Origin of the sequence: Stakelama portus (assembly GCF_003171655.1) — a bacterium.
GTDB classification, from domain to species: domain Bacteria; phylum Pseudomonadota; class Alphaproteobacteria; order Sphingomonadales; family Sphingomonadaceae; genus Sphingomonas; species Sphingomonas portus.
On sequence record NZ_QFZL01000001.1, the window covers coordinates 797,381 to 853,018 of the forward strand.

Annotated in this window: 59 protein-coding genes (2 of these 59 only partly in view); 24 read left to right on the forward strand and 35 right to left on the reverse strand. The window is 64.4% G+C overall.

Going from position 1 to position 55,638, the window contains the following annotated elements; translation table 11 throughout:
* The 5 genes from DKB74_RS03695 to DKB74_RS03715 all read right to left on the reverse strand — a co-directional run.
* Positions 1-1,210, reverse strand: the 5' portion of a protein-coding gene (locus tag DKB74_RS03695; protein ID WP_109806719.1) for a nitrite/sulfite reductase. The gene continues 422 nt to the left of window position 1, outside the view; only the first 1,210 of its 1,632 coding nucleotides appear in the window; its start codon is at positions 1,208-1,210; the stop codon falls past the left edge of the window.
* A 1-nt stretch (position 1,211) separates the two neighbouring features.
* Complete coding sequence (locus tag DKB74_RS03700) at positions 1,212-1,508, reverse strand: DUF2849 domain-containing protein (protein ID WP_109806720.1); 297 nt, start codon at positions 1,506-1,508, stop codon at positions 1,212-1,214.
* Positions 1,505-2,302: a uroporphyrinogen-III C-methyltransferase gene (gene cobA, locus DKB74_RS03705; protein WP_109806721.1), complete on the reverse strand. Its 798-nt coding sequence runs from the start codon at positions 2,300-2,302 to the stop codon at positions 1,505-1,507. Before cobA ends, DKB74_RS03700 begins: the two co-directional genes overlap by 4 nt.
* A gap of 113 nt (positions 2,303-2,415) precedes the next feature.
* Entirely contained in the window at positions 2,416-3,831 is a 1,416-nt protein-coding gene (gene astD / locus DKB74_RS03710; RefSeq protein WP_109806722.1) for a succinylglutamate-semialdehyde dehydrogenase, read from the reverse strand.
* An 88-nt stretch (positions 3,832-3,919) separates the two neighbouring features.
* Entirely contained in the window at positions 3,920-5,305 is a 1,386-nt protein-coding gene (locus DKB74_RS03715; protein WP_109806723.1) for a protein adenylyltransferase SelO family protein, read from the reverse strand.
* A gap of 18 nt (positions 5,306-5,323) precedes the next feature.
* Here DKB74_RS03715 and DKB74_RS03720 point away from each other — a divergent pair, with 18 nt between their 5' ends.
* The 8 genes from DKB74_RS03720 to DKB74_RS03755 all read left to right on the forward strand — a co-directional run bounded on the left by DKB74_RS03720 (position 5,324) and on the right by DKB74_RS03755 (position 13,779).
* Complete coding sequence (locus DKB74_RS03720) at positions 5,324-6,214, forward strand: alpha/beta fold hydrolase (RefSeq protein ID WP_109806724.1); 891 nt, start codon at positions 5,324-5,326, stop codon at positions 6,212-6,214.
* An 86-nt stretch (positions 6,215-6,300) separates the two neighbouring features.
* Entirely contained in the window at positions 6,301-7,437 is a 1,137-nt protein-coding gene (locus DKB74_RS03725) for a glycosyltransferase family 4 protein (RefSeq protein WP_109806725.1), read from the forward strand.
* 42 nt (positions 7,438-7,479) lie between these two features.
* On the forward strand, positions 7,480-8,247 hold the full coding sequence (locus tag DKB74_RS03730) for an enoyl-CoA hydratase-related protein (protein ID WP_109806726.1): 768 nt from the start codon (positions 7,480-7,482) through the stop codon (positions 8,245-8,247).
* A gap of 7 nt (positions 8,248-8,254) precedes the next feature.
* Entirely contained in the window at positions 8,255-8,812 is a 558-nt protein-coding gene (locus tag DKB74_RS03735; protein ID WP_109806727.1) for a DOMON-like domain-containing protein, read from the forward strand.
* The gene (locus tag DKB74_RS03740) at positions 8,809-10,005 is read left to right on the forward strand and encodes an exo-beta-N-acetylmuramidase NamZ family protein (protein ID WP_109806728.1); all 1,197 of its coding nucleotides are present in this window, start codon (positions 8,809-8,811) and stop codon (positions 10,003-10,005) included. The genes DKB74_RS03735 and DKB74_RS03740 overlap by 4 nt, the downstream gene beginning before the upstream one ends.
* Before the next feature lie 56 nt (positions 10,006-10,061).
* Positions 10,062-11,237 carry a hypothetical protein gene (locus DKB74_RS03745; RefSeq protein WP_109806729.1) on the forward strand — a complete coding sequence of 392 codons (1,176 nt, stop codon included), beginning with the start codon at positions 10,062-10,064 and terminating at the stop codon, positions 11,235-11,237.
* A 35-nt stretch (positions 11,238-11,272) separates the two neighbouring features.
* Positions 11,273-12,391 (forward strand): DUF2336 domain-containing protein, encoded by a 1,119-nt coding sequence (locus DKB74_RS03750; RefSeq protein WP_109806730.1) that lies wholly within the window; start codon positions 11,273-11,275, stop codon positions 12,389-12,391.
* Positions 12,388-13,779 carry a PAS domain-containing sensor histidine kinase gene (locus tag DKB74_RS03755; protein ID WP_109806731.1) on the forward strand — a complete coding sequence of 464 codons (1,392 nt, stop codon included), beginning with the start codon at positions 12,388-12,390 and terminating at the stop codon, positions 13,777-13,779. The genes DKB74_RS03750 and DKB74_RS03755 overlap by 4 nt, the downstream gene beginning before the upstream one ends.
* A 24-nt stretch (positions 13,780-13,803) precedes the next feature.
* On the opposite strand, the gene DKB74_RS18805 is transcribed toward DKB74_RS03755, so the two are convergent.
* The 3 genes from DKB74_RS18805 to gltX are packed head-to-tail and all read right to left on the reverse strand — an operon-like array spanning position 13,804 to position 16,858.
* Entirely contained in the window at positions 13,804-14,067 is a 264-nt protein-coding gene (locus tag DKB74_RS18805) for a hypothetical protein (protein ID WP_109806732.1), read from the reverse strand.
* Between the two features lie 35 nt (positions 14,068-14,102).
* Positions 14,103-15,386: a citrate synthase gene (locus tag DKB74_RS03765; RefSeq protein ID WP_109806733.1), complete on the reverse strand. Its 1,284-nt coding sequence runs from the start codon at positions 15,384-15,386 to the stop codon at positions 14,103-14,105.
* Positions 15,387-15,409: 23 nt separating this feature from the next.
* Positions 15,410-16,858: a glutamate--tRNA ligase gene (gene gltX / locus DKB74_RS03770; protein WP_239987356.1), complete on the reverse strand. Its 1,449-nt coding sequence runs from the start codon at positions 16,856-16,858 to the stop codon at positions 15,410-15,412.
* A 96-nt stretch (positions 16,859-16,954) separates the two neighbouring features.
* Between gltX and DKB74_RS03775 the strand changes: the two genes are divergently transcribed.
* Positions 16,955-19,069 carry a ComEC/Rec2 family competence protein gene (locus tag DKB74_RS03775; RefSeq protein ID WP_338062879.1) on the forward strand — a complete coding sequence of 705 codons (2,115 nt, stop codon included), beginning with the start codon at positions 16,955-16,957 and terminating at the stop codon, positions 19,067-19,069.
* On the opposite strand, the gene lexA is transcribed toward DKB74_RS03775, so the two are convergent.
* Positions 19,063-19,743 (reverse strand): transcriptional repressor LexA, encoded by a 681-nt coding sequence (lexA, locus tag DKB74_RS03780; RefSeq protein WP_109806734.1) that lies wholly within the window; start codon positions 19,741-19,743, stop codon positions 19,063-19,065. The two genes, DKB74_RS03775 and lexA, sit on opposite strands and share 7 nt — an antisense overlap.
* 59 nt (positions 19,744-19,802) lie before the next feature.
* Positions 19,803-20,993 (reverse strand): molybdopterin molybdotransferase MoeA, encoded by a 1,191-nt coding sequence (locus DKB74_RS03785; RefSeq protein ID WP_109806735.1) that lies wholly within the window; start codon positions 20,991-20,993, stop codon positions 19,803-19,805.
* 240 nt (positions 20,994-21,233) lie between these two features.
* Here DKB74_RS03785 and DKB74_RS03790 point away from each other — a divergent pair, with 240 nt between their 5' ends.
* Positions 21,234-21,806, forward strand: coding sequence for a DNA-3-methyladenine glycosylase I (locus DKB74_RS03790; protein ID WP_109807104.1), 573 nt, complete (start codon positions 21,234-21,236; stop codon positions 21,804-21,806).
* Between the two features lie 3 nt (positions 21,807-21,809).
* Here DKB74_RS03790 and DKB74_RS18680 read toward each other — a convergent pair whose 3' ends face one another.
* The 6 genes from DKB74_RS18680 to DKB74_RS03815 form a co-directional block, all read right to left on the reverse strand.
* Complete coding sequence (locus DKB74_RS18680) at positions 21,810-21,947, reverse strand: hypothetical protein (protein ID WP_154670827.1); 138 nt, start codon at positions 21,945-21,947, stop codon at positions 21,810-21,812.
* 78 nt (positions 21,948-22,025) lie between these two features.
* Positions 22,026-22,505 (reverse strand): cyclic pyranopterin monophosphate synthase MoaC, encoded by a 480-nt coding sequence (moaC, locus tag DKB74_RS03795; protein ID WP_109806736.1) that lies wholly within the window; start codon positions 22,503-22,505, stop codon positions 22,026-22,028.
* 115 nt (positions 22,506-22,620) lie between these two features.
* Positions 22,621-23,409, reverse strand: coding sequence for an indole-3-glycerol phosphate synthase TrpC (trpC, locus tag DKB74_RS03800; protein WP_109806737.1), 789 nt, complete (start codon positions 23,407-23,409; stop codon positions 22,621-22,623).
* Positions 23,406-24,392 (reverse strand): anthranilate phosphoribosyltransferase, encoded by a 987-nt coding sequence (trpD, locus tag DKB74_RS03805; protein ID WP_109806738.1) that lies wholly within the window; start codon positions 24,390-24,392, stop codon positions 23,406-23,408. Before trpD ends, trpC begins: the two co-directional genes overlap by 4 nt.
* A 102-nt stretch (positions 24,393-24,494) precedes the next feature.
* Positions 24,495-25,079 (reverse strand): anthranilate synthase component II, encoded by a 585-nt coding sequence (locus DKB74_RS03810; protein ID WP_109806739.1) that lies wholly within the window; start codon positions 25,077-25,079, stop codon positions 24,495-24,497.
* A 10-nt stretch (positions 25,080-25,089) separates the two neighbouring features.
* Positions 25,090-25,854, reverse strand: coding sequence for a phosphodiester glycosidase family protein (locus DKB74_RS03815; RefSeq protein ID WP_205007833.1), 765 nt, complete (start codon positions 25,852-25,854; stop codon positions 25,090-25,092).
* A gap of 128 nt (positions 25,855-25,982) precedes the next feature.
* Between DKB74_RS03815 and DKB74_RS03820 the strand changes: the two genes are divergently transcribed.
* The gene (locus DKB74_RS03820) at positions 25,983-26,390 is read left to right on the forward strand and encodes a hypothetical protein (RefSeq protein WP_109806740.1); all 408 of its coding nucleotides are present in this window, start codon (positions 25,983-25,985) and stop codon (positions 26,388-26,390) included.
* Positions 26,391-26,828: 438 nt separating this feature from the next.
* Positions 26,829-27,581, forward strand: a complete 753-nt coding sequence (locus DKB74_RS03825; RefSeq protein WP_109806741.1) for an SDR family oxidoreductase — start codon at positions 26,829-26,831, stop codon at positions 27,579-27,581.
* Between the two features lie 62 nt (positions 27,582-27,643).
* On the opposite strand, the gene DKB74_RS03830 is transcribed toward DKB74_RS03825, so the two are convergent.
* Positions 27,644-27,982, reverse strand: a complete 339-nt coding sequence (locus DKB74_RS03830; RefSeq protein ID WP_161956788.1) for an energy transducer TonB — start codon at positions 27,980-27,982, stop codon at positions 27,644-27,646.
* Between the two features lie 170 nt (positions 27,983-28,152).
* Here DKB74_RS03830 and DKB74_RS03835 point away from each other — a divergent pair, with 170 nt between their 5' ends.
* Complete coding sequence (locus DKB74_RS03835; protein WP_109806743.1) at positions 28,153-28,575, forward strand: hypothetical protein; 423 nt, start codon at positions 28,153-28,155, stop codon at positions 28,573-28,575.
* Positions 28,576-28,599: 24 nt separating this feature from the next.
* Here the strand turns inward: DKB74_RS03835 and trpE are convergent, their stop codons facing one another.
* Entirely contained in the window at positions 28,600-30,105 is a 1,506-nt protein-coding gene (trpE, locus tag DKB74_RS03840) for an anthranilate synthase component I (protein ID WP_109806744.1), read from the reverse strand.
* A 7-nt stretch (positions 30,106-30,112) separates the two neighbouring features.
* Positions 30,113-32,053, reverse strand: a complete 1,941-nt coding sequence (locus DKB74_RS03845) for a peptidylprolyl isomerase (RefSeq protein WP_109806745.1) — start codon at positions 32,051-32,053, stop codon at positions 30,113-30,115.
* 122 nt (positions 32,054-32,175) lie between these two features.
* On the opposite strand from DKB74_RS03845, the gene tpiA reads away from it, so the two are divergent.
* Both tpiA and DKB74_RS03855 read left to right on the forward strand, forming a co-directional pair.
* The gene (gene tpiA / locus DKB74_RS03850; protein WP_109806746.1) at positions 32,176-32,916 is read left to right on the forward strand and encodes a triose-phosphate isomerase; all 741 of its coding nucleotides are present in this window, start codon (positions 32,176-32,178) and stop codon (positions 32,914-32,916) included.
* Entirely contained in the window at positions 32,913-33,311 is a 399-nt protein-coding gene (locus tag DKB74_RS03855) for a GFA family protein (RefSeq protein WP_109806747.1), read from the forward strand. Before tpiA ends, DKB74_RS03855 begins: the two co-directional genes overlap by 4 nt.
* 45 nt (positions 33,312-33,356) lie before the next feature.
* On the opposite strand, the gene DKB74_RS03860 is transcribed toward DKB74_RS03855, so the two are convergent.
* A complete protein-coding gene (locus tag DKB74_RS03860) occupies positions 33,357-34,754 on the reverse strand; it encodes a leucyl aminopeptidase family protein (RefSeq protein ID WP_109806748.1) in 1,398 nt (465 codons plus the stop codon).
* Positions 34,755-34,974: 220 nt separating this feature from the next.
* Here DKB74_RS03860 and DKB74_RS03865 point away from each other — a divergent pair, with 220 nt between their 5' ends.
* Together DKB74_RS03865 and mgrA are read left to right on the forward strand one after the other, a co-directional pair.
* A complete protein-coding gene (locus DKB74_RS03865) occupies positions 34,975-37,473 on the forward strand; it encodes a membrane-bound PQQ-dependent dehydrogenase, glucose/quinate/shikimate family (RefSeq protein WP_109806749.1) in 2,499 nt (832 codons plus the stop codon).
* A 76-nt stretch (positions 37,474-37,549) separates the two neighbouring features.
* A complete protein-coding gene (gene mgrA / locus DKB74_RS03870) occupies positions 37,550-38,632 on the forward strand; it encodes an L-glyceraldehyde 3-phosphate reductase (RefSeq protein WP_109806750.1) in 1,083 nt (360 codons plus the stop codon).
* 88 nt (positions 38,633-38,720) lie between these two features.
* Here mgrA and DKB74_RS03875 read toward each other — a convergent pair whose 3' ends face one another.
* From DKB74_RS03875 to rimO, 3 genes are read right to left on the reverse strand one after another with little or no spacing between them, the layout of a single operon-like run.
* Positions 38,721-39,272: a pseudouridine synthase gene (locus DKB74_RS03875; RefSeq protein WP_109806751.1), complete on the reverse strand. Its 552-nt coding sequence runs from the start codon at positions 39,270-39,272 to the stop codon at positions 38,721-38,723.
* Between the two features lie 40 nt (positions 39,273-39,312).
* Positions 39,313-40,173, reverse strand: coding sequence for a DUF2306 domain-containing protein (locus DKB74_RS03880; RefSeq protein ID WP_109806752.1), 861 nt, complete (start codon positions 40,171-40,173; stop codon positions 39,313-39,315).
* A 19-nt stretch (positions 40,174-40,192) separates the two neighbouring features.
* A complete protein-coding gene (gene rimO / locus DKB74_RS03885; RefSeq protein ID WP_109806753.1) occupies positions 40,193-41,533 on the reverse strand; it encodes a 30S ribosomal protein S12 methylthiotransferase RimO in 1,341 nt (446 codons plus the stop codon).
* Positions 41,534-41,688: 155 nt separating this feature from the next.
* Between rimO and DKB74_RS03890 the strand changes: the two genes are divergently transcribed.
* Positions 41,689-42,219 carry a GNAT family N-acetyltransferase gene (locus DKB74_RS03890; protein ID WP_109806754.1) on the forward strand — a complete coding sequence of 177 codons (531 nt, stop codon included), beginning with the start codon at positions 41,689-41,691 and terminating at the stop codon, positions 42,217-42,219.
* A 16-nt stretch (positions 42,220-42,235) separates the two neighbouring features.
* Here DKB74_RS03890 and DKB74_RS03895 read toward each other — a convergent pair whose 3' ends face one another.
* The 4 genes from DKB74_RS03895 to serS form a co-directional block, all read right to left on the reverse strand.
* Positions 42,236-43,279, reverse strand: coding sequence for a potassium channel family protein (locus tag DKB74_RS03895; RefSeq protein WP_109806755.1), 1,044 nt, complete (start codon positions 43,277-43,279; stop codon positions 42,236-42,238).
* Positions 43,279-44,145, reverse strand: coding sequence for a M23 family metallopeptidase (locus DKB74_RS03900; RefSeq protein WP_239987357.1), 867 nt, complete (start codon positions 44,143-44,145; stop codon positions 43,279-43,281). Before DKB74_RS03900 ends, DKB74_RS03895 begins: the two co-directional genes overlap by 1 nt.
* 199 nt (positions 44,146-44,344) lie before the next feature.
* Positions 44,345-45,109, reverse strand: coding sequence for a 5'/3'-nucleotidase SurE (surE, locus tag DKB74_RS03905; protein ID WP_109807106.1), 765 nt, complete (start codon positions 45,107-45,109; stop codon positions 44,345-44,347).
* A gap of 37 nt (positions 45,110-45,146) precedes the next feature.
* Entirely contained in the window at positions 45,147-46,427 is a 1,281-nt protein-coding gene (gene serS / locus DKB74_RS03910; RefSeq protein WP_109806757.1) for a serine--tRNA ligase, read from the reverse strand.
* Positions 46,428-46,538: 111 nt separating this feature from the next.
* Between serS and DKB74_RS03915 the strand changes: the two genes are divergently transcribed.
* The 4 genes from DKB74_RS03915 to DKB74_RS03930 all read left to right on the forward strand — a co-directional run bounded on the left by DKB74_RS03915 (position 46,539) and on the right by DKB74_RS03930 (position 49,739).
* Positions 46,539-46,982 carry a host attachment family protein gene (locus tag DKB74_RS03915; RefSeq protein ID WP_109806758.1) on the forward strand — a complete coding sequence of 148 codons (444 nt, stop codon included), beginning with the start codon at positions 46,539-46,541 and terminating at the stop codon, positions 46,980-46,982.
* A 346-nt stretch (positions 46,983-47,328) separates the two neighbouring features.
* Positions 47,329-48,078, forward strand: a complete 750-nt coding sequence (locus DKB74_RS03920; RefSeq protein ID WP_145960893.1) for a hypothetical protein — start codon at positions 47,329-47,331, stop codon at positions 48,076-48,078.
* Positions 48,079-48,906: 828 nt separating this feature from the next.
* On the forward strand, positions 48,907-49,272 hold the full coding sequence (dksA, locus tag DKB74_RS03925; RefSeq protein ID WP_420822396.1) for an RNA polymerase-binding protein DksA: 366 nt from the start codon (positions 48,907-48,909) through the stop codon (positions 49,270-49,272).
* A gap of 89 nt (positions 49,273-49,361) precedes the next feature.
* Positions 49,362-49,739: a PilZ domain-containing protein gene (locus DKB74_RS03930; RefSeq protein WP_109806761.1), complete on the forward strand. Its 378-nt coding sequence runs from the start codon at positions 49,362-49,364 to the stop codon at positions 49,737-49,739.
* 185 nt (positions 49,740-49,924) lie between these two features.
* Here DKB74_RS03930 and DKB74_RS03935 read toward each other — a convergent pair whose 3' ends face one another.
* Complete coding sequence (locus DKB74_RS03935; RefSeq protein ID WP_109806762.1) at positions 49,925-50,077, reverse strand: YdcH family protein; 153 nt, start codon at positions 50,075-50,077, stop codon at positions 49,925-49,927.
* A 151-nt stretch (positions 50,078-50,228) separates the two neighbouring features.
* On the opposite strand from DKB74_RS03935, the gene DKB74_RS03940 reads away from it, so the two are divergent.
* The gene (locus tag DKB74_RS03940; protein ID WP_109807107.1) at positions 50,229-50,426 is read left to right on the forward strand and encodes a YdcH family protein; all 198 of its coding nucleotides are present in this window, start codon (positions 50,229-50,231) and stop codon (positions 50,424-50,426) included.
* Between the two features lie 77 nt (positions 50,427-50,503).
* Complete coding sequence (locus tag DKB74_RS03945; RefSeq protein WP_239987358.1) at positions 50,504-50,956, forward strand: DUF1465 family protein; 453 nt, start codon at positions 50,504-50,506, stop codon at positions 50,954-50,956.
* Positions 50,957-50,963: 7 nt separating this feature from the next.
* On the opposite strand, the gene DKB74_RS03950 is transcribed toward DKB74_RS03945, so the two are convergent.
* The 7 genes from DKB74_RS03950 to DKB74_RS03980 all read right to left on the reverse strand — a co-directional run.
* Entirely contained in the window at positions 50,964-51,908 is a 945-nt protein-coding gene (locus tag DKB74_RS03950) for an NAD(P)H-dependent flavin oxidoreductase (protein WP_109806763.1), read from the reverse strand.
* A 144-nt stretch (positions 51,909-52,052) separates the two neighbouring features.
* Complete coding sequence (locus DKB74_RS03955) at positions 52,053-52,502, reverse strand: hypothetical protein (RefSeq protein ID WP_109806764.1); 450 nt, start codon at positions 52,500-52,502, stop codon at positions 52,053-52,055.
* Positions 52,503-52,510: 8 nt separating this feature from the next.
* Positions 52,511-53,035: a gamma carbonic anhydrase family protein gene (locus tag DKB74_RS03960; RefSeq protein ID WP_109806765.1), complete on the reverse strand. Its 525-nt coding sequence runs from the start codon at positions 53,033-53,035 to the stop codon at positions 52,511-52,513.
* Between the two features lie 9 nt (positions 53,036-53,044).
* Positions 53,045-53,269, reverse strand: a complete 225-nt coding sequence (locus DKB74_RS03965; RefSeq protein ID WP_109806766.1) for a hypothetical protein — start codon at positions 53,267-53,269, stop codon at positions 53,045-53,047.
* A 114-nt stretch (positions 53,270-53,383) separates the two neighbouring features.
* The gene (locus DKB74_RS03970) at positions 53,384-54,337 is read right to left on the reverse strand and encodes a hypothetical protein (RefSeq protein WP_109806767.1); all 954 of its coding nucleotides are present in this window, start codon (positions 54,335-54,337) and stop codon (positions 53,384-53,386) included.
* A 164-nt stretch (positions 54,338-54,501) separates the two neighbouring features.
* A complete protein-coding gene (locus DKB74_RS03975) occupies positions 54,502-55,377 on the reverse strand; it encodes a dienelactone hydrolase family protein (RefSeq protein WP_109806768.1) in 876 nt (291 codons plus the stop codon).
* Positions 55,378-55,492: 115 nt separating this feature from the next.
* Positions 55,493-55,638: the final stretch of a S9 family peptidase gene (locus DKB74_RS03980; protein WP_161956789.1), read on the reverse strand. The gene runs 1,792 nt beyond the window's last position; 146 of the gene's 1,938 nt are visible here — the last part of the coding sequence; its start codon lies off the right edge, out of view; its stop codon occupies positions 55,493-55,495.

Below are 55,638 nucleotides of genomic sequence, written 5' to 3' on the forward strand. Positions count from 1 at the left end.
TGATCAGATCGAGATTGGATTCGCCAAGGCCTGCCGCATGCAGATGTTGCCACAGCGCATAGAGATCGGCTTTTTTCACATGCGGCAGCACGATGTTCTGGCTGTGCGTGACGCGCAACTCGTCGAAGCTGTAGCGTTCGGCGAGATCGGCCATCAGGTCGATCTGATCGGCCGAGGCATCGCCGGGAATGCCGCCGATCGGCTTGAGGCTGATCGTCACCGAGACATAGCCGGGTCGCTTGTGCGCGTGGACATTGCCGTCGAGCCACAGCGCGAAATCGGGATCGCTGCAGTCGATATCGTCGGAAACGCCGGTTTCGAACGCGGGATCGGCGAAATATGCCGCGATACGATCGAGCTCCGCGCGCGGCGGATCGATGCCCAGCGTCTTCACATGGGCGAATTCCTCCTCGACCTGGCGGGCATATTCCTCCGCGCCGATTTCGTGGACGAGGATCTTGATCCGCGCCTTGTACATATTGTCGCGGCGGCCATGGCGATTATAGACGCGCAGGCACGCTTCAAGATAGCTGAGCAGGTCTTCGTACGGCACGAAATCCTTGATTTCGGGCGCGATCATAGGCGTGCGGCCCATGCCGCCGCCGACGAAGATCTTTGCGCCAACCACGCCGTCGCGCTCAATCAGCTGCATGCCGATGTCGTGCAGCCGCATTGCCGCGCGGTCCTCATCGCTGGCGATCACCGCGATCTTGAACTTGCGCGGCAGATAACTGAATTCCGGGTGGAAGCTCGACCATTGGCGCAGCAGCTCTGCCCAGGGGCGCGGGTCGGTAACTTCGTCGGCAGCCGCGCCGGCGAACTGATCCGAACTGATATTGCGAATGCAGTTTCCGCTCGTCTGAATGGCGTGCATCTCGACCGAAGCCAGATCGGCAAGGATGTCGCCGCAATCTTCCAGCTTGATCCAGTTATACTGCAGGTTCTGGCGGGTGGTGAAATGGCCGTATCCGCGATCATATTTGCGCGCGATATGGCCCAGCATCCGCATCTGGCGGCTGTCGAGCGTGCCATAGGGAATGGCAACGCGCAGCATATAGGCGTGCAGCTGCAGATAGAGGCCGTTCATCAGCCGCAGCGGCTTGAACTGATCCTCGGTCAGTTCGCCCTTCAACCGCCGTGCGCACTGATCGCGGAATTCCGCGACGCGCGCGTCGACGATCGACTGGTCATATTGGTCATATTTGTACATGTCAGATTACCCAGTTCCCGGCGTGCGGATCCGCCGGTTTGAGCGAAAGGTCGAGGCGTACCGTCGGGCCGAGCGCGCGGACGCGGTCCTTGATATGCGCGGGGCGGGGGCCGTTATCGGTCGCCACTGCGTCGATGACATAGGGGGCGTTGACGCGGCGCGCGGCTTCCTCGGTCGCAGCGAGCGATTCACCCTTGTCGGTGACATCGACGGCGTCCTCGACATGCCGCGACCATTCGCCGCCGGCCCACCAGATGACGTCGCCGGTTTTGAGATCGTTACCGGTCAGAAGCTTCATGCCATGCTCTCCGCAGCGGCTGCCCATGCCGCCAGTTTGTCTTCGGCATTTGCCAGCCGGGCGACTTCGCCGACGACGATCACCGCCGGCGATTGCACATCCTCGCGGTGCATCATGTCGCCCAGGTCGGCGAGCAACGTCCTCAGCGCGCGCGCGCCGGGCAGGGTGCCGCGTTCGAGTATGGCGACGGGCATTTCGGGGGCGACGCCGTCACAGATCAGCTTTTCCGCGATCGCGGCGCCGGTGGCGACACCCATATATATGACGAGCGTGCGGCCCTTGCCCGCAAGGCCGGACCAATCCTGATCCGACAGCCCCTTGCATTGCCCGGCGACAAAGCTGACGGCGCTCGACCAGTCGCGATGCGTAAGCGGGAGCTGTGCCTCCGCCGCGCAGCCGAGCGCCGCCGAAACGCCGGGAATGACTTCGACGCGAATGCCTGCGGCACGCAGGGCTTCGACTTCCTCGCCGCCGCGCCCGAAGACGAAAGGATCGCCGCCCTTCAGGCGGATGACCGTGGCGCCGGTCAGCGCCTGTTCGACCAGCAGCGCGTTGATCCCTTCCTGCGGCAAGGTATGGCGCGCGCGTTTCTTGGCGACGGAAATACGGGTGGCGGATTGCGGGGCGAGGTCGAGGACGCGCGTATCGACCAGCCCGTCATGCACCACGACATCGGCGCGGGCGAGCGCCCGGGCGGCGCGCAGCGTCAGCAACTCCGGATCGCCGGGGCCTGCACCGATCAGGATCACCTGACCGGTATCTCTGCCTTCATTGGTTCTGGGCGCAATTTCCATGCGGCCGAAATGCGCGTCGGCCTTCCGTCATGCAATCGACGCTTCCTTGGGGCGATGCTAGCGAAACTATCCGACTGCGCCGAAAGCGCGGTTTTCCGCGACGATTGCCGGGGTCAGGCGTCGCGCAGACCCAGGCCGATCGAGGCCCGCGCCTGTTCGCTTTCGGAGCTGACCACCGGATAGGCGCAGTAATCGGCGGCATAATAGGCACTGGGGCGATGATTGCCCGACCAGCCGATGCCGCCGAACGGCGCGGCGGATGAGGCGCCATTGGTGGGGCGGTTCCAGTTGACGATGCCTGCCCGGATATTTGCCCAGAACTGGTCGTACAGCTTGGGGTCCTGGCTCACCAGACTGGCCGACAGGCCATAGCGGGTGTTGTTCGCTTCGGCGATCGCTTCGGCGAAGTCATTGGTGCGGAACACCTGAAGGATCGGTCCGAACAACTCGACATCGGGCTTGTCGCTTGCATCGGTCATGTCGATCAGCCCGGGCGACAGGAACGGGCGGCCCTCGATCGGCCGTTCCAGGTGACGCAGCGGGCGGCCGCCGCGCGTCGACAGCGCCAGAAAGCTCTCGGTCAGCATATCGGCGGTGTCGTTGTCGATCACGGGGCCCATGAACGGCGCCGGGTCGGCATGCGGTTCGGCGATGATCATGCGGTTGATCAGCTTGTTGATTTCCGCGACCAGCGGATCGCACAGCTTTTCATCGACGATCAGGCGCCGCGCGGCGGTGCAGCGCTGACCCGCCGATGTGAACGCCGATTGGACGACCAGCACGGCGGCGGAATAGAGATCGGGCGTCGACCAGACGATGATCGGATTGTTGCCGCCCATTTCCAGCGCGAGGATCTTTTCCGGGCGCGTGGCAAACTGGCGATTGAGCGCGATCCCGGTATTCGCCGAACCGGTGAACAGCAGCCCATCGATATCGGGATGCCCGGCAAGTTCCTTGCCCTGTTCGCCGCCGCCGACCAGCAACCGGACGCAGCCCTGGGGAATGCCCGCCGCGTGATAGCATTCGACCATGAAGGCGCCGGTTGCCGGGGTCTTTTCCGAAGGTTTGAACACCACCGCGTTACCGGCAAGCAATGCCGGGACGATATGGCCATTGGGCAGGTGCGCGGGGAAATTATAGGGGCCGAGCACCGCCAGCACGCCATGCGGCTTGTGCCGCAGCGCCAGGCGGGTGTTCATCGGCGCGTCGATCCGCCGCTGGCCGGTACGTTCCGAATAGGCGGTGACCGAAATATCGACCTTGGCGATCACGGTTTCGACTTCGGTGCGCGCTTCCCAGAGCGGCTTGCCGGTTTCGCGCGCGATCAGGTCGGTAAAGGCATCTGCCTTTGCCCGGACGACATTTGCGAACCGCCGCAGTGCCTCGATGCGATAGGCGAGCGGACGCGCCGCCCATTCGGCCCAGCTTTCGCGGGCTAGCGCGACTTCCGCATCGACATTTCCGATGGCCTGACGCCACAGGACGGCGCCGGTTGCGGGTTCGGTGGATACTATTTCCGTGGCGGGCATTCGCGTTCTTTTTCTGGGCTCCCGAAGGCAGCACGCTCTTGCACGAAAATTTCACGCGACGCCACACCCCGCATGGCGAGCGCCTGTCTCAACGCAGTGCTTCGCCCATCCGGCGAATCGTCGCGATCTTGGTTTCGAAGGGGCGCCAGTCGTCATGGGCGTCGATCGCGGTCCAGATCGATTCGACTTCGTCGATCAGCATCGAACAGGGGGCGGTGTCGCTCCAATAGGGATGCTGGCGCGGTTTGCGCCGCGTGTGCGGCGTCAGAAGCTTTTTCACTTCGTCGAACGCCTCGCCATAGCCTGCCGGCGCGATGCCGCCGAACCAGTCGAAAAAGAAACGGTCGATCGGCGTATCGGTGCTGCGCAGCGCACGCTCGATCGCTGCGATCAGATCGGCATCGCGGCGGTCGTCATAGCGCTTGATGCCCAGTCGCCAGAACAGCGCGTCGGTCACTGCGGCCTGATAGCGGTCGCCGAAACTTTCGAGGATCGCGATCAGCGGTTCGGCATCGCTCACCAGCCGCAGCGACACCGCAAGCTGCATCGCATCCCAATGGATCGCCTCGGGCTGGCGCCCGAAGGCGTAGAGACCGGCATGGTCGAAATAGGCGGCGGTGAATCCCGGATCCCAGTTCGGGTTGAACCGCCACGGGCCATAATCGAAGCTTTCGCCGGTGACGTTGATATTGTCGCTGTTGAGCACGCCATGGACGAAGCCGGCGGCCATATAGCTGGCGGCAAGTTCGGCGGTCCGCCACACGACCTGATCGAGCAGCCGTTCCGCGCCATCCTTGCCGGCCGGTTCGCCATAGAGATGTTCGAGGACATAGGCGATCAGCCGATGCATCGCCTCTTCCTCGCGGAAATAGGCGAGCCGCTGAAACGCGCCGATTCGGATATGGCTGTGGCTCAGCCGCACCAGCACTGCCGATCGCGTGGGGGAGGGTTCGTCGTTGCGATCGAGCGCTTCGCCGGTTTCGATCAGCGAGAAGCTTTTCGACGTGTTGACGCCCAATGCCTCGAGCATCTCGGTCGCCAGCACTTCGCGTACACCGCCCTTCAGTGTCAGGCGCCCGTCGCCGAACCGGCTCCATGGCGTTCGGCCCGACCCCTTGGTGCCCAGGTCGAGCAACCGATCGCTGCCATCGCGTAGCTGAGCGAACAGGAATCCGCGCCCGTCGCCGATTTCCGGGTTGTACACGCGGAACTGATGCCCGTGATAGCGCAGTGCCAGTGGCGTGGGTAGATTGTCCGGCAACGGTGTGAACCGACCGAAATGATCGCGCCATGCCGTATCGTCGAGATCGCCAAGCCCCACCGCCTCCGCCCAGCGCTGATTGCGGAATCGCAATAGGGCCTTGGGGAAGCGCGCAGGCGCGACTTCGTCGTAAAAGGGTTCGCCGAGCGAAAGGATCGTTTCGGCGGGACGATAGGCGGCAGGACGCGGAGACGCTTGCGGGCGGAACATCATATGGCGATATGGGGACCAATGTCCGATCGACGCAACCCGACGCCGTGGGAAGACGGCTATTGGTGGTCCAGGGATGGCGTGCGCCTCCACTACCGCGATTATGCCGGCGACGCCGCGCGCCCGCCGCTGCTGTGCATTCCCGGCCTTACCCGCAACGCGCGCGATTACGAGGCGTTTGCCCAACGCTTCGCCGGCGACTGGCGCGTGATCGTGGTCGAACTGCGCGGACGCGGCGACAGCGGCTATGCCAAGGACCCGATGAGCTATGTCCCGCTCACCTATCTTCAGGATATCGAAGCGCTGATCGCGGAGTTGAAACTCGATCGGTTCGTGGTGATCGGCACGTCGCTCGGCGGGATATTGGGCATGCTGCTCGCGGTTACCGGCGCGCAGCGGATCGCGGGGACGCTGCTCAACGATGTCGGACCCGAACTCAATGCATCGGGACTGGCGCGCATCCGCGATTATGTCGGCAAGCCGATGTGGCACGACACCTGGGTCCATGCCGCGCGCGCGACCGCCGAAGCCAATGGCGATGTCTATCCCGATTACGAAATTCAGGACTGGCTGGCTATGGCGAAGCGGCTGTACAAGCTGACCCCGGGCGGCCGCATCGTGCTCGATTACGACATGCGCATCGCCGAGCCGTTTCGCGTGCCCGGTAATGAGGCCGCGCCCGACATGTGGCGCGCGTTCGATGCGCTTGCCGGCGAACCGATGGCGATCGTGCGCGGCGAACGATCGGATATCCTGTCGGCCGAAGTCGCGGAAAAGATGGCGGCGCGGCATCCGGGTTTCGAACTGACGACGGTGCCGCGCGTCGGCCATGCACCGACGCTCGACGAGCCCGAAGCCGTCGCCGCGACCGAACGGTTGCTGGCGCGGGTTTCCGCTGCCGTCCTCGCCTGACCATGGCCCGTCTGGCGATGGATTGTCGTTTCGGTGGCGGGATAAGGACTGACGTGCAGCGCAAATCCGGCTAAGCGGCTCTTCCCATGGCGACGATCCACATATTGCATCTTCATTCGACCTTTGCGCCCGGCGGCAAGGAGCTGCGCGCGGTCCAGCTGATGAACGCTTTCGGCGGACAGGCGCGGCATACCATCGCCTCGGCCATGCCCGACCAGTTGGGCGCGCGCGAACGGATCGCGCCCGGCATCAAATATGAGATGGCGCAAAATCCGCCGCCGCTGACGGGAAAACCCTCGATCGGTCGCTATGAGGCGATTGCCAATTACATCCGCCGGTTCGATCTGGTGCTGACCTATAACTGGGGCGCGATCGACGGGGTGATGGCGGCGCGCGTGTTCGGCAAGGGCCTGCCCCCGGTGGTGCATCATGAGGACGGCTTCAACGCGGACGAGGCGGTTCGCCTCAATCCCGTGCGCAACATGTATCGGCGGATCGCCCTGCCGGCGGCCAATGCGCTGGTCGTGCCGTCGCAGCGGCTGGAGGGAATCGCGCAAAAGGCGTGGAAACAGCCTGCCGAACGTATCGTGCGAATTCCCAACGGCATCGACACGTCTCGATATGGCGGCGCGGGAGACCCCAAATCGCTCCCCGGTTTCGTCAAGAAACCCGGCGAGACGGTGATCGGCACGGTTGCAGGCCTGCGCGCGGTCAAGGATCTGCCGATGCTCGTCCGGGCGGTCGGCGGGCTTTCGCAGCGCGTTCGGCTGGTGATCGTCGGCGAGGGGCCCGAACGACAGGCAATCGTCGACGCGGCCGAGGCGATGGGGCTCGAATCCAAATTGCTCCTGCCCGGATTCGTTGCCGATCCCTGGAAATATATGGGGCTGTTCGACATTTTCGCGCTGTCGTCGCAAAGCGAGCAATTCCCCATTTCGGTGGTCGAGGCGATGGCGGCGGGGTTGCCGGTCGTCGCTCCGCCGGTCGGCGACGTGCCGGTGATGGTCGCACCGGAAAATGCCAATTATATCGGCCCCAACTGGTCGGAAGTGGAATTGCGCAACCGGCTGGAAATCCTGATCCGGCATCCGCACGAACGCGAACGTGTGGGCAAGGCCAATCAGGCAAAGGCGCGCAGCGAATATAGCGACAAGACGATGATCGCGGCCTATGCCAGTCTCTATTCGGAGGCGATGGGCCGGCCGGGTGCGCTGACGCCCTGAAGACAATATGCGCGCGCAAGCGGGCCAGGACAGGAGAGAGGCGTGACCGAAAATCTATTGGCGAGCGTGGAAGACGGCGTCCTGACACTGGTCCTCAACCGACCGGATAAGAAGAATGCGCTGACCGACGCCATGTATGCGGCGCTCGCCGACAATCTGATCGCGGCGGAGAAGGATCCGGCGATACGCGCGGTCGTGTTCCGTGGCGAAGGCGACATGTTCTGTGCGGGCAATGACATCGCCGATTTCGTGGCCGCATCCAATGACGGGATCGCCGAACGCAGCGTGGGGCGTTTTCTCCGCGCGCTGGCCGAATCGAGCAAGCCGCTGATCGCCGCAGTGCATGGCAAATCGGTGGGAATCGGCCTGACGATGCTGCTCCATTGCGATCAGGTGATTCTGGCCGAAGGCGCACAATTGATCGCGCCGTTCGTAAATCTGGCGCTGGTGCCCGAAGCGGCGTCGAGCATGCTGCTCCCCGCGCGGGTCGGGCATGTCCGCGCCTATCGCATCTTTGCGCTGGGCGAGCCGGTGAGTGCCGCCGATGCGCTTGCATGGGGACTGGCGAACGATGTGGTGCCGCATGCCGATCTGAACGCCACCGCCGATGCACTCGCGCGCCGCCTTGCCAAACAGCCGATGGGCGCATTGATCGCGACCAAGCAGCTGATGCGCGATCCGGCGGCGATCCGCGAACGGCTGGACATCGAGAACAGGGTGTTTGCCGAACGGTTGAAGAGCCCCGAGGCGCAGGAGGCATTCGCGGCATTCGCGCAGCGCCGCGCACCGGACTTCACGCAGTTCGGATAAGCCGGCGATGGGCGCGGTTCTGGCAAAAAGGGCGCTGATCGCTTTCCCGGGGCAGGCAGTGCCCGACATCCAGCTTGGCGTGAAGCTATCGCGGGTTGGCAGCGACGCGCTGGAAATCGAATATGTTGTTACCGGCGACGTCGCCGCGATCCGCGTCGCCGATCTGGCAGTTCCCGAGCGGCGCGACGAGCTGTGGCGGACGACCTGTTTCGAGGCTTTTGTCCGACCGCGCGGCGGAAAGGCCTATCGCGAATATAATCTCGCGCCGAGCCGCGACTATGCGATCTATGATTTCGACACCTATCGCGAAGGCATGCGGAATGCGCTCGATGCGCCGCAACCGCGCATTTTCGTCGAAAATGACCGTCAAAGCCGGTTGGCCGTGACGGCGGTGATCGATCCGCAGCATTGGTGGACCACCGGAAGCCGTTGGGGAATCACTGCCGTGATCGAGGATCGTGCCGGCGTCGTGTCGCATTGGGCGCTGGCGCATCCCGACGCACAGCCGGATTTCCACGATCCGAGTTGCTTTACGCTCGAACTCCCGGCACCCAAGCGCTCATGAAATTCGGTATCGACCGGCTGCTCGCCGACCCGGAATTGCGCAAGCCGCTTGAAGGCAGGCGCGTCGCGCTGCTCGCTCATCCCGCGTCGGTGACGCAGGATCTGACGCACAGCCTGGACGCGCTGGTGGCAAGCGGTCTGAACCTCTCTGCCGTCTTCGGTCCCCAGCACGGCGTCCGCGGCGACTTGCAGGACAATATGATGGAGTCGCCGGATTTCACCGATCCCATTTATGGGATGCCGGTGTTCAGCCTCTATGGCGAAGTCCGGCGTCCCACCGGCCAGTCGATGCAGACATTCGACGTCATCCTGATCGACCTTCAGGATCTGGGATGCCGCATCTACACCTATGTCACGACTTTGCTCTATATGCTCGAAGCGGCGGCGGCGCACGGCAAGGAAGTGTGGGTGCTCGACCGGCCCAATCCGGCGGGTCGTCCGGTCGAGGGACTGACGTTGCTTCCCGGCTGGGAAAGTTTCGTCGGTGCCGGGCCGATGCCGATGCGACATGGCATGACGCTTGGCGAAATGGGCGCATGGTTCATCGACCGCTTTGGGCTCGATGTGGCGTATCGCGTGATCGAGATGGAAGGGTGGGAGCCCGAGACGGGTCCCGGCTTCGGCTGGCCGGATTCTCGAGTGTGGATCAATCCCAGTCCCAATGCCGCGAACCTGAACATGGCACGCGCCTATGCCGGCACGGTCATGCTGGAGGGCACAATGCTGTCTGAGGGGCGGGGGACGACTCGCCCGCTCGAATTGTTCGGTGCGCCGGATATCGACGCACGTGCGGTGATCGCGGAAATGCAGCGGATCGCCCCGGAATGGCTTGCCGGCTGCAGGTTGCGCGACATGTGGTTCCAGCCGACCTTCCATAAGCATCAAGGGGAATTGTGCAGCGGCGTGTTCATCCATGCCGAGGGGCCGGATTACGGCCATGCTGCGTTCCGCCCCTGGCGGTTGCAGGCGGCCGGGTTCCGCGCGGTGCGGACGCTCTATCCGGAGTTCGGACTGTGGCGCGATTTTCCGTATGAATATGTCTTCGACAAGCTGGCGATCGACGTGATCAATGGCGGTCCGGCGTTGCGCGAATGGGTCGACGATCCGGCGGCCGCGCCGGGCGATCTCGATGCGATGGCCAGAGCAGATGAGGATGCCTGGTATCAGGAACGCCTGCCGTTCCTGCGCTATTGACCGGCATGAAGGGGCAGCGGATTGCACGCCGCGTCCGAACCGCCTAGACGCCGGACATGTTGGCGGGCCTGATTTTCGCCACCGAGGATGCAGAGGACCGGCCGGGTACGCTCGCCGCGACACTGCCGTTCGGCGGCATGACGCTTCTGGAATATCAAGTGCGGCTTCTGATCGGCGCCGGGGCCGGTCAGATCATGATCGCTGTCGCGCGGGTGACGCCGGCGTTGCTTGGCGCAGTCGCGCGCGCGGGAAAGCGGGGCGTGCCAGTGGATATTGTCCGGTCGGCGGAAGAGGCCGCCGTAAAGGCGCATCCGCTTTCGCGCATCCTGGTAATGGCCGACAGTCTGGTTACCACTGATCCGGTGATGGACCGGATGGCCGCCGATGGACCTGAAGCGCTGCTGGTGACTAATGATCCGAATTCGCCTGCCGCGATAGAACGGCTCGACATGCGCGATTGCTGGGCAGGAATTGCGCGCGTGCCGGCGCATCATCTGGGCGCGATCGCACGGATGCCCGACGATTGGGACTTTCAATCGGCGCTGCTGCGCGCAGCGGTGGAAGCGCGCGCCGAACATGTGCAACTGACCCAGGCATGGGAACGCGGTGGCCATATGGTCGATCGCAGCGCCGAGCGGCTGGCATCGCGCAGCAACGCAGTGCTGGCCGCATTGACCGAACGGCGCACCACCTGGGCCGACCGCTGGATTTTCACGCGGATGGCGCGGCTGATCCTGCCCAGGCTGGTCGAACGGAACGTGCCTGCAATTGCGCTGGCGGCGCTGGGCGGGGTGTTCGGGCTTGGCGGTCTCGCCGCGATGTCGTTCGACTGGGCGGGGTGGGGGTTGCTCGCCGCCATCGTCGCGGCAGTGATGTTCGCCACCGGCGGTGCGATGGCGGCGCTGCGCGGCGAGGACAAGCGCGCGGACCTGTTCGAAGGGTTGATCGGGTTTCTGGTCGCTGCCGCCGTTCTGATCGCCGGCTGGCGCGAATCGGTGGCGCAATGGACCGGCACCGGCGCGGTGCTGGCGCTTGCGACTGTCCTCCTCCACGCGCTGTCCGAACGCAGCGGCGCGCGGCACCGGCGATGGTGGGGCAGCCCATCGGCCTATCTTCTGATCCTCACGCCCTTCGCATTCGCCGACTGGCTCACGACGGGGCTTGGGATTCTTGCGATATATTCATGCTTAACGCTGGCAAGCGCGGTTGAGACGATTCGAGAAAAGCCTTAGTCTCCTCTTAAGGACACTTCCGCTATCCGAGGATCATGTCGGACAACCCCGTCGACATGCGCGATGGCGCCCCCATCGGCGCCAAAGAGCTGCTTGCGCGAGCAGCGGCTGAAGAATCGCGCGCTTTTCATATGCTGACGGTGGCGATCGAGGATTTTTTCCTGCCCGAGGAATCACGGCTCGACGAGCGTACGCGTTCGGCGCTGACGATCCTGTTGCGCGGCATGATCGAAACCGTCGAATCCGAAGTGCGCGCGCATGCGATTCGGCTGCTTTCCGCGCGAAATGCGCCCGATCTCGCCGACGCGCTGAACGCGGATGCGCAGCCGGTGATGGCGCGGCTGATGCGATCGGGGATCCTGCGCGATTCGGAATTGATGACCGAGTTGATGGCGCGGGTGCGTCAGGAACTGCTGGGCGCGGCATTGCCGATGCAGGCGCCCGACGATCCCGAACGGCCGAGCCTGATCAATCGCTATGTCCAGCATCCCGACCGCGTGCTTGCGGCCGGAGCGATGGCCGTGATGATCGCCGAGAGCCGCCGGCATGGCAGTCCCGATACGGGACAATTGTCGCATACCGATTTGCCTGCCGAACTGCATCACAAGCTGGTCTGGTGGGTTGCGGCGGCATTGCGCGAACGTGCCGCCGATGTCGCCGGGGACGCGATCGATGCGCTCGATCAGGCGCTTACCGAAGCGGCGCAGCGCAGCCTGGCCGCCTATGACGAAGGCGATCGACTGGAGGCGGCGGCGCTGCGGTTCGCCTCCGCCGTCGATGCGCAGCCTTCCGAACTGGCGCAGTTGCTGGTCGAATCGCTGGGCGATAGGCGGATCGTGCTGTTTACTTCGTTGCTCGCCCATGCGCTCGGCATCGGATATCCGGTGGCGCGCGACATGGTGCTCGATCCGCGCGGCGACCGGTTGTGGGTGGCACTGCGCGCGCTGGAATGCCCGCGCGAGGCGATCGCGCAGATCGGCTATGCGCTGAGCGAAAGCGATCCGCGCCGCGATCTGGAACGTTTTGCCGACCGGCTTGACGAAATCGCAGCAATTGCAGCGGATGAGGCGCGAGACGCGCTTGCACCCCTGCGGCTGCATCCCGATTATCGGGCGGCGCTATTGGCTCTGGATCGTTCGGGAGGGGAGGGATGAACGCTATCGATCCATCGCTTCCCACTGCAATCGGTCGTGTCGATGCCGATGGGCATCTGATCGACGCCGAACGCCGCCTGGCCGAGCTCAACGAACGTGCGGGCGGGAAGGCAGGCGCTGCGCTTGCCGTGCCGCAGATCGCGACGATCGCGCGACTGGCCCAGCGGCTGGGCATCGCGATTTCTCGCAATGTGATCGCCGCCGATGGCGAAGACGATCTGGAACTATGGGTTCGCGCCGAGCCTGAGGAAGGCGGCGTGCGGCTGGAAGTCAGCGGCTGGCGCCCGCGCGCTGCATGGCGGGCACCCGCGCCGGAGCCCGAACGCGCCCGCGATTTCTTTCGCTCTGCGGCGGACTGGTTGTGGGAAACCGATGCCTCGTTGCGCATCACCTATCTCTCGATCGAAGCGGGCGCGCGCTATGGATTCGATTCGAGCGCGATGCTGGGTCAGCCGCTGACGCGCCTGTTCGCGCTCGAGCAGGACGATCATGGCGAATTGCCGATCCTGGGCGCGGTGGCGGCACAGCGGCGTTTCGACGGCCAGAAGGCCGAATTGCGCGGTACCGGGCGGATGGTCCGCCTCGATGCGACGCCACGTACCGATCCGACCGGGCGTTTTGCCGGCTTCGTCGGTGCGGCGCATATGCTCGAATCGCCGCCGGTCGCACCGAAAGTGGATGCGCCGGTGCCGGTGGCGCCGTTCGGCGGTTTTCCGGACAGCTTCAGCCAGCGGCTCGACCGCGCGCTGCGCAGTCCGCTGGGCAAGATCATCGCCAATGCCGATTCGATCAGCGCGCGCACCGAAGGGCCGTTGAAGGACGATTATGCCGAATATGCGAGCGATATCGCCAATGCCGGGCGGCACCTGCTCGGCCTGATCGACGATCTGGTCGATCTTCAGGCGATCGAGCGCGAGGATTTCACGACCGAGGCCGAACCGATCGACCTGGCCGATGCCGCGCGCCGTGCCGCAGGGCTTCTCGCCGTACGTGCGTCGCAAGCCGATGTGCGGATCGACAAGCCCGCGACCGATGAACAGGTGCCGGTAACCGGTGAGTTCCGCCGCGCGTTGCAGGTGCTGGTCAATCTGATCGGCAACGCCGTCCGCTATTCGCCGCCGGGCGGCATGGTGTGGATCCGGATGGAACGCGAAGGCGATATGGGATGCGTGATCGTCGCCGATCAGGGCAAGGGCATTGCCGAAGCCGATCAGGCGAAGATTTTCGAGAAGTTCGGTCGCGTCGATCCGACCGAGCCGGGCGGCAGCGGACTGGGCCTCTATATCGCGCGGCGGCTTGCGCGGGCGATGGGCGGGGATTTGACGGTGGACAGCGCGCCGGGAATGGGTGCGCGTTTCGTGTTCACGCTGCCCTGGCGGCCGAACTAGGAAAGCGGCGCTAGGAAGGCGGCGTCAGAGGCGCTCTTCTTCGGCCTGACGCGCTTCCCTTTCCGCTTTTTTCCGCGCTTTTTCTTCTTCGCGGGTCGGCACCAGCCGGACCCCCGCGATCAGGATCGCGCTCAGAACGGCGATGATCGCGCCGTTCCGAATCCATTGCCTGTCGTCGATCATGAAGCTGTCGGCGGGCATGCGGACGATTCCCGCGCCCTGAAGCATGAACACTATGCCCGCCAGAAAGCCGAGGATACCGGCGAAGATCAGAATATTCTGTCGCATGACAACTCCCTGCTTCGCCGGTGTTTCCTATCGGATCAGCGCTGCTCCACCGGAACATAATCGCGCTGCGTCGGGCCGGTGTAAAGCTGGCGCGGGCGGCCGATCTTCTGCGCAGGATCCGAAATCATTTCGTTCCACTGCGCCACCCAGCCGACCGTGCGGGCAAGTGCGAAGAGCACGGTGAACATCTCGGTCGGGAAACCGATCGCCGACAGGATCACGCCCGAATAGAAATCGACGTTCGGGAACAGCTTCTTCTCGATGAAATATTCGTCGTTAAGGGCGATTTCCTCGAGCTTCAGCGCGGTTTCGAACACCGGATCGGAAACCTTGAGCGATTCGAACACTTCGCGGACCGTTGCCTGCATCACCGTCGCGCGCGGATCGTAATTCTTGTACACCCGGTGGCCGAAGCCCATCAGGCGGAACGGATCATCCTTGTTCTTCGCGCGGGCGATATATTCGGGGATGCGTTCCGGACGGCCGATTTCGCGCAGCATGTTGAGCGCGGCTTCGTTGGCGCCGCCATGTGCCGGACCCCACAGGCAGGCGATGCCCGCCGCGATGCACGCGAACGGATTGGCGCCCGACGAACCGGCAAGGCGCACGGTCGAGGTCGATGCGTTCTGTTCATGGTCGGCGTGGAGGATGAAGATCCGGTCCATCGCCTTTTCGACCGCCGGGTTCACTTCATACGGCTCTGCCGGCACCCCGAAGGTCATGCGCAGGAAATTGCCGGTATAGCTCAGCGAATTGTCCGGATAGAGGAACGGCTGACCCATCGAATATTTATACGCCATCGCCGCGATCGTCGGCATTTTCGCGATCAGGCGATAGCTGGCGATCATCCGCTGATGCGGATCGGTGATGTCGGTCGAATCGTGATAAAAGGCCGAAAGCGCGCCGACGACACCGCACATGATCGCCATCGGGTGCGCATCGCGGCGGAACCCGCGATAGAAAGTCGCAAGCTGTTCGTGCAGCATCGTATGACGGCTGATCGTCCAGCTGAAGCTCTCCAGCTCGTCCTTCGACGGCAGTTCGCCGTTGAGGAGGAGGTAGGAGACTTCCATGAAGCTCGACTGCTCGGCGAGCTGACCGATCGGATAGCCGCGATGCAGCAGGACGCCTTCGTCGCCATCGATATAGGTCAGGCCGCTTTCGCAGCTCGCCGTCGACGTGAACCCGGGGTCATAGGTGAACATGCCGGTGTTCGCGTAGAGCTTTCGGATGTCGACGACATCGGGGCCGACACTGCCCGCGAGCACCGGATATTCGGTTTCACCCCCACCCGCCGTCAGCTTCGCGGTATCGGTCATGCATGCATCCTTTCATTCAACCTTTAAGCCGGGTCGGCCATCTGATCAGCGATCCGCCCCAGGCTTTCTTCACGGCCCAGCAGCAGCAGGACATCGAAGATTCCGGGCGAGGTGCGCCGACCAGTCAGCGCTGCACGCAGCGGCTGAGCCACGGCGCCCAGCTTTACCCCTGAATCCTCGGCGACCTTGCGTACCGCCGTTTCGAGTTCTTCCGTATCCCAGGAAGCAGCGGCGTCAAGCGCCCCGTGCAACCGGGCCAGCAAAGCTCTCGCGTCGCCCTCTAGCAGAGCATTTGCCGCTTCGTCCAATTCAAGTGGGCGCTTGCGAAAGAGAAACATTGCGCCGTCGGCAAGTTCCAGCAGATTGGCGGCTCTTACTTTGAGAACCCCCATGCCGCGACGCAGCAATTCCCTGTCTTCCGATAGGAGTTCGAAGGGAAGACGATCGGCCACCAGATCGGCGAGGCGATCATCATCCGCTTCGCGGATATAATGACCGTTCAGGTTCTCCAGCTTCTTCAAATCGAACCGTGCTGGTGATTTTCCGACGCCATCGAGCGAGAACCATTCGATGGCCTGTTCGCGACTGATGATCTCCGCATCGCCATGGCCCCAGCCGAGGCGCAGGAGATAATTGCTCACCGCTTCCGGGAGCAGACCCATATCGTCGCGATAGGCATCGACGCCGAGCGCACCATGGCGCTTCGACAATTTTGCGCCGTCCGCGCCGTGGATCAGCGGGACATGGGCATAGGTCGGTTCCGCCCAGCCGCATTCGATCGCCTGCATCGCGCGATAGATCGGCAATTGGCGGAACGCGTTGTTCAGGTGATCGTCGCCGCGAATCACATGCGTGACGCCCATATCGTTATCGTCGACCACGACCGCGAGCATATAGGTCGGCGTGCCATCCGAACGGAGCAGCACGAAATCGTCGATTTCGCTGTTCTGGACCGTGACATTGCCCTGGACCTGATCGGCGATCGTGACGGCGCCTTCGCGCGGCGCCTTCAGCCGGACGACGAATGGCTTGTCGCCGCCTTCAGCCGGATCGCGGTCGCGCCAGCGGCCATCATAGCGGATCGGCTTGCCGGCCGCGCGCTGGCTTTCGCGCAGTTCGGTAAGCTCTTCGGGCGTCGCGAAACATTTATAGGCGTGACCGGCGGCGAGCAGCTTGTGCGCGACTTCCGCATGCCGGGCCTGGCGGGCGAACTGGAACACCGGTTCCTCGTCGCCTTCCAGCCCCAGCCATCCCAGCCCGTCGAAAATCGCTTCGATCGCGGCGTCGGTGGACCGCGCCCGATCGGTATCCTCGATCCGCAGCAGGAACTTGCCGCCATGATGGCGGGCAAAGAGATAGTTGAACAGCGCGGTGCGTGCGCCGCCGATATGCAGATAGCCAGTCGGCGAGGGGGCGAACCGCGTCACCACGCCTCCGCCCGGCGTACCGCCGGTTTCAGATCTTGCGCCCAACCGCGCTTGCTCCCAGACAGAAAATTGATGGCCAGTTCAGCCGGGCATGCCCCTAGCACGGGCTTTGCGTCGCTTCAAATCGCGGCGCGATCACGATTGTCGAAAGCCCGCGAGGCACTGGAACGCTGGCTGGAGGCCGAGCGCGACCAGCTGATATTGTGGATACCGGTGCTGCTGGGCGCGGGTATCGCGGGCTGGTTTGCCCTGGCGCGACCTGAACAATGGTGGGCGCTGATTCTGGCCGGATGCGCGGTCGCGCTCCTTGCCGTTGCGCTTTCCGGGCCCGGGCGCGCCGGGCGCAGCGTGGCGGTGGGTGCGGTGATGGTTGCGATGGGGTGCGGCCTGATCTGGTGGCGGGCCGAAAGCGTGGCGGCGCCGGTGTTGGCGCGGCCGGGCGTTTTCACGGTGACCGGTCGGGTGGTCGATGTCGAGCCGCTGCCGGCTCGCGAGCTGGTGCGGGTGACGCTGCGTACCGACCCGCAACCGCGCCTGCCGCCCCGGATTCGCGTCAATATTGCCGAGAAGGATTTGCCCGATGGAATGGTGCAGGGCGCGAGGATCCGGCTTCGCAGCTGGCTGATGCCGCCCGCTTCGGCATCGGTGCCGGGCGCCTATGATTTTGCGCGCGTTGCCTGGTTTCAGGGGCTGGGTGCGAGCGGCCGGGCATTTCCGGGTGTTACGGTGATCGCGGCGGGGCGGAACGGCGGGCAATTGCGCCATCGGCTTGCCGACCATATTCGCGAACGGATCGATGGCGGTGCAGGCGCGATCGCTGCGACGCTGGCGACCGGGGATCGCGGCGGCATTTCCGATGACGATGCGGAGGCGATGCGGCGATCGGGTCTGGCGCATCTCCTGTCGATCAGTGGGCTGCATGTCACTGCCGTAACCGGGGCGGCGATGCTGTTGGTGCTGCGGTTGCTGGCGCTCAGCCCGTGGCTGGCGTTGCGGGTGCGGTTGCCGCTGGTGGCAGCAGGCGCCGGGGCACTCGCCGCGATCGGCTATACGCTGCTCACCGGCGCCGAAGTGCCGACGGTGCGATCCTGCGCCGCGGCGCTGCTGATATTGCTGGCGATGGCGCTGGGGCGCGAGGCGATTACGCTGCGGCTGATCGCCGCCGGGGCATTGCTGGTGCTGCTGCTTTGGCCAGAAACGCTGGCAGGGCCGAGTTTTCAGTTGAGCTTCGCCGCCGTCACCGCAATCGTTGCGTTGCACGAAAGCCCGCTGGTTCGGCGCTGGTTCGCCCGACGCGAAGAGCGATGGTGGCGGCGCGGCGGGCGCATCCTTGGCTCGCTGTTGCTCACCGGGTTTGTCGTCGAAGTCGCGCTGATGCCGATCGCGCTGTTCCATTTTCACAAGGCGGGGATTTACGGCGCGCTGGCCAATGTCGTGGCGATTCCGCTCACGACCTTCATCGTCATGCCGATCGAGGCGCTGGCGTTGGTGTTCGATGCGGTTGGGCTGGGTGCGCCCTTATGGTGGCTGACGGGCGTTGCGCTGAAGGCATTGCTGGCGCTGGCGCATGCCACGGCGGATGCGCCGGGATCGGTCGCGTCATTGCCGACCATGCCGAAAGCGGCGTTCGTGCTGATGGTTGCGGGCGGGCTGTGGCTTGCGCTGTGGCGGACGCGGATGCGTTTCGCCGGGGGTATCGCGATTGCGATCGGCGCGGTCTGGGCAGTGGCGACGCCGGTGCCGGACCTGATCGTCAGTGGCGACGGCAGGCATCTGGCGCTGCGCCTGCCCGATGGGCGGTTTGCGCTGCTGCGCGGCAGGGCGGGGGACTATACGCGGGCGATGTTCGGCGAAACCGCCGGATCGCAGGCCGAACTGGCGACTCTGGCCGATCAGCCGGGCGCGAAATGCAGCAAGGATGTCTGCGTCACCGATATCACCAGCGGCGGGCGGCAATGGCGCATCGCGGCGACGCGGACCGACAATTTCCTGCCCTATCCCGAACTCATCAGCCTGTGCGGTACGGTCGATATCTTCGTTTCGGACCGTCGCATGCCGCAAGCGTGCCGGCCACGCTGGCTGCTCGCCGACCCCGGGACGCTGACCCGCACCGGAGGGCTTGCCCTGACGTTGCGCGATCCGCCGACCATGCGGACAGTGTTGCTGTCCGGCGACCGGCACCCCTGGGTGGTTGCCGGGCGGCCTGCGCCGCGCCGGTCATCGCCGAGCGCAGCGCAGCAACCCAAGCCTCAATAGCGGCGCAGAAGCCCCGCGAGACGGCCCTGTACCTGCACCTGATCGGGGCGATAGCGCTGGGGATCATAGCTGCGGTTGGCGGGATCCAGGCGGATCATGCCGCCTTCGCGCCGGAAATATTTGAGCGTCGCTTCGGCATCGTCGATCAGCGCTACGACGATTTCGCCGTCGCGCGCTTCGGCTGCGCGGCGGATCAGCGCATAATCGCCGTCGAAAATACCCGCTTCGACCATCGAATCGCCGGCCACTTCGAGCGCATAATGTTCGCCCGGGCCGAGCAGCGCGGCGGGGACGGGGAGGATTTCGGTCCCTTCGAGTGCTTCGATCGGCGTACCTGCCGCGATCCGGCCGTGCAGCGGCACTTCGATCACGTCATTGGCGGGTTGCGGCAGCGATTTCGCAGGCGATGCCGCCGCGCCGCCGATGGTCGGCACGACCGGCTTCTTCTTCGTATCGCCACGTTCGGGCATGCGCAGTACTTCCAGAGCGCGCGCGCGATTGGGCAGGCGACGCAGGAAGCCGCGTTCTTCCAAAGCGGAAATCAGCCGATGGACACCCGACTTCGACTTGAGGTCGAGCGCGTCCTTCATCTCTTCGAACGACGGCGAAACGCCGGTATCGTCGAGCCGATCGGCAATGAAACAGATGAGTTCGTGCTGCTTCTTGGTAAGCATTTCCGCGACACCCTTCCTCGGAACAGACATGGAACGTTTATGCAATGTTCCACATGCTGTCAAGCAAGGTCGAGGATGTCCACCATGTCGCCCGGTGCCGCTTCCGGTGCATGCGGCGCGCGCAGGACGAGGCAATTGGCGCGGGCAAGCGTGCGCAGCATCGAACTGTCCTGAATCGCCGCGACGCGGACGCGGCCGTCGCGCAATTCGCCGCGCATATAATCGGTGCGCGGGCCGTTGGCCGGAAGCGCTTCGCCGAGCATGGCCGCGCGCGCTTTGGGCCGGGGATCGGCATCGCCCGCCAGCGCCGCGACCAGCGGGCGGACGAAGAGCAACGTAGTGACGAACGCCGAAACCGGATTGCCGGGCAGGCCGATTACCACGGCGTCGCGCAGCCGCCCCGCCATCATCGGTTTGCCCGGACGCAAGGCGATCCGCCAGAAATCCATCTGCGCGCCGACCGATTTGAGCGCCGGTTGCACCAGATCATGGTCGCCGACCGACGCACCGCCCGATGTGACGAGCAGATCGGCGTCGAGCGCGGCAAAGGCGGTTTCGAGCGCGGGCCGATCGTCGGGCAGGATGCCGAGATCGATGATTTCGACCGGCATTCCGGCAAGTTGCGACGCGATCATCAGCCGGTTGGTTTCGGGCAATTGGGCAGGGCCGACCGGCGATCCGGCAGGCACCAGTTCGTCCCCGGTGGCGGCGATCGCAACGCGCACGCGGCGCCGCACCGGCAAGCGCCCATGGCCAGCGACACCCGCCAGCGCCACGCGGGCAGGCGTTAGTCGCTGACCCGCCGCGATCAGCGTGTCGCCTTCGCAAAAATCGAGCCCGCGCCGCCGCACATTGCGCCCGACATGGCCGGGGCCGTCGCCATCGAGATGGAGCTTGGTGCCGTCGCGCCGTGCTTCCTCCTGCACCAGCACGCAATCGGCCCCGGCGGGCATGACCGCGCCGGTGAAGATCCGCACCGCCTGACCCGTGTTTACGGCGCCGGCAAAGCTGCGTCCCGCCGCGCTTTCGCCGATGATTTCCCAGGGGCCGGGCAGGTCGGCATGGCGGATCGCATAGCCGTCCATCGCCGAAAGATCGCTGACCGGTTGCGTGCGCAGCGCGGCGATATCGCCAGCGGCCCAGCGGCCCGCTGCATCGGCCAAGGGCAGATGCTCGATCGGCAGCGCGGGCGCGAGTGCGAGCAGGCGATCGAATGCCTGATCGACCGGCAGCAGGGGCGCGCCGCTCATTGTCCGAAAACCGCGGAAAAGCGTATCAAGTTCGCATTGGTTCGCACCGTGACGCGCGTACGCGCGCATATGTGCGCACGCACGCGTGTGGTCGGGATGCAAAGAAGATGTCGGATGGCCATCGCGCGGTCCTGCCATAGGCGCGGCGGTGTAGGACAGTGGAAATTACATTGTCGGGCGATTGCAATTGCTCTAATCGTTCCCGATATGTTCCTGTAGCTAGATTCGAAAGGCGGCATGATGGCGAGCGTGAAGCGATGCACCTGGGCGCAGGGCGACCCGGTTATGGCGGCCTATCACGACAGCGAATGGGGCGTTCCGGTGCGCGATTCGCGGATGTTGTGGGAAATGCTGATGCTCGAAGGATTTCAGGCGGGGCTGAGCTGGCGGACGATCCTGCATCGGCGCGAGGGCTTTCGGCGCGCCTTTGCCGAGTTCGATCCGGTGAAGGTCGCCGCGTTCGGGCCGGACGATGTCGAACGGTTGATGGCCGACCAAGGCATCATCCGCGCCCGCGCCAAGATCGAAGCGACGATCGCCGCCGCGCGCATATGGTGCGACATGGCGGCGCGCGGCGAGGATTTCGGCACCTGGGCATGGGCATTGGCGGGTGGCGTGCCGGTGGAGAATGACGGCGTCGACGTGCCGGCAAAAACCGAGACTTCCGAGGCGATTTCCAAGGCGTTGAAGGCGCGCGGGTTCAAATTTGTCGGGCCGGTGATCGTCTATGCCTGGATGCAGGCAGTGGGGATGGTCAACGATCACGCGCCCGATTGTTTTCGCGGCCATGCGGTCGGCGAGGCCACAGCCTGACGCTCAATCGAGCGGGCAGTCGATTTCCTTTTCGGTGCAGGCGACCGTGCCAGCGCCCGCAGCGCCCGCGACCAGTGCGACGCAGCCCGAAGACGTGGCCGCTGCGATCAGCGTGAAGGATGCCAGGAGGATTTTCTTCATGGACGCGATCCCTTTTTTTGAAATTCTGCCCTGCAACGCATATCGGGCCAAAAGGCTGCGGCAGGGGGATGTTGCACGCTAACCGATATCGGCAGCTTTCCAGTCGCCGGATTTGCCTCCGGTTTTTTCCAGCAGGCGAATATCGCTGATTATCATTGCCTTATCGATGGCTTTTGCCATGTCATAGATAGTCAGCAAGGCCGTGGTGGCGGCAGTCAATGCTTCCATTTCGACGCCGGTCTTGCCGTCGGTGCGTGCCGTGGCGGTGGCCGTCACGCCGCTATCGTCGGGTGTCAGGTCGATCGTCACTTTGGTGAGCGGCAGGGGGTGGCAGAGCGGAATGAGGTCCGCCGTCTTCTTTGCCGCCATGATGCCGGCGACCCGCGCGACGGCGAGGACGTCGCCTTTCTTGATGCTGCCTTCCCGGATTGCGGCTGCGGCCTCTGACGTCATGGTGATGCGCCCGGTGGCGATCGCCTGACGCGACGTCACGGCCTTGTCCGACACATCGACCATCTGCGCCGCGCCGGTGGCATCGATATGGGTTAGGTTGGTCATGCGTGGTCGCCCCGCCGATGCCGGAATCTTGTATTCGGCGCGGTGTTGCTCCGATGGAGATCCGAGAAGAACAGCCCTTCGACAAGCTCAGGGCACAGGGAAGCGTGCCGGGCGGTCACCCGAGCAGCGCCCGTGTCGCCGCTTCGACATCGGCTTGCCGCATCAGCGATTCGCCGATCAGGAAGCAATGGACACCGTGATCGGCCATCGCGTCGAGGTCGGCGCGCCCGCCAAGTCCGCTTTCGGCGACGAAGGTGCAACCCGACGGCGCCTTGCCGACCAGCTCATAGGTGCGTTCAAAAGAGACCGAGAAGTCCTTGAGGTTACGGTTATTTACCCCGATCAGCCGCGATCGGAGCGCCAGCGCGCGTTCGAGTTCGGCTTCGTCATGGACTTCGACCAGCACGTCCATGCCCTGTTCCATCGCGGCAGCTTCGATCTCCGCCATCTGACCATCGTCGAGCGCGGCGACGATGATCAGGATCGCGTCGGCGCCGATCGCGCGTGCTTCGGTCACTTGCCAGGGATCGATATTGAAATCCTTGCGCAGCACCGGCAGGTCGCATGCCGCGCGGGCAGCGATCAGAAACTGGTCATGCCCCTGAAACCAGCGCTCGTCGGTCAGTACCGACAGACACGCCGCGCCGCCCGCCGCATAGGCGCGGGCATGTTCGGGCGGATTGAAATCTTCGCGGATCAACCCCTTGGAAGGGCTGGCTTTCTTGACTTCAGCGATCAGGCCATAGCCGCCCGCCGCAACCTTTGCATCGAGCGCGGCGCGAAAGCCGCGCGGCGGCGATTGCGCGGCGATGCGCTCGGCAAGTTCCAAGGGCGTGGTCACGGCCTTGCGCGCGGCGACTTCCTCGCGCTTGGCTTCGAGAATCCGGTCGAGCATCGTACTCATACCGCAGCGATCCAGCAGTTGAGCAGCGCGTTGGCAAGCCCGTTGTCGATCGCTTCGCCCGCCTGTTCGACGCCGTCGATCAATGCGGCGGCATGGCCCGCGACGACGAGCGCAGCGCCGGCGTTGAGCAGCACTGCGTCGCGATAGGCGCCGGGTTCGCCGAGCAGCAGGTGGCGCAGCGCGGCGGCGTTTTCCGCCGGTCCGCCGCCGCGAATCGCGCTGAGCGGATGGCGCGGCAGGCCGACATCCTCGGGCGCGACGCGGCGCGGCAGGCTGACATCGCCGGTGGGGATGATCAGGCTGTGCCCGGCGCAGGAAAGCTCGTCCAGTTCCTCTTCGCCCGCGACGACTGCCGCGCCGTCGAGCGCGAGTTGCTCGATCGCCTCGGCATAGACGGGCGCGAAACGCGGGCTGGCGATGCCGATCAGCTGGCGGCGGACGCGGGCCGGATTGGCGAGCGGGCCGAGCAGGTTGAAGATCGTCCGCCGTCCGATCGCCTTGCGGATCGGGGCGATGCGCGCCAGCGCGGGATGGTGTTTCTGTGCGAACAGGAAGGCGATGCCGATATCGGCGAGTGTTTCCTCGGCCTTGGCGCTGGCGCGATCGAGGTCGAGCCCGAGCGCTTCGAGCGTATCCGCCGCGCCCGATTTGGAAGAGGCGGCGCGATTGCCATGCTTGGCGACCGGCACGCCGCACGCCGCGACGACCAGCGCGACCGCAGTGGAGACGTTGAGCGTGTGGTGCCCGTCACCGCCAGTGCCGCACACGTCGATCGCGCCCGGCGGCGCTTCGACCGGGATCAGGCGGTCGCGCATCGCGCGCGCGGCCTCGGCAATTTCGATGCTGGTTTCGCCGCGCAGCGTGAGCGCGAGGAGAAAGTCGGCAATCGCCGCGTCCGATGGCTTGCCGTCGAGTATGTCGGCAAAGGCCTGTGCGGCGGTTTCGCGCGACAGCGGCGTGGCGGGGTCGGGAAGGGGTGTCATTATCGTCACCGCGCCTCTATTCCGGGCGCATCGGCGCGTGTCGAGCAATTCCTGTTTGGGGCGGGGCAAGCGGCGGCGCAGGCATTGTCCGCGCCGCGCCGTTCAGGCGAGCTGTTTCGCGTCGATCCCCGCCAGCGTCAGGAAATTGGCGAGCATGGCATGGCCATGTTCGGTCGCGATGCTTTCGGGATGGAACTGGACGCCGTGAATCGGCAGTTCGGCATGGCGGAATCCCATCACCGAACCGTCATCGGCGGTCGCGTTGACCACCAGGCTGTCGGGAATGTCCGTGACGATCAGCGAGTGATAGCGTGTCGCGGTGAAGGGCGACGGGAGGCCCGCGAACAGGCCGGTGCCGTCATGGTCGACCGGGCAGGTCTTGCCGTGCATCAGGCCGCCGCGCACCACCTTGCCGCCGAAATGCTGGCCGATCGACTGATGGCCCAGGCATACGCCGAGCAGCGGCTTGCCCGCCTGCGCACAGGCAGCGACGAGATCGAGGCTGATGCCGGCTTCGTTGGGCGTGCAGGGGCCGGGCGAAATGAGGAATGCCTGCGCATTGCTGGCGATCGCTTCGGCGGCGGTCAGCGCGTCGTTGCGCACCACCTTCACTTCGGTGCCCAGCTCCATCAGATAATGGACCAGGTTCCAGGTGAAGCTGTCATAATTGTCGATGACGAGGATCATGGGCGAAGCGCTACTCCTTCTGCGTCACGACGACAATCGGCCCGATCGGCACGCCGACCTGGCGGCGGCCGCCGGGCGGATCCCACAGGCGTGAAACCGCGCCGTCGAGGAACAGCGCATTGTCGCAATGGAGCCGGTCGCGGAACAGGCGTGCGAACCGGCCGAACGATACCGGCGCGTCGCTGATCGCGAACCATGCATCGCCGTGCTTGTCCACGCCCACGCCGTTGCGGACCAGTTGCGACACACCGTTATCGGCAAATTCGGGGTGGAGCTTGCCGTCGATCACCAGCATCGGCCCGGACTGGGTGGCGAAGCCGGGGAAATCGGGCCGGTCGCGGACGAAATCCTCGGTTTCGGTGACGTGCCAGCCCTTTGCATCGCCCCAAAACACGCCATTGGGGAGCAAGTGGAAATTGCCCGGCCCCTCGCGCCGGTTGAGCGGCTTGGTTTCTTCGCCTTCCTCGACATAGAGGCCGATCGGCGCGCCGCTCCGGTCGAACATGCCGGCATTCATGGCGAAGGCAATGCGCGGCCAGTCGCTGCCCAGCCGCGATTCGAGCGCGGGAAAGTCGCGCATCGGCACGCCATCGGCATTGCGATCGACCAGACGGATACGATGCCGCCCACGCTCGGCATGGCAAATGGTGAAGGGCGAGCCTTCGAAACGGATCGATTCGCAGGCGCGCGTGACCGCCGCTTGCCCGTTGCGCGCGGCAGGGTTCTGCCCATGGCAGGCGGAAATCATCGCCAACAGAACTGGTACCAGCAGCATTCGTCCCCATCTGGGGAATCGACGCATGCCGGTCGAAGCGGGAAACATGCGCTTGCCCTAGCGCCGCCACAGTGCGAGGCCAAGAACCGCTTCACTGGGTTTATGCCGAACCTGTTTGGGAGGATGGAATGAGTTTCGTATCGTTTTCGCTGCTGGCGCTGATGATGATGCCCGTGCAGGACGTGCCGGCTCAGAACGCGGCCAATCAGGATGCGCCCACGCGAATCCGCAACGTCATTCTGTATGGCGACGAAAGCTGCCCGCCGCCGCAGTCGGACGACGAAATCGTCGTCTGCGCCAAGGGCGGCGATTCGCCCTATCGCATTCCCGAGGCATTTCGCGAGCGCAGCCAGACCGGCGCCAGCTCCAGCTGGGTACGCCGGGTCGAAGTGGTCGAGGACGTGAACCGCGCCGGTCTGCCGGGAAGCTGTTCGCCGATCGGGATGGGCGGCCAGTCGGGCTGCACGCGCGCGCAGCTCCAGCAATGGGCGCAGGAACGGCTGGACGAAGAGCAGCGCCAGTCCGCGATCCCCTGATTTTGCGACATCGGGGCGTGATTGCGTACCAGGTGTGAAACACGCCCCGTTGTTTCTGAATTATCGCCGTGTCGTTGCTTTGCCGGGCGGCGTGGACGAATTTGAACCGGTATCCAGCGGTGGCGGGAAGACCATCGCGAGCTAGCTGATCCTATCGGGTGGCGATGGCGCGGTTGATCGTGCGCTGTCCGAACACGCGCTCGATGCGGCCTGCGCTCTGGCAGGCCGCGCCATTGCGCTTCAGGCAGATCGCTCTGGCGTAAACCTGCCTCTAAAGGACGGGCTTGGCCCAACCACGCAAGGTCATGGCAACCTATCGGCATCTGAAGAACCGAGAAGCGGGGGGTGAGACCTGGTTACCAGTTTGAAAGCGGAAAACGGGAAGCCCCGGCGCACTGCGATTCCTAAAGACTCTGTTTCAACAGATGGAGTTGCCGAATGCAGCTGATAGAGGGCAAGGTCGCCATAATTACCGGGGCGAGTTCGGGAATAGGTCGCGCGGCGGCAACATTGTTTGCCGCAAGCGGCGCCGCCGTCGTTCTTGTCGCCCGTCGACAGGATCGCCTGGATCCATTGGTCGGTGAAATCGTCGAAGCCGGCGGACAGGCGATGGCTGTCGCGGGCGATGTCACGGACGAGCGCACACATCGTGAAGCAGTGACTGCCGCCCAATCCGCCTTTGGCGGCCTGGATATCGCGTTCAATAATGCCGGGACGGTTGGTGCGATGGTGCCGCTCGCGGAAATCGAACCGCAGCAATGGTCGGACGTGCTGGCGACAAATCTGACTGCCGCATTTCTGGGCGCGCGTGCGCAGATTCCGGCGATGCAGGCGCGGGGTGCGGGAACCTTGATCTTTACCGGCAGCTTCGTCGGCACCAGTGCCGGTTTGCCGGGAATGGCCGCATATGGCGCGGCGAAGGCGGGCCTTATGGGCCTGGTACGAGGGATAACGGCGGATTATGGCGCAATGCGAATTCGGGCCAACGCGCTTCTGCCCGGCGGTACGGCGACCGAGATGGCCGGCAATGCCGAACAACGCCAATGGGCTGCCGGCCTTCACGCCATGAAACGGATCGCAGAACCCGAGGAGATCGCGCAGGCGGCGCTCTTTCTGGCCAGTGATATGTCGAGCTTCGTCACAGGTTCGGCCTTGTGGGCCGATGGTGGAAACGCGGCGGTGAAGACTTGACCATGCGGTGATGGATGCAGGGACGCGCGGATTCAGGGACGCGCGGGAGGCGTGGCAAATCCCTAGCGGTTCCATTCCCAGGTGAAGCGGCCTTCATATCGGCTGGTCACCGGATTGCCGTCGGCATCCCTGGCGGGTTCGAATTGCGCCCGCTGCGGCAACAGGCGGCACGTGGTCACGTCGAGCCGCCATGAATCGGTCGGCTGAGAAATCGCGCAGCGCGTGACCTGACCATGGGCATCGACTTCCAGAACATAGCCCACCGTCCGCGCATCATCGAATGGCTCGACACCGCGCGGCATATCGGCGCTGCTGATCCACCGGTCGGCATGGATCGGCGTCGGAGCGGGCGGCGCCGCATGGTCCTGAAGTACAAACATCAGTCCGAGCGAAAGCAGCACGGTCACCTCCTCCATTTCCGATGTGGTTTGGGGTGAGCCTATGCGCTGGAACATCGTCTGCCAAGAACGCGACCGATTCGATCAGCGAAAATCGCTTGTCGGACGGCTTAAGCCCAAGCACAGTCCTGTAATCCGTTGTTTCTCCATTCGCGCTGATCGGGAGAGAGTTCATGCTGACGTTGCTTCTTCTGGCCGCCGCATTTCAGGACCATCCGAATTACGAAACGCCGAACTACGATGCGGTGGTGGCCGCGCCGGACAGCCACCAGATCCTGATGGAGGATGACAAGGTCCGCGTGCTGCGCGTGGTGATCCCGGCGGGCGAAACCGAGCCGGTGCATCTCCATTGCTGGCCCAGCATCATGTATTTCGAACAGCCGCAACCCATCACCTATATGACCTATCACCTGGAACAGGGTGCGCCGGTGATGACCGGGAGCGAGGACGCGCCGGCCATGCCGCCTGCGCTGACCGTGTCGATCGGGCCGGAAGGGCTGCATGCGATCCGGAATCGCGGGACCGAACCGTTCGTTGCGGTGCGGATGGAGTTCAAGGGCGAGCCGTGCAGCGCAGAGGATTTCGAAGAAAACTGAACGGCGCGGCGCCGCCGCCCGCCGTTACTGCCCGAAACCCGGTTCCGCCGCGCGAGTGAGCGCTTCGCGTGCGGCGGCGAGCAGGGCGCTGGCCTTGGCCTCGCATTCCCGCTGTTCATAGGCGGCGTCGCTGTCGGCGACGATGCCGGCGCCCGCCTGAACATGCATGGTGCCGTCCTTTACGACCGCAGTGCGCAGGACAATGCAGCTGTCCATCGATCCGTCGGGCGAAAAATAGCCGACGCCACCGGCATAGGCGCCGCGCGTTTCGGCCTCCAGCTCGGCGATGATCTGGCACGCGCGAACCTTTGGCGCGCCCGATACCGTGCCTGCCGGGAAGCCCGCGAACAGCGCGTCGAGTGCGTCGCGATCGTCGCGCAACTGCCCCACCACGTTCGACACGATGTGCATGACATGGCTGTAGAATTCGACGGTGTAGCGATCGGTGACAGTGACGCTGCCCGCCGATGCGACGCGCCCGACATCGTTGCGGCCAAGATCGAGCAGCATCAGATGTTCGGCGCATTCCTTGGGATCGGCGAGCAGGCTGGCGCGATTGGCGGCGTCTTCGGCGGCAGTCGCACCGCGCGGCCGGGTGCCGGCGATCGGGCGGATCGTGACTTCGCCGTCGCGCACGCGGACGAGAATTTCGGGGCTCGATCCGGTCAGAGCGAAGCCGGGCAGATCGAGATGATAGAGGAACGGGGAGGGATTCACGCGGCGCAGCGCGCGATAGAGTTCGAACGGCGGCAGCGCGAAGGGCGCAGTGAAACGCTGGGCCAGCACGACCTGAAAAATGTCGCCCGCCGCGATATATTCCTTCGCCGCAGCGACCATATCGGCATAGCGGCCCGGCGGCAGCACGGGTTCGAGTGCGATTTCGGGCGCTTCGTCGATCCGCACCGGGGCGGGCAGCGGCGTGCTGTGCAGCCGGGCGATGGTCGCGTCGATCCGGTCGTGCGCGGCGGCGATGGCTGCGTCATCGCTGCCCGATCTGGGCCAGACCGGGCTGACGACGAACAGCGCATCGGCAAGCCGATCGATTACCAGCAGCACCGTGGGCCGCACGAACATCATATCCGGAACGTCGATCGGATTGGCCGGCGGGCGGGGAAGTTTTTCCACCAGCCCGACGGTTTCATAGCCGAAATAGCCGACCAGACAGGCAAGCGCGCGCGGCAGTTGCGCGGGCACGTCCATCCGGCATTGCGCGACCAGATCGCGCAACGCGCCGAGCGCAGGCTGATCGCAGGGCGCAAATGCTTCGCGGTCGGTCAGCCAGTGCGGGTTGATCGCCGCATCATTGCCGGTCGCGCGAAACACCAGATCGGGGGCGAGCCCGATCAGGCTGTGGCGACCGCGTACCGATCCTCCCTCGACCGATTCGAGCAGGAAATCGCCGCGGCCCGGTTCGATCAGCTTGAGCGCTGCGGCGACCGGCGTTTCGGTGTCGGCGACGAGTCGCGTCCACAGCAGCGCCGGGCGCCCTGCCTTCAGCGCTTCGCGCGCGGCGCCGTCCCCTTCGTGCATCGGCCGATCAGTTACCCTGGCTGAGCAGGTCCTTGCGAACCCGGTCAATCACGTCCTGATTGCGCTTCACGCCCAGATCGCGCTGGATCGATGTGAGCAACTGTTGCGCGAATTCATCGCCGACGCCGCGTGCGATGCTGCCCCGCACGCCCTGGATGAGATCCTGCTGGCTACGCGGGTCATGCTGTTCGATCGCGTCGAGATAGACCACGAAATATCCCTGCCGCTGCGGTGCCTCGATCAGTCGCGCCTTTTTCGGCGTCATCGAGAAGAGCAATTCGATCTGCGGCGGAATCTGCTGTTGCTGCTGTTGCGCGCGGGCGAGCTCTGCACGCGAGACGTCGATATTTTCATAGCGATAGACCTTGCGCGTGGCATCGAGCGCGTCTTCGAAGGATTTGCCCTTGGCAACTGCCTCGACGACCTGCGCGGCGACTTCGCGCGCCTGGGCGACGCCCTTGTCGATACGATAGTCGCGGGCCACGGCATCGCGAATATCCTTGAGCGGGCGCGGCGTCGCGGCAACGACGCGTCCGACGGTCACGACTGCGAAATGCGTGTCGTCGATACCGACGATCTGGGGCTCGCCACCCACGTCCATCTGGAAACCGGCGCGCACGACCGGCGCGATCTGTGCGTCGGGTTCGGCATCGGGCTTGTCCGGATTGCGGCCATTGGCCAGCACCGGTTCGGTCGACTGCGCCTGAAGCTTGGTGTCGGAAAGCACTTCCTGGAACGTGCTGCCATCGGCGATCGAATCGCTGATCTGATCGCGAACGGCCACCAGTGCTTCGACCAGCTTCTTGTCGGCGACTTCCTTGGCAAGCGTGTCATGCGCCTGAGCGAGCGATTGGGCCGCGACCTGCTCCACCGACGTGACGCGAAGCACGTGCCAGCCGAGCGGCGACTGGACCGGGCCCACGACGCTGCCCTGTGCCGCGCCGAACGCGGCGTCGGCCACCGCAGGCGAGGTCTGTTCGGCGAATTCGGCCTTTTCGGTGTCGTCGAACGACGAGGGTTCCAGCCCGGCGGCGCGCGCGGCGGCGTCGATCGACTGGCCGCCCTTGACCGCATCGGCGAGCTTTTGCGCAGCCTGCTGATCGGCGACGATCACCTGATCGATGCTGCGCTTTTCGGTGGCGGCGAAACGATTGCCGGCAGCACGATAGGCCTGGGCGATTTCCGCCTCGGTCGGTTTGGTGCGATCGCCCAGCGTTTCGGGCGACACCATCGCGTAGCGGATCACCCGGCGTTCGGGGATCGTGTACTGCGCCTTGTGCTGCTCATAATATTGCGAAACCTGTTCGTCGGTCGGCGCCGCGCCGGGATCCATCGCGGCGGTCGGGATGAACGCGATCGCGCCCTTGCGTTCTTCGACCACCAATGCGGCATAGGGCATTGCCAGCGCGGTAGGCGCCTGCTGGGCGTTGGAGGCGGGGCCGACCAGCCAGTCGACATAGGTCGAGGAACGAAGATCCGCGCGCAGATCGCCTTCGGCAATGCGTTCGCGGGCGAGGATCGATTCATAGAGTTTCTGGTCGAACTTGCCGTCCGGACCCTGAAATGCGGTGTTGCTGGCCAGCATTCCGTCGATCACCCGATCGCCGACCATGATGCCGTTGGCGCGCGCGAATTGTTCGATCGCGGAGGAATTGACCAGCTGATCGAGCGCCTGCTCCAGCCCCCCGGCAGCCAGAAACTGTTCGACCGTCACGGTCTGTCCGCGACGACGCAGATTGTCGATGGCGATCTGGACGCGGTCCTTCAGCTCTTTCTCGGTAATGTTGCGATCGCCGACGCGCGCGACGACGGCGCCCGATCCGGTGCTGACACTGCGCATGCCGGTCACATCGCCTGCCGCAAATGCCAGCGCGATAATGCCGAGAACGAGGAACACCACGATCAGGCCGATGCGCGATTTGGTGATGTTTCGGAAAAAGCTGAGCATGAAAAGCCGTTCGATGGAGGGGGTGATCGCGACGCTTTAGGGCCCTGCGCGCCGCCCTTCAAGCTTGTGCAGGGGGCAGTCTTTGCTATCGCCGTCCCGATTGCAGGTAAGGGGAGATCCGCATGCGCCGCAAATTCGTCGCCGGCAACTGGAAGATGCACGGGCTGAAGGCCCAGCTCAAGGAAATCGAATCGATCGCGGCGACTGCCACCGCCAAGCCGGGCGTCGATGTGGCGATTTGCGTTCCCTTTACGTTGATCGCGCCGGCGGTTGCGGCCGTGCCGGGGTTCGCGATCGGTGCGCAGGACGTGCATGAAAGCGGCAGCGGCGCGCATACCGGCTGTATTTCGGCGGAAATGCTGAAGGAAGCGGGTGCGACCCTGGTGATCGTCGGCCATAGCGAACGGCGCGCCGACCAGCATGAAACCAGCCACGATGCCTGGGCCAAGGCGGCGGCGGCGCGCGCGGCGGGGCTGCATGTCATTCTGTGCTGCGGCGAAACCGAGGAAGAACGCGATGCCGGTGAAACCGACCGGGTGGTCGCCGCGCAGATCGCCGAGATACCGAGCGATGCAAGGGGCGACTGGCTGACCATCGCCTATGAACCGCGCTGGGCGATCGGCACCGGCAAGACGCCGACCGAAGCGGAAATCGCCGCGACTCACGGCGCGATCCGGGCGAAAGTGCAGGAACTGGCGGGAGCCGATGCCGCCGACACGATCCGTATCCTTTATGGCGGGTCGATGAACCCGGCCAACGCCGCCGCGATCCTGGCGCTTTCGGATGTCGATGGCGGTCTGGTCGGCGGAGCGAGCCTGACCGCGGAGAAATTCGTGCCGATCATCGAGGCGGCGGCGGGGTGACGGCGCGGCGCGCGCGTTGCCGCTGCGGCGCGGTTGTCGCAACCTGCGCCGGCGAGCCGATCCGCGTTTCCGTCTGTCATTGCAGCGATTGCAAGCGCCGCAGCGGCAGCGCCTTTGCCGCGCAGGTGCGTTTCCCCGATGATGCCGTGACGATCGAAGGCGTGACGCGCGAATGGTCGTGCGTCGGCGAAAGTGGCAGCCGCTTCACGCATCGTTTCTGTGACTGTTGCGGCGTGGCGATCGCCTATCGGGTCGATGCGATGCCGGGGGTAACGGCATTGCCGATCGGCCTGTTCGACGGTCCCGGCACCTTGCCGATCCCCGAATATTCGGTGTTCGAAGGACGCAAGCTAGACTGGGTCGCGATCACCGGGCCGGTCGCGCATTTCGACTGAAGCGCCTCGCGCCTTCCCTCCGGAGAGGGAAGGCGCGGTCGTTCGTCAGTTGGCGTAGCGGTCCTTGAGCATCTTGTAGGTGGCGCGGACGCTGACTGCGTCGGCGCCCTTGGGGCGGCCGGGCTTGTTGGCCTGGCGCCAGCAGAAGATGTCGTGATGCGCCCAGGCGATGCCTTCGGGCACGAAGCGGCGCAGGAACAGCGCCGCAGTGATCGCACCGCCGAACGGCGTGCCTTCGGCTGCATTCACCATGTCGGCGACATCGGATTTGAGCATTTCGTCATAGGGATCCCAGAGCGGCATGCGCCATGCGGGATCGGCTTCGCTGTTCGCTGCAGCGAGCAGGTCGGTCGCCAGCGCCTCGTCATTGGCGAACAGACCGGTGAGGTCAGCGCCCAGCGCGACACGCGCCGCGCCGGTCAGCGTTGCGAAATCGAGCAGCAATTCGGGATTGGCTTCGCCCGCCTTGACGATCGCATCGCCCAGGATCAGTCGGCCTTCGGCATCGGTATTGCTGTTTTCGACCGTCAGCCCCTTGCGCGTGCGCAGCACGTCACCCGGGCGGAACGCTTCGCCCGACACCGAATTTTCGACCGCGGGGACGAGCATGTGAAGCCGGACCGGGAGCTTGCCACCCATGATCAGGTCGGCGAGCGCCAGCACCGTTGCCGCACCGCCCATATCCTTTTTCATCAGCCGCATGCCCGAAGCAGGCTTGATGTCGAGACCGCCCGAATCGAAGCACACGCCCTTGCCGACCAAAGCGACGCGCGGGTGGCTTTCATCGCCCCATTCGATTTCGATCAGGCGCGGTTCGCGACCCTTGCCGGCGGCTTTGCCGACCGCGTGGATCATCGGATAGCCTTTTTCGATTCCGTCGCCGCGCGTGACCGTCAGTTTGGCGCCATGTTTCTTCGCCAGCGTTTCGGCGACCGATTCGAGCTGTGCCGGGCCCATATCGTCGGCGCCGGTATTGACCATATCGCGCAGCAGGAACGTCGCTTCGGCAAGGCGGAGCGTTTCGGGAATCGATGCCGCTTCGCCGGTCAGCAGGACGCGTGGGCCGGTCGCGGGCTTGTCGGAGGTCTTGTACTTGTCGAAACGATATTGCGCGGTCAGCCAGCCATAGCCGGAGGGGCCGGGCTCGCGCCCTTCGACGCGATACGTCCCTTCGGGCAGCGTTTCCGCCAGCTTGGCAAGGCACCAGGGCGACAGCTTGTCGACATTGGCGACCACCGTGACGACCGACCAGTCTTCGGGGCCGTCGCCGGGCAGGATCGCGCTGGCATAGCCGGTAGGCTTCAGCTTCTGCGCGGCGGCAGCGGCGCGGGCCCGCGGCGGTTGCCCGGAGAGCCATGCGTCGAACCCCTTGGGATCGACCAGGTGGATGGTGCGGGCGGATTGGCCGCGATCGGCCTGAAGCAGCGACGAGAGATCAGTCATGCCGCGCTATCTAGGACGCCCGACAGGCTTCGCCTAGTGGCGAAGTGGCAAGCGCGGCGATGCCGCATGCGCGATGGTTAAAAAATTCCTCGGGACACCATGGAACGATCTGCGCGAGCGGCCTGTTTCCGCATTGCCTGAAGCCGCGACGCGCCGAACTGGCCGCGCGACACGCTGAGGAGACAGAGACATGAGCGACGAACGCGCGGAAGCTCCGGAGATGTACCCGGTGATCGAGGAGCATTCTCCTGTGCCGCGCGGCCCGACCATCGTCGCGATCATCGTCGGGGCAATATTGGCGCTGATCGGGCTGACATTGGTCGGCGGTGGCGCCTGGCTCGCCGTGCTGGGCGGATCGATTTATTATCTGCTGGCGGGCGCGGGATTGCTCTTTGCCGGTGTGCAGCTCATTCGCGGCAAGCTGATCGGCGGCTGGGTCTATGTCGCGATCGTCGCGCTGACCTTTATCTGGGCATGGTGGGAAGTCGGTGCCGATCCCTGGGGTCAGGTGCCGCGCATCATCGCGCCGGTGGTGCTGATGCTGTTGGTCCTGCCGGCGATGGCGACGCTTTCGACGCGCGACGGGCGGTGGAAATTCGCATTGGGCGGAGTCGCTGCGGTGCTGGTCCTGACCGTCGTCAATTTCTGGGTGGCGTCGGCGAATGCGCCTGCCACGATGTTCGCGCAGATCCCGGCCCCGACCGCATCGGCGATGGGCGAAACCGGGCCGATGAAGGTCGGCGCCGACTGGCCGGTCTATGGCGGCACGGCGAGCGCGCGACGTTATTCGCCGTTGCAGCAGATCAATGCCGAGAATGTCGGCAGCCTGAAGCGGGCCTGGGTCGCGCATACCGGCGACTTGCCCAAAACGGCCTTTGCCGAGGGCAAATACGGCGCGGAAACGACGCCGATCAAGGTCGGCGACACGCTCTATCTTTGCTCGGCGACCAATATCCTGATCGCGCTCGATCCGACGACGGGCAAGGAGAAATGGCGCTATGACCCCCAGGTTCCCGATGCCTGGATTCCCTATACTGCGGCGTGCCGCGGGGTCGTTTATTATGACACGCGCATCGGCAATGGCGGCACCGCGCCGCCTTCGCCCGCAAACCGGCCGGCTGCGCCTGCCGATGACTGTGTGACGCGGATCATCGAAGGCACGCTCGACGGACGGGTGATTGCGGTCGATGCGACCACCGGCAAGCCGTGTTCGGGATTCGGCACGAACGGTCAGGTCGACATCAAAAAGGGAATGGGTGAAGTCGTCCCCGGCATGGTGGCGATTTCGGCGCCGCCGACCATCGTCGATGGCGTGATCGTCGTCGGGCATCAGGTGCTCGACGGGCAAAAGCTGGAAGCGCCGTCGGGCGTCATCCACGGCTATGACGCGGTAACCGGCGAACTGCGCTGGGCGTGGGACATGATGAATCCCGACTGGACCGGTTTGCCGCCCGAAGGCCAGAGTTTTGCGCGCGGAACGCCCAATATGTGGACGACCGCATCGGGCGACGATCAGCTGGGGCTCGTCTATCTGCCGATGGGCAATGCCTCGGTCGATTACTGGAGCACCGATCGCAAGCCCCAGGAGAAATTCTTCGCTTCGTCGCTGGTCGCGGTCGATGTGAAGACCGGCAAGCCGCGCTGGCGGTTTCAGACGTCGCGCAACGATGTGTGGGATTATGATCTGGGTGCGCAGGCGACATTGATCGACTGGCCGACTGGCAACGGGACCGAGCCCGCGCTGATCCTGCCGTCGAAACAGGGCGACCTGTATGTGCTCGATCGCAGGACCGGCCGCCCGCTGACGCAGGTCGGCGAGTTGAAGGCGCCGCAGGGCGGGGTAGAGCCCGACCAGCGTGCGGCGACGCAGCCGGTGTCGCTGTGGCATACTCTGCGTAAGCCCGACCTGACCGAGCGCGATATGTGGGGCATGTCGCCGATCGACCAGATGGTCTGCCGCATCCAGTTTCGCCGGGCGAGCTATGAGGGCTTTTACACTGCCCCGACCGCCGACCGTCGCTGGATCGAATATCCCGGCTATAATGGCGGAACCGACTGGGGCGGCATCGCCGTCGACCCGGCGCGCGGCGTGATCATCGCCAATTATAACGACATGCCGAACTATAACCGGCTGGTGCCGCGTGCCGAAGCCGATGCCAAGGGCTGGAAACCGCGCGAACCGGGTGACGCCGCAAAGGCCGATGCCGCCGCTGCGCGAGGCGGCAATATGGGCGGCCATGCCGAAGGCGCCGGCGACCCGCAGGCAGGCGCGCCCTATGCCATCGACGTCAATGCCGGCTGGCGGCTGCCCTTTACCGGCCTGCTGTGCAAGGAGCCTCCCTATGGCGGCATCCGCGCGATCGACATGCGCACCGGCAAGACCTTGTGGGATCGTCCGCTCGGCACCGCGCGCAAGAACGGGCCGTTCGGCATCCCCAGCTATCTGCCGATCTCGATCGGGACGCCGAACAATGGCGGGTCGGTGGTGACGGCGGGCGGGCTGATCTTTGTCGCTGCGGCGACCGATGACCTGATCCGTGCGATCGACATCCGTACCGGCAAGACGGTGTGGCAGGACGTGTTGCCGGCCGGGGGGCAGGCAACGCCGATGACCTATGAAGTCGATGGTCGCCAATATCTGGTGATCATGGCCGGCGGGCATCATTTCATGGAGACGCCGATCGGCGACTCGCTCGTCGCCTATGCCCTGCCGCAATAAACCGGGCTGACGGCCAAGTGACTTGTCGCCGCGCCTTTGCCACAAGGCGCGGCGATTTGTTGTTCGGAGAGAGAAAATGGTTTTCGAGCCGCCTTATGTTGCCGATGCCGATCGCTATGACGGGCGGATGCCGTATCGGCGATGCGGGCGCAGCGGGCTGAAACTGCCGGCGATCAGCCTGGGGCTGTGGCAGAATTTCGGTGGGGTCGATATGTTCGAAACCGGCCGCGCGATGCTGCGCCGCGCCTTTGATCGCGGCGTCACCCATTTCGATCTCGCGAACAATTATGGCCCGCCCTATGGCTCGGCGGAGGAGAATTTCGGGCGCGTACTGGCCAGGGACTTTGCCGGCCATCGCGACGAACTGATCGTCTCGACCAAGGCGGGGTGGGACATGTGGCCCGGCCCCTATGGCGATGTCGGCGGCAGCAGGAAATATGTGATCGCCAGCTGCGATCAGAGCCTCAAGCGGATGGGGCTCGATTATGTCGATATCTTCTATTCGCACCGCGTCGATCCCGAAACGCCGCTTGAGGAGACGATGGGCGCGCTCGCGCAGATCCATGCACAGGGCAAGGCGCTCTATATCGGCATCTCGTCGCATTCGCCCGAATTGACGCGCAGGGCTGCGGCGATCCTGACCGAATATAAAGTGCCGTTGCTGATCCATCAGCCCAGCTATTCGATGCTCAATCGCTGGGTCGAGCGCGGGCTGCTCGATACGCTCGGCGATCTTGGCGTCGGCTGCATTGCCTTTTCGCCGCTGGCGCAGGGGATGCTGACCGACAAATATCTCGATGGCGTTCCGGCGGAAGCACGCGCGGCGAAGCAGGGGTCGCTGTCGCGATCGCTGTTGAGCGCGGAAAATATCGATCGCGTGCGCAAGTTGCGCGAAATCGCGCGCGGACGCGGCCAGACGATGGCGCAGATGGCGATATCCTGGGTGTTGCGCGACCCGCGCGTCACTTCGGCGCTGATCGGCGCGCGCACGGTGGCGCAGCTCGACGACAGCCTCGATGCAGTCAAGCGGCTCGATTTCAGCGATGATGAACTGGCGGCGATCGATCGCCATGCCGTCGATGGCGGGATCGATCTGTGGGACATATCGTCGCAGATCACCGAACAGCCCGCGCCGGGCGGGCGGCCGCTGAACAGCTAGGTCAGGTGGCGAGCCCGATCGCGGCCAGGATCCTTGGAGCCCGGGCCTTGCCGGTTGAAAGCCGGTGCCGGGCAATCGCCGATGCGCGTCAGCCCTGCGGAACCTCGCGCCATTCGCCCGGCGCGATGTCGTCGAGCGACCAGTCGCCGATGCTCCAGCGGACGAGGCGCAGCGTCGGCAGGCCGACCGCTGCGGTCATGCGCCGCACCTGGCGGTTGCGGCCCTCGCGGATGGTGAGGCGCAGCCAGCTGTCGGGCACCGTCTTGCGAAACCGCACCGGTGGGTTGCGTGGCCACAGGTCGGGCGGGTCGATTGCCTCGACCTGCGCACGGCGTGTGACGCCGTCCTTGAGCGCGACGCCGTTGCGCAGCGTTTCGAGTGCCGCGTCGTCGGCTATGCCCTCGACCTGTACCAGATAGGTCTTGGCGAGCTTGAATTTCGGATCGGCGATGCGCGCCTGCAGCCGTCCGTCATCGGTCAGCGCGAGCAGCCCTTCGCTGTCGCGGTCGAGCCGCCCGGCGGGATAGACGCCGGGCAGGTCGATGAAATCCGACAAAGTCGCGCGCGGCGTATCGGTGCCGCGATCGGTGAACTGGCACAGCACGTCATAGGGCTTGTTGAACAGGATCAGCCGAGTCATCGCGGCGGGCTCGCCGACGCATGTTGCCGGAATGCCGGCATCAAAGCCCTGCTATTCGCGCCAGCACCACCGGTGCCCAGGCCTTCCATGTGAAGAAGAACGTGCCGAGGGCAACGAAGATCGTCGCGATCGAAAGCACTCCGGCGGCGGCGAATTGTGCCGTCGCGGAAGCGGTTGTGCGGCGCGCGCGAATGAACATCTCGGCGACGATCAGGTTGGGAACGAAGAACCAATAGAGCATGAACAGGTCGAACGGTCCGTCAAACTGTGGCGTACGCCCGGTGCGGCCCGCGAACAGCATCCAGAAGCCATAGTCCATGCGATAGAGCCACGATCCGATCGCAAGCGCGAACAGGCGGATTGCCCAGGCGCGATGTATTTCCAGCCGGCGCGCAACCGCAAACCGCACCGTCTGCGCTGCGGCCACGACCATCAACAGGCCATAGATCGCGAAAGCGACATCCATCGCCGTTCCGCCGATCGTCCCCTTGCCCAGGATATAGACGGTGCCGCCCAGCCCGGTGACGACGGCGGCACTGGCATAGACCCAGCCGGTCCAGCGATGGACGCGCGGCCAACGCGTCCGAATGGACGTGAAAAGCTGAATGGGTCCGAGCAACAGCAACACGGCGCCCAGCGCGAAATGCAGCCCCATGCCGATGTTCGCGGCCAGCGACCGACGCGCATAGAGGCGGGGAAACAAGTCGTTCCAGTCCCCGGCATGCCCGGTTACCGCCGCGCCGACATATCCAGCGAGGATATAGGCCGCGAACAGAGCCGCGCTGATCCACACCGTCGCGACGAACGTGCGAACCGACCAGCGCAGCGCTGGAGCTGTGCGATCCGGCTGTGGTGCAGCTGGCGGAAGCTCGAAATTCGCGGTCGCGATATGCGTCGACATGGCTCCCCCCGGTGCGATCCTATCGGTTTAGCGTAACGGGGGCTCCGTACAAGTCGTGTTCGTCGGCTTCCTCGACCATGACGCGGACGATCTGGCCCTGCGCCAGATGCCCGGCGTCGCGCAGGAAAACCTGTCCGTCGATTTCCGGGGCATCGGCCTGGCTGCGCGCATTGGCGCCGCCGTCTTCATCGACTTCATCGATAATGACGTCGATCTCGCGACCGACCTTTGCGGCGAGTTTCGCGGCGCTGATCGCTGCGGTCTTTTCCATGATCCGGGCGTAGCGCGCTTCCTTGACTTCCTCGGGCACCGGATCGGGCAGGGCGTTGGCCGCCGCGCCTTCGACCGGTTCGAAGCGGAACGCGCCGACGCGATCGAGCTGTGCTTCGTCGAGCCAGTCGAGCAGATACTGGAAATCCTCCTCGGTCTCTCCGGGAAAGCCGACGACGAAGGTCGAGCGGATGGTGAGATCGGGTGCGATTTCCCGCCATGCCTTCAGCCGTTCGAGCACCTTTGCTTCGTTGGCCGGGCGCTTCATCGCCTTCAGCACATTGCGGCTGGCATGCTGGAACGGAATGTCGAGATAGGGGAGGATCAGCCCCTCGGCCATCAGCGGGATGACCTGATCGACATGGGGGTAGGGATAGACATAGTGGAGCCGCACCCAGGGCGCGATCTTGCCGAGTTCGCGGGCAAGATCGGTCATGTGCGGGACGATTTCCTCGCCCTTCCACATGCGCGGCTGTTTGCGGATATCGACGCCATAGGCGCTGGTATCCTGGCTGATCACCAGCAATTCCTGCGTTCCCGCCTCGACCAGCTTTTCGGCTTCGCGCAGGATCGCGTCGGGGCGCCGGCTGACCAGATCGCCGCGCAGTTGCGGGATGATGCAAAAGGCGCAGCGATGATTGCAGCCCTCTGAAATCTTCAGATAGCTGTAATGGCGCGGGGTGAGCTTGAGCCCCGCTTCGGGCACCAGATCGACAAAGGGCGAGGGCGTGGCGGGCGCCGCCTCATGCACCGCCGACACGACCTGCTCATATTGATGCGCGCCGGTGATCGCGAGGACGTTGGGGAAGCGCTCGCGGATCTTGTCGGCTTCGTCGCCCATGCAGCCGGTGACGATGACGCGGCCATTTTCGCTGATCGCCTCGCCAATCGCTTCGAGGCTTTCTTCCTTGGCGCTGTCGAGAAAGCCGCACGTATTGACCAGCACGACATCGGCGCCCGCATAATCGGGCGACAGGCCATAGCCGTCGCTGCGCAGCTTGGTCAGGATACGCTCGCTGTCGACCAGATTCTTGGGACAGCCGAGCGACACCATTCCCACCTTGGGGGATTCGGGGATTTTGGTTGCCATGATTGGCGCGCGACATAGGGATTTGCGACGCGTTTGAACAGATGCCGTCGGATCGGCGCTGTGCGTTCCCGCATTTGATAATGCGCAAGGCGAAACGGACTTTTCGTGGCTAGGCGCGTTGTAAGGGCATCGTACCGCAAGCTGGAGATTTCGAAATGAGCCTTCCCGTCGAAACGCCGCTCCACCACAATGTTGCGCTGAAGACGCGCACCGGGCTGGTGATCGATGTGCGTGCGGCGACCGAAGCCGATGAAGCGGCGCTGGAAACCTTGTTCGAATCGGTTTCGCCGGACGATCGCCGGTTTCGCTTTCTGTCGGCGCGCGATCATATCGGGCGCGACCAGCTGGTGGCGATGACGCGCGTGGACCATTGGCGCACCGAGAGTTTCCTTGTGTTCGACAAGGCGACCGACGAGCTGATCGCGACGGCGATGCTCGCTTGCGACAATGCGATGGATACTGCCGAAGTCGCGATTTCCATCCGTTCGGACCGCAAGGGACAGGGTATCGGCTGGACGATGCTGGCGTTCCTTGTCGAGGAAGCGATGCGGCGCGGCGTCAAGCGGCTGTTGTCGATCGAGGCGCGCGAAAATCACTCGGCGATCGAGCTGGAGCGCGAAATGGGCTTTACGGCGCGAGTCGACAATGACGATCCGACGCTGATGGTGCTCGAAGCGCGGTTCTGAACCGCGCCGTCACGGCCTAGGGCTGCGCCGCGCGCTTGGCGCGGGCCGCGCCCTGGGGCACGATTTCGACGATGATATCGCCGGGTTCGAGCGCTTTGGCCGCATCTTCCCAAAAGCTGAACGGTTTGCCGTCGCGATAGATGCGCATCCCCATGCCGGTGGTGATCGCCGATAGCGGCTTGCCGATTTCGGGCGGCGCGACCGTTCGTTCGGACAGCGCGATCCGTCCGTTGATCGAGGCAAGGTCCATCATATAGTCGGCGATGTGCGGGCCGGTGCATGATCCGGCGAGCAACAGTCCGGCGAAGCTGACCGGATTGATGACGGTGGTGGCGCCGGCGGCGCGGGCGGGGGTTTCGTTGTCGTCGGCCTTCACCGTGACGCTGATCGGAATCGTTTTCGACAGGTGTCGTGCGGTTAGCGTGATGAGGATCGAGGTGTCGTCGCGTCCCGCCGATACGATAAGCGCGCGGGCACGCCCGATCTTCACATCCTCAAGCACCCGATCGCGCGTCGCATCGCCCTGAAGCACGGCGCAGCCACAGGCTTCGGCCTGGGCGAGCGATTCCGCATTGCCGTCGATCACCACGATATCCTGTGCCGCGACGCCGCGCGCGATCAGTTCGTCGACTGCGTCCGATCCCGTCTTGCCGAAACCGGCAACGATATAATGGTCGTGAAGGTGCCGCTGGATATACGCCATTCGCCATTTGTCCCAGGTTCTGCGGAGCACGAAATTATAGGTGGTGCCGACAAACAGCAGCACCACGAAGATACGGATCGGCGTCACCACCAGCGCGTCGAACATCCGCGCCTGTTCGGTCACCGGCGCGATGTCGCCATAGCCTGTCGTCGTGATCGAAATCGCCGTGAAATACACCACGTCGAGAAAGCTGACATGCCCGTCATAGGTGTCACGCAGCCCTTCGCGGTCGAAATAATGGACGCCGATCGCCAGTGCGAGCAGCGCCATCACGCCGATTATGCGCCAACCGATCGACAACCAGACGGGAAGCGGCGATTTGCGCCGGAGAGTCGCAGGAGGGCGATGTATCGCCATTATGCGGGGGGCAAGCGCGTGAGCGGGTCGATCGGATCGCGCCCTTTGCGAATTTCGAAATGGAGCTGCGGGCGATCGACGAAGCCCGATTCGCCCGACAGGCCGATCGTCTGGCCACGCTGCACCGCCTGACCCCGCTGGACGAGGATCTGGCCGATATGACCATAGACGGTAGTCCAGCCATCGCCATGTTTCAGGATCACGACGCCGCCCAGCTGGGGAATGTCGCTGCCGACATAGGCGACGACGCCGTCCGCCGCGGCGAGGATCGACGAATCGAGCGGAACGGCGATCTTGATGCCGTCGTTGCGCTCGCCGCTCTGGCCCGGACCGAACCGGCCGATGATCTGGCCGTGCGCGGGCCATGCGAAGGAACCGCGCATATGCGCGGGTTCGGCGACCGCAGCATCGGAAGGCAGCACGCGGGCCGAGGATGCGGTCGGCTGAACCGGTTGCTCGTTGGTGGCGATGGCGGGTTCGCCGCCGGTAACGATATCGTCGATATCGACATGGAACCGCGCGGCGCGCTCTTCCAGCGTCTCGTTCCCCGTGTCGGGAAGCAACAGCCGCATGCCGGTGCGCAGCACATAGGGTTCCTCAAGATCGTTGACGGCGACGATCCGGCCCCAGTCGACGCCATAGGCGCGGGCGATGGCGATGCCCGTCTCGCCGGCATGGACGGTGTGATAGCGCCCGCCGGGTATGGTGAGTCGTTGGTTAGGAAAAATGGTAAATGGCGGCTGGAGGCCATTGGCGCGGGCGATCGCTTCGGACCCGGCACCGGTACGGTTCGAAATGCCGCGCAGCGTGTCGCCGCTGCGCACGACATAGGTGGTCGCGGGCACCAGCTGAGCATCGGCAGTCACCGGACGCGATTCCCACGCCGGCGCGGGAGCGGGCAGGGTGCGGACATCCCGGTTCTGCCGAACCGTGGGTGTGGGCGCGGACGCAGCGGTGCCCGGTCCGCGCGGCGCGGACGGGGGAATACAGCCGGCCAGAGCGGCAGCGGCCGGGAGCGTCAGCGCCAAATTCCTCAATCGAACCATGCGTCCCCCCAGACGAATGTCACCGATAGGCCTGGGTAAGCATATCGAGAGAATCGCGATGCGTCAGGTCCAGATGTAGCGGCGTGACCGCGATATGTCCGTCCTGAACCGCTTCCAGGTCCGTGGCATGGGCCGGTGTTTCCACCGTCGGGCCCAGCGCGAACCAGTGATATTCGAACCCGCGCGGATCGTGATTGGACACGATCTGAAGCCGGCCATAGTCGCGCAGGCCCTGCGCCACCACGCGGATACCCCGAACCTGATCGGCGGGCAGGGCGGGAAAATTGACGTTTACCAGCGTGCGGGCGGGCCAATCCATCTTCAACAACGGCCCGATCGCGCGCGCGCCCCATTCGCGCGCGGCGGAAAAGGGAATCGCGTCCCCCAATCCTTCGCGCGAATAGACCTGGCTGAGCGCGATCGATCGCACGCCCGCCAGCGCGCCTTCCATCGCCGCCGAAACCGTGCCCGAATAGGTGACGTCCTCGGCGAGGTTGGCGCCGCGATTGACGCCCGACAGAATCACGTCGGGCGGATTGTCCTTCATGATCCTGGCAAGCGCCATCATCACGGCGTCGGTCGGCGTCCCGGAAACGGCGAAGCGTTTTTCGGCGAATTTGCGAATGCGCAGCGGCCGGGTGAGCGTCAGCGAATGTCCCGCGCCCGATTGTTCCTCGGCAGGCGCGACGACCCAGACATCGTCCGAAAAGGCCGCAGCAATCTCTTCCAGAACGGCGAGGCCGCGCGCGTGATAGCCGTCATCATTGGTCAGCAGGATGCGCATCAGCGACAATCCTTTCGATCGGTGTGGCCTGTGCCACTCACGCCATCGGCTCCAGCCGTTCGAGCCCGTGGATATAGGGCCGGAACGCTTCGGGTATGGTGATCGAGCCGTCTTCGTTCTGATAGTTTTCGAGAACCGCCACCAGCGTGCGGCCGACCGCGAGCCCCGATCCGTTGAGCGTGTGGACGAAGCGGGTGCCCTTTTCGCCCTCGGCACGGAAGCGCGCGTTCATGCGGCGTGCCTGAAAATCGGTGCAGGTCGAACAGCTCGAAATCTCGCGATAGCGTTTCTGGCCCGGCAGCCAGACTTCCAGATCATAGGTGCGCGCCGCCGAAAAGCCCATGTCGCCGGTGCACAGCTTCATCCTGCGGAAGGGGAGGCCAAGCTTGTTGAGGATATCTTCGGCACAGGCGGTCATCCGCTCATGTTCGGCCTCGGACTGGTCGGGTGTGGTGATCGAAACCATCTCGACCTTGTCGAACTGATGCTGGCGGATGAACCCGCGCGTGTCGCGGCCCGCCGCGCCGGCTTCGGAACGGAAACAGGGGGTCAGCGCGGTGAAGCGCAGCGGCAATTCCTCTTCGGCCAGGATCTCCTGTGCGACGATGTTGGTCAGGCTGACTTCGGCGGTCGGGATCAGCCAGCGGCCATCGGTCGTCTGGAACAGATCGTCGGCGAATTTGGGAAGCTGGCCCGTACCGAACATCGCTTCGTCGCGGACCATCAGCGGCGGGATCACCTGTTCATAGCCATGATCGCGCGCGAGCGTGGTCAGCATGAACTGTCCCAGCGCGCGATAGAGCCGCGCCACCGGGCCACGCAGCAGCGTGAAGCGCGCGCCGGCGAGCTTTACGCCGGTTTCGAAATCGAGTCCCAGCGCCGGGCCGATTTCGTCATGCTCCTTTGCCTCGAACGCGAACTGGGGCGGCGTGCCATGGCTGGCGACGAGGGCATTGTCATCCTCATCCGCGCCATCGGGCACATCGGCGAGCGGGAGATTGGGGATGGCGGCGAGCCGCGATTCGAGATCGGCGGTGAGGCTTTTCTCCTCTGCCTCAAGCGCCGGGAGCCGTTCCTTGAGCGCCGACACTTCGGCCATCAGCGCCTGGGCCGTTTCCTCATCCTTTTGCGCCTTGGCTGCGCCGATCGCCTTCGACGCTTCGTTGCGGCGCGCCTGACCGGCCTGAAGCTCGGTGATCAGCGACCGGCGGCGTTCGTCGAGCGCGATCAGTTCGTCGGCCAGCGGATCGGCACCGCGACGCGCGAGTCCGGCGTCGAACGCTGCGGGATTTTCACGGATGAAACGGATGTCGTGCATGGCCAGCGCTATGGCCGGGCCACCGAAACTGCGCAACCCGGTGATATACCGAAACTGCAGGCGCCTGCCGTGCGTTGATGGGGGACAAGTGCAATAACAAGGAGAAAAATCATGCAGGTTCCGCACAAGGCCTTTGTCGTCGTGGCCGACGGTCGCAAGATGCTGTTCCTTCGCAACGAGGGCGATGCCGATTATCCGAACCTGCAGGTCGAGCGTGTCCGCGAGCAGGACAATCCGCCCGATCGCGAGCAATCGACCGACGCGCCGGGGACGACGTTCTCAAGCGTCGGCCATGGCCGCAGCTCCTATCAGGAAACCGATTTTCATCAGCTGGAAGAAGACCGGTTCGCAGCCCAGACCGCCGAGTTGTTGAAAAAGCGCGCGCTGAACAATGATTTCGAATCGTTGATCGTCGTGGCGCCGCCCCGGACGCTGGGCGAATTGCGCAAAAATTATCACAAGGAAGTCGAGGCGCGGCTTACCGGCGAGCTCGACAAGGATCTGACCGGGCACAGCATCGCCGATATCGAAAAGCTGTTGCTGAACGCCGAATAACCGGCACCTTTCGGCGGCCGATATGAAAACGGCGCTCCACCGATGCGGTGGGGCGCCGTTTCTTCATCGGCAATCGATGCCGGATTATGCCGTCGCGGCTTCTTTCCGCTTCGCAAGGCGCTTGCGCACCACCAGGGCTGCCGCAGCGCCGCCGAACAGCAGCACCATCGGCGGTGCCGGAACCGGGGCGGGGCCGCCACTCGATCCGCCGCCATGGCTGGAGCTGCCGCCATGACCGCTCGAGCCCCAGCCGCTCGATCCATGACCCGAAGACCCATGCCAGCCGCTGGAACCCCAGCCGCTCGACCCATGCCAGCCGCTCGATCCGTTGGACGAGCTCGAGCCGTTGGACGAGCTCGAAGTCGAACTGCTCGAACCGTTCGAGGAACTGGAAGTCGAGCTGCTCGACCCGTTGGACGAGCTGGAGGTCGACGACGAACTGGAAACGCCGCTCGAGGTCGAGCTGGACGACGAAACGCCGCTCGATGTCGAGGAGGAAGTGGACGACGAGACATCGCCGCTGCTGCCGCCGGAAGAGGTCGAAGACGAGGACGACACGTCGCCCGAGCTGCCGCCCGACGAGGTCGAGGAGGAGACATCCCCGGAGCTGCCGCCCGACGAGGTCGAGGAGCTGGTCGACGATCCGCCGGTCGAGGTCGAAGAACCGCCCGTCGATGTCGAAGAGCCGCCGGTGGAAGTCGACGAACCGCCGGTCGAGGAGCCGCCGGTCGACGAGGTGCTGCTGACGCTGCCGCTCGATGTCGAGGAGGAAGACCCGCCGGTGGACGAAGTGCTGCTCACGCTGCCGCTCGACGTCGAGGAACCGCCGGTCGATGTCGAGGTGGACGATCCGCCCGACGATACGTCGATATCGATGTCGATGCCGCTCGATCCCGAGCTGGTTCCCGAGGAACCGGAACTGCTCGAGGTCGAGGAAATAACAATGCCGCCGCTCGATCCGCCGCCGCCGCCGAAGAAGCCGCCTGCGAAAAAGCCGCCGGCGAAACCGCCGCCGCCGCTCGATCCGCCGACCACGGTCGCGCCTGCGGTGCTGCTGGTGCCCGAGACGATCGGGATTTCGCCGCTCGATCCATAGCCGCCCGCATAGGATGCAGGGGGCAGGGGGACCGGCGTGCCCTGAGACGTGACGGTGACGACCGTGGGTTGCGGGCAGCTCTGCTGAACCGTCCGGGTTTCGGTGCGCACGGTGCGACGGGATTCGGGGCGAGTCACGGTACGGCGAGTCGTCCGGCGCGTCAGCTTGCCCTGGCTATCGGCCTGGGACTGCACCGACGCGATCTGATCGTCGTGCACCGTTTCCGCCACATGAACGGCCCCACCGCCCAAAATGGCGCCACCGCATGCGCAAGCGCATAATTTTGCCAAGGCCATCCGAACCGACATGACGTCCCACTTCCCCGTTACTGCACCGGACCCGGACTGAATTCCGGGCCAAGGCGGACTGGTAATGTCTTAAAAGGCGGAACAAACGATTAATCGCAAGTCAATTAACTATGCTTTGTTAGGAGATCGCCGCATATTCACCAATCAGGTGCGATGTTATTTGGTTAATGTTTCGTTTCGATACGAAATAGCTTTATGTTCATTAACTATTATTAATCGCAATGGTAAACGAACGGTAGCTTTGGCGCGGCGCTTATGTTCAGCGTCGGCTAATTTCCCCCGTTGTACAGGGGATTTGATAGGCGATTCGGTTGAAAAGCCAGCTTGTTTCATGGAGCGGGCATCCGTATAGGCGCCTTGGGCAATGGGCGGTCTTCCGGCGGCGATGCCACTGGGAAACCGGTGTGGAGAGTGGGGAATGGCTACGGTATTTGATCCGCGCGATAACCCGGAACAGGAGTTCCCGTCGGCGGCCAATGACGGCGATGACGGATATCGTCCGTCGAATGACGAACCGTTCATGAATCCGCGGCAACTCGATTATTTTCGGAAAAAGCTTCAGGGCTGGAAAGACGCGATTTATCGCGAGGCTGCCGGCACGCTTACGCAATTGCAGACCGATACGCTGCGCGAAGCCGATCTGACCGATCGCGCATCGAGCGAGACCGACTGGTCGATCGAGCTGCGGACGCGCGATCGCCAACGCAAGCTGATTTCGAAGATCGATGCTGCTTTGCGGCGGATCGAAGACGGCGAATATGGTTATTGCGAAGTCACCGGCGAGCCGATCTCGCTCGCCCGGCTGGAAGCACGGCCGATCGCGACGATGACGGTTGAGGCGCAGGAGCGTCACGAGCGCAACGAAAAAGTGTCGCGCGAAGACTGAAAAATCTGGTTTCGGAAGCGTCGAGTTAACGCTTTGGAGATCAGTTCCTGCTCTATTCCTGCATTATGTCTTCGGGTTCGAGATAAGCGATGGAGCAATATCACAACGATCCCCTGGCTGCGTTCGCGGCGGATGACGCCGCCAGTCAGCGTGCGGGTTCGCGCGACAGCCTGATGCTGAGCGCGCATTTGCGCTTTGCCGGCGGTACCGAGACGGTTCCGGTTCGCGTACGCAACCTGTCGTCAGGCGGTCTGATGGCTGAATATCCCCATCCGGTGGCGCGCAACACGGCAGTCGAAGTCGATGTGCGTGGAATCGGCTGGGTTCGCGGGCAGGTCGCCTGGTGCGCCGAAGGGCGGATCGGTATCGCCTTCGAGACCGAGATTGATCCGATGCTGGCGCGCAAGCCGGTGGGCAAGGGCCAGCATACGCCGGTCTATGCCAAGCCGATTATTTCGCGCCGCTGAAGCACGTCGCGCTGCTGCGATTTTCCGAAAAATTCCGAATCCGGTGGGCGCGTCGGTAAGGCGCGTCTTTGTGCGGGCAAACGCGCCGGACGACGCGATGCGTGGGCGGGTGGTTTCGCCCCGTTGGATCGGCGGAGCAGGTGCTCCGCCGCCAATAGTCCGATCTTTGTTGTGGAAAACCGCAGTTAGCGGTTCATCTCTTCCTTGACGCGCAGCTTCTGGCGCTTCAATGCGCTGATCACTGACTGATCGGGCAGGGGACGATGCGTTTCCTCGGCGATTCGCTGGTCGAGCACATGGTGCTTGGTCTCCAGAGCCTCAAGATGCGCGGTTTGCATGTAAGCAATCCTCCTTCTGCGTGTGGGGGATAGTGAGTAGATCACTTTTCGCAGCTTCTGTCGCCACCGGATTCGCACCTAATCGACGGTTAGTGTCGATTCCTGCGATGATCCGTTGTGATGCGCAGTCGCTTGGGGCATGGCGGTAGCGATGGACGAGAGCGAGATCCGCCACGAACTCGAAATGCTGCGCACCGAGCATCGCGATCTCGACACCGCGATCGAGGCGCTGCATGCGACCAGTTCCGCCGATCAGCTCCAGCTGGCGCGCCTGAAAAAGCGCAAACTGCGCCTGCGCGACGATATCGTGCGGCTCGAAGATATGCTGATTCCGGACATTATCGCCTGAAGCTCCCGTAACGGGACGCGAAACGCCGGAATTTAACCTTTCCGTTACCATCGATGCTGTGGCACCAAATCGGGATGATGGAACCGGGGGCAACGCGTATTCATCGAAAGCTGCTCGACTCGCTGTATGTCGAGGCGATGCTGCTGGCCGATGAAGCGCGCGCATATTTCGACCAGGCCGGTCGCGAGGAGCGCGATACGCTCGATGCGCTGCGCCGCGTCGCCTTTTCCTGCGAATCGCTCAAGGTGACCACCCGGCTGATGCATGTCATCGCATGGCTGTTGACGCAGCGCGCCGTGGATGCGGGTGAAATTGCCCCGCGCGAGGCGCTGCTCCCGTCGCGCAGGCTCGGGACCGCGCCGGAGAGCGAGCCCGAAGCGCTCGCCGCGCTTCCGTTTCAGGCGATAACGATCATCGAAGCGAGCATCGATCTGTATCGCCGCGTCGACCGGCTCGATTCGGCGCTGGAAGAACCGGCGGCGGAAAGCCCCGCGCGATCGATGATGCAGCGGCTCGCCGCGTCCTTCTGAACCGGCCTCAGCGGGTTACCCGCTCCAATGCCTCGCGATATTCGCGCTGCAGCCGTTCGATGCGTTCGGCCACCGGCACCACGGCATCGACCGATCCGATACCCTGACCCGAACCCCAGATGTCGCGCCATGCCTTGGCACCGCCGAAATCCATCTTGCTGGGATCGCTTTCGGGCAGATTGTCGGGATCGAGCCCGGCATTGACGATCGACGCGCGCAGATAATTGCCATGCACGCCGGTGAAGAGGTTGGAATAGACGATGTCGGCGGCGCGGCCATCGACGATCCCCTGTTTGTAATCGGCCATCGCATTGGCTTCGGTGGTCGCGATGAAGGGCGAGCCGATATAGGCGAGATCGGCGCCCATCGCCTGCGCCGCGAGCACGGCGCCGCCGGTCGAGATCGCTCCGGACAGCGCGATCGGCCCGTCGAACCATTGCCGCACTTCCGAAACCAGCGCGAAGGGGCTGAGCGTTCCGGCATGGCCGCCGGCGCCGGTCGCGACCAGGATCAGGCCGTCGGCGCCTTTTTCGATTGCCTTATGCGCGAACCGGTCGTCGATCACATCGTGCAGCGTGATGCCGCCCCAGCCATGGACCGCGTCGTTCAGCTCGGGGCGGGCGCCAAGCGAGGTGATGACGATCGGCACCTTCCACCGGGCGCAGACTTCGACATCATGTTCGAGCCGCGGGTTCGATCGGTGGACGATCTGATTGACTGCGAAGGGGGCGGCAGGCGTGTCGGGATTGTCGCGATCCCACGCGGCCAGTTCTTCGGTGATCTGATGCAGCCATTCGTCGAGCTTCGTATCCGGGCGCGCATTGAGCGCGGGGAAGGAACCGACGATTCCCGCCTTGCACTGGGCGATGACCAGTTCCGGGCCGGAGATGATGAACATGGGCGAGCCGATGACCGGCAGGCGCAGGCGATCGAAGATGGGTGGCAACGACATAGGTACGTTTCATAGCGCAACGCGAAGGGCTGTCTATCCCGGTCCCGGCGACGTTACGGCTTCGGCGGATCGCGCAAGAGCGGTCCAAGGTTCCGGCCGTTTCCGGGCGAATCGTCATGCCCGACCATGCAGGCGCCATCCGCGCTAGGGAAACGGGCGTTGCCAGACGACGAACGTGTCCTCGTCGGTGGACTGGATCGCGGCCTGAAACGCATCGTGCCGGAAACCGGGCAGGGCAGTGACATGTTCGAGCACGGTCGATTCGCCGACAGCGCCCTGCGGAAAGGTGAAGGCGACATCCTCTTCCGGGCCATAGATCAGCCACCAGAAATCCATGCCCAGGGGACCGCTGGCGTTGGTTTCGATCGCTACGGCGTGGAGCTGCGAAAGTGGCAGCTGATGCCGCCTGCCGTCGCGATCGATCATCCAGAGGAGATCGCCGTCGCAGCCGGCCTGCCAGTCGCTTTCGGGCTCGATCCGGAGCGGCTCGGGCGGCGCTGTCGCCGGTTCGGGCGAATCCGGTGGCGGCTGCTGCGCTCCGGACGGTGGCGCGGGGCGTGTAACGAGTCGGCGGAACCAGTCGAACCAGCCCATGGCACCCCTCAATCGATGGGTTTCAGATCGGCCGCATATTCGGCCTGTTTATGCGCGTACAGGGCGGACGATGCCTTGAGCATCGCCTTGGCCTGATCGTCGAGCGGGCGGATGGCGCGCGCCGGGCTGCCCAGGATCATATGGCCCGCGGGGAAATGCTTGCCTTCGGTAATCAATGCGCCGGCGCCGATCAGGCAATCCTCGCCGATCACCGCACCGTTCAGGATCGTGGCGCCCATGCCGACCAGCGTGCGATCGCCGATCGTGCAGCCATGCAGCACTGCATGATGCCCCACCGTGCAATCCTCACCGATGGTGCAGGCAAAGCCCGGATCGCTGTGGAGAACGCACCCGTCCTGCACATTGCTGCCCCGGCCGATGACGATCGGCGTATTATCGGCGCGGATGACAGCGCCGAACCAGATGCTGGCACCGGACCCGAGATGGACGTCGCCGATCAGGTCCGCGCTGGGGGCGACCCAGGCATCCTCTGCGACGACAGGCGATTTTCCGAAGATCGAATAGAGCGGCACCGGTCCAGCTTATGGGAGCAGCGGCGCGTTCGCAATCGGAAGCGGCATTCCCATCGCAATTGCGACCGCGAGCCCGGCCATCAGCACGGCAAGCGTGGAGGAGAGCGAGAAAAGCCCCCATCCCATCATGGTTACCATCTGCGAATTGGGCCGTTGCTGCCGCTGGTTGCGCTGAAGCGAAACCAGGACGAATCCCGTCGCCATTGCGTAGAGGAAGACGAAAAACTCAGCCATTTGTTACCCACCCGGACAACGATCCCCGGCTGAAAGCTACCGTGCAGAAGTTAACGCTTCAATGCCGCGACGCACCATTTGTCGCGTTCCAGCGGGCATCAGTCGCAGCCCGGATTATTTTTCCGACGCGGCTGGCGACGGCGCAGGCGCGGCGGGAAGCAGGACATGGGCATGGGCCTGTGTCGCTCCGGAACATTTGCATCCGCACCCGCATCCGCCCGCGCAGACCGGGCAGGGCCGCGGTATCGCGCAGACGCAGAGCCAGGTCGGCTGCGCGGGCGCGGGCGGTGCGGGCGGTGCCGGCTTTTCCGGGGTCGGGGGAAGCGGCGGCAGCTTCAGCTCGCCGGTCTCGCGGATGATCACATGGTCGTCACGACGCCGGCAGCAGGGGCAGGGGGCGTGGTCGTGCGCTTCCTCCTCGTCCTGCGAGGACTTTTCCCCCGAACCGAGCAGCTTGCGCGCGGCCGCACATAGATCGAAGGCGTGGCTGCGCAGTTGATCGACCGCGCGCGCGAAAACCGCCTGCTCGGTCTGAAAATGATGGAGCAGCATCGCGTCGCGATAGGAATCGGCCGATTCCTTGACGAGCGGATAGTTGATCGTCTGTTGCAGGTCTGCGAGCTGGGATTCGAGCGACTTTATCTGGCCGCCCCATGCCGCAAAGGCGCCGAACAGCCCGTATTTCGGCCATTCGCCCGGCGGCTGGGCGCGCATCTGATCGACGAAACTTGCCGGCCCGGCCAGATCTTCGCGCAGGGTACGGACGAGTATGCGCAGCGTGACGAGGTCCGATGGCGGGACGCGGGGCCGCTGCGCGAAGCTGTTGGCCAGCGCGTCGGTATGTTTCCACACCTGATCGCACAGCATGCGCGTGAATTCCTTTTCGCGCGGCTTGCCCGGCTTGGGGAAACGATCGCGCAATGCCGCCAGTGTCGCGACAAGCGCGATACCGACGATCAGCCCCAGCGCGCCGAGCGTGACGCCGATCCATCCCTGAACCGAGTCGGCAGCAGTGGCCGGGACTGCGGCGGACACGAGATTATTGGCAGCGGCAAACCAGATCAGCATTTCTTCCCCCCAGAAAGCAACGCGACTCGGTCAGCGACCAATATGGTTAACAGAGCAGGGATTGACCGTAATGCAAGTTTGGGAGCGCAAAAAATAGCCAGCAGCGGCCGACGGCACCTTTTGAAAGCGCCGCCGCGATTTCGGGATTGTTGGCGATTTGCCGGTCAGAGCGTCTGAAAAAGCCTGCTCATTCGGGCCCATGCCCGTTCCGCCGCATGCTTGTCATATGCCGGGGCGTCGGGAACGGTCCAGCCATGATCGGCGGGATAGACTTCGATCTCGGCCGAACGGCCGGCCGATTCCGCCGCCTGGCGGAGTGTCATCTTCGCTTCCGGATCCTTCTGATCGTCGTTTTGGGCAATGGCGAACAGATATTGCGCCTGCGTTTCGCGAATCATGGTGTCGGGGCTCTGCGGACTATCGGGCACCACCAGCGCGGCGCCATGCAGGGATGCGGCAGCGCGCACGCGATCGGGCACCGCGGCGGCGGTGAAAATGGTGAACGGACCGCCCATGCAATAGCCATTCGTGCCGACGCCGCGTGCAGGGTCGACGGACGGCTGTGCATCGAGCCAGCGCACCATGTCGCGTGCATCGCGCATGACGGCATCGGCAGTCAGCTGCTGTCGCCAGGGCGTGACGGTCTCGAACCCGTTATTCGCGAGAAATTCGGCGAAATCGGCAAATTGCGGGGCGGGGATCGAGCGGTAATAGGGATTGGCGACAAGCACGGCATAGCCCTGACCCGCCAGTCGCCGCGCCATCAGCTTGAATGCGTCGCGCAGGCCGGCAATGTCCGGCCAGGTGATGATCGCGGGATGCTTGCCCGATGTCGGCCGCACGAAAAATGCGTCCATCACACCGTCCGGCGTGGTGACCGAAACCATCTCCTCGGCAATCGGATCGCTCGATGCGTCGGTGCCGGCGCAGGCGCTCAGCGCACCACTCAATGCCGCTGCGGCGACGAACTGGCGACGGTTGAACGACCAGTCGCGCTTTCCGTTACGGTTCCATTCGGCGATTTCATCGCGATCACACATCGATATTCACTCCCGGCGCCCGCCGCCCGGCATGGCTTTAGCCGATCGGGGGCGGGCGGGGAATTGCGCGCGTGCGATCCCCGGTCGCGCAAGGCCAGGCGGGGATGGTGGTGCGTTATTGCAGCAGCATTTCGCGAAGAAAGGCGATCTGGGCGCCGTCGGAAATGCGGCTGTTCTCGCTCTTTTCGAACCCATGGCCTTCATCGGTGGCGAGGACATAGGAGACGCGGACGCCATTTGCCCGGATCGCCGCGATCATGT

Coding starts and splice junctions, on each gene's coding strand:
- DKB74_RS03700 (WP_109806720.1), bottom strand. CDS start 1,508: ATGAAGCTTCTGACCGGTAACGATCTCAAAACCGGCGACGTCATCTGG.
- cobA (WP_109806721.1), bottom strand. CDS start 2,302: ATGGAAATTGCGCCCAGAACCAATGAAGGCAGAGATACCGGTCAGGTG.
- astD (WP_109806722.1), bottom strand. CDS start 3,831: ATGCCCGCCACGGAAATAGTATCCACCGAACCCGCAACCGGCGCCGTC.
- DKB74_RS03715 (WP_109806723.1), bottom strand. CDS start 5,305: ATGATGTTCCGCCCGCAAGCGTCTCCGCGTCCTGCCGCCTATCGTCCC.
- DKB74_RS03720 (WP_109806724.1), top strand. CDS start 5,324: ATGTCCGATCGACGCAACCCGACGCCGTGGGAAGACGGCTATTGGTGG.
- DKB74_RS03725 (WP_109806725.1), top strand. CDS start 6,301: ATGGCGACGATCCACATATTGCATCTTCATTCGACCTTTGCGCCCGGC.
- DKB74_RS03735 (WP_109806727.1), top strand. CDS start 8,255: ATGGGCGCGGTTCTGGCAAAAAGGGCGCTGATCGCTTTCCCGGGGCAG.
- DKB74_RS03740 (WP_109806728.1), top strand. CDS start 8,809: ATGAAATTCGGTATCGACCGGCTGCTCGCCGACCCGGAATTGCGCAAG.
- DKB74_RS03745 (WP_109806729.1), top strand. CDS start 10,062: ATGTTGGCGGGCCTGATTTTCGCCACCGAGGATGCAGAGGACCGGCCG.
- DKB74_RS03750 (WP_109806730.1), top strand. CDS start 11,273: ATGTCGGACAACCCCGTCGACATGCGCGATGGCGCCCCCATCGGCGCC.
- DKB74_RS03755 (WP_109806731.1), top strand. CDS start 12,388: ATGAACGCTATCGATCCATCGCTTCCCACTGCAATCGGTCGTGTCGAT.
- DKB74_RS18805 (WP_109806732.1), bottom strand. CDS start 14,067: ATGCGACAGAATATTCTGATCTTCGCCGGTATCCTCGGCTTTCTGGCG.
- DKB74_RS03765 (WP_109806733.1), bottom strand. CDS start 15,386: ATGACCGATACCGCGAAGCTGACGGCGGGTGGGGGTGAAACCGAATAT.
- lexA (WP_109806734.1), bottom strand. CDS start 19,743: ATGCTTACCAAGAAGCAGCACGAACTCATCTGTTTCATTGCCGATCGG.
- DKB74_RS03785 (WP_109806735.1), bottom strand. CDS start 20,993: ATGAGCGGCGCGCCCCTGCTGCCGGTCGATCAGGCATTCGATCGCCTG.
- DKB74_RS03790 (WP_109807104.1), top strand. CDS start 21,234: ATGGCGAGCGTGAAGCGATGCACCTGGGCGCAGGGCGACCCGGTTATG.
- DKB74_RS18680 (WP_154670827.1), bottom strand. CDS start 21,947: ATGAAGAAAATCCTCCTGGCATCCTTCACGCTGATCGCAGCGGCCACG.
- moaC (WP_109806736.1), bottom strand. CDS start 22,505: ATGACCAACCTAACCCATATCGATGCCACCGGCGCGGCGCAGATGGTC.
- trpC (WP_109806737.1), bottom strand. CDS start 23,409: ATGAGTACGATGCTCGACCGGATTCTCGAAGCCAAGCGCGAGGAAGTC.
- trpD (WP_109806738.1), bottom strand. CDS start 24,392: ATGACACCCCTTCCCGACCCCGCCACGCCGCTGTCGCGCGAAACCGCC.
- DKB74_RS03810 (WP_109806739.1), bottom strand. CDS start 25,079: ATGATCCTCGTCATCGACAATTATGACAGCTTCACCTGGAACCTGGTC.
- DKB74_RS03815 (WP_205007833.1), bottom strand. CDS start 25,854: ATGCTGCTGGTACCAGTTCTGTTGGCGATGATTTCCGCCTGCCATGGG.
- DKB74_RS03820 (WP_109806740.1), top strand. CDS start 25,983: ATGAGTTTCGTATCGTTTTCGCTGCTGGCGCTGATGATGATGCCCGTG.
- DKB74_RS03825 (WP_109806741.1), top strand. CDS start 26,829: ATGCAGCTGATAGAGGGCAAGGTCGCCATAATTACCGGGGCGAGTTCG.
- DKB74_RS03835 (WP_109806743.1), top strand. CDS start 28,153: ATGCTGACGTTGCTTCTTCTGGCCGCCGCATTTCAGGACCATCCGAAT.
- trpE (WP_109806744.1), bottom strand. CDS start 30,105: ATGCACGAAGGGGACGGCGCCGCGCGCGAAGCGCTGAAGGCAGGGCGC.
- DKB74_RS03845 (WP_109806745.1), bottom strand. CDS start 32,053: ATGCTCAGCTTTTTCCGAAACATCACCAAATCGCGCATCGGCCTGATC.
- tpiA (WP_109806746.1), top strand. CDS start 32,176: ATGCGCCGCAAATTCGTCGCCGGCAACTGGAAGATGCACGGGCTGAAG.
- DKB74_RS03860 (WP_109806748.1), bottom strand. CDS start 34,754: ATGACTGATCTCTCGTCGCTGCTTCAGGCCGATCGCGGCCAATCCGCC.
- DKB74_RS03865 (WP_109806749.1), top strand. CDS start 34,975: ATGTACCCGGTGATCGAGGAGCATTCTCCTGTGCCGCGCGGCCCGACC.
- mgrA (WP_109806750.1), top strand. CDS start 37,550: ATGGTTTTCGAGCCGCCTTATGTTGCCGATGCCGATCGCTATGACGGG.
- DKB74_RS03875 (WP_109806751.1), bottom strand. CDS start 39,272: ATGACTCGGCTGATCCTGTTCAACAAGCCCTATGACGTGCTGTGCCAG.
- DKB74_RS03880 (WP_109806752.1), bottom strand. CDS start 40,173: ATGTCGACGCATATCGCGACCGCGAATTTCGAGCTTCCGCCAGCTGCA.
- rimO (WP_109806753.1), bottom strand. CDS start 41,533: ATGGCAACCAAAATCCCCGAATCCCCCAAGGTGGGAATGGTGTCGCTC.
- DKB74_RS03890 (WP_109806754.1), top strand. CDS start 41,689: ATGAGCCTTCCCGTCGAAACGCCGCTCCACCACAATGTTGCGCTGAAG.
- DKB74_RS03895 (WP_109806755.1), bottom strand. CDS start 43,279: ATGGCGATACATCGCCCTCCTGCGACTCTCCGGCGCAAATCGCCGCTT.
- surE (WP_109807106.1), bottom strand. CDS start 45,109: ATGCGCATCCTGCTGACCAATGATGACGGCTATCACGCGCGCGGCCTC.
- serS (WP_109806757.1), bottom strand. CDS start 46,427: ATGCACGACATCCGTTTCATCCGTGAAAATCCCGCAGCGTTCGACGCC.
- DKB74_RS03915 (WP_109806758.1), top strand. CDS start 46,539: ATGCAGGTTCCGCACAAGGCCTTTGTCGTCGTGGCCGACGGTCGCAAG.
- dksA (WP_420822396.1), top strand. CDS start 48,907: ATGAATCCGCGGCAACTCGATTATTTTCGGAAAAAGCTTCAGGGCTGG.
- DKB74_RS03930 (WP_109806761.1), top strand. CDS start 49,362: ATGGAGCAATATCACAACGATCCCCTGGCTGCGTTCGCGGCGGATGAC.
- DKB74_RS03935 (WP_109806762.1), bottom strand. CDS start 50,077: ATGCAAACCGCGCATCTTGAGGCTCTGGAGACCAAGCACCATGTGCTC.
- DKB74_RS03940 (WP_109807107.1), top strand. CDS start 50,229: ATGGACGAGAGCGAGATCCGCCACGAACTCGAAATGCTGCGCACCGAG.
- DKB74_RS03945 (WP_239987358.1), top strand. CDS start 50,504: ATGGAACCGGGGGCAACGCGTATTCATCGAAAGCTGCTCGACTCGCTG.
- DKB74_RS03950 (WP_109806763.1), bottom strand. CDS start 51,908: ATGTCGTTGCCACCCATCTTCGATCGCCTGCGCCTGCCGGTCATCGGC.
- DKB74_RS03955 (WP_109806764.1), bottom strand. CDS start 52,502: ATGGGCTGGTTCGACTGGTTCCGCCGACTCGTTACACGCCCCGCGCCA.
- DKB74_RS03965 (WP_109806766.1), bottom strand. CDS start 53,269: ATGGCTGAGTTTTTCGTCTTCCTCTACGCAATGGCGACGGGATTCGTC.
- DKB74_RS03970 (WP_109806767.1), bottom strand. CDS start 54,337: ATGCTGATCTGGTTTGCCGCTGCCAATAATCTCGTGTCCGCCGCAGTC.
- DKB74_RS03975 (WP_109806768.1), bottom strand. CDS start 55,377: ATGTGTGATCGCGATGAAATCGCCGAATGGAACCGTAACGGAAAGCGC.